This window comes from Pseudomonas sp. UBA5706 (genome assembly GCF_002419965.1).
In the GTDB taxonomy this organism is placed as follows: domain Bacteria; phylum Pseudomonadota; class Gammaproteobacteria; order Pseudomonadales; family Pseudomonadaceae; genus Aquipseudomonas.
The window spans coordinates 1-57671 of record NZ_DIHC01000062.1; the positions used below are offsets into that span (position 1 = coordinate 1).

The window sequence follows — 57671 nt, forward strand, 5'->3', positions numbered from 1 at the left end:
CGAAAGCATGTGGGGTTTTGTCGTTTCAGAGGGTACAAAAAAGCCAGCTTCCGCTTTCGGAAGCTGGCTGCAGTGACCAGGCCACGTTAGAACTGATAGCTCACTGTTGCGCTGACGTTGCGCTCTTCGCCCATGTAGCAGAAATTCAGGCTGGCACAGGATGCAACGTAGGACTCATTCGTCAGGTTGTTAGCGTTAAGCCGAACGTCCATGCCTTTGAGTCCAACCTTGCCTAGGTCATAACCCACAGAGGCGTCCCACAGCGTGTAGGAGGGCACCTTGATGGTGTTCTCGGCATCCACCCAGCTTGCTCCGACATACCGCAAGCCGGTGCCCAAGCGCAGCCCGTCAAGTGCGCCGCTGTTGAACCTGTAATCCCCCCACACCGACGCCATATGTTTCGGCGCCTGAGTCGGAGAATTACCCTTGTTGTCCACATCGCTCACAGTGCTTGGCATCGACTTCGAATAATCAATGTCAGTCAGGGTATAGCTGCCCAATACCTTGAAGTTCTCGGTCAACTGCATATGGGCCTCAAGCTCCACTCCCTGCGAACGTACGGCCCCGATCGCGCGATAGAAGTTTTCTTGAGGCAACTTTGTCGCCAGGTTCTCTTGGTCGATGCGGAACACCGAAGCGGTGAACAGATTGTCAGTCCCCGGTGGCTGATACTTGATGCCGGCTTCCCATTGCTTGCCATCGGTAGGGGCCAGCGGATTACCCGCGCTGTCCGAATACGAGTTCGGGTTAAACGACTCGGAATAGCTGATGTAGGGCGCCAAGCCGTTATCGAACAAATACAGCACGCCTGCGCGGCACGTAGACTTGCTGCGTTTGTCGCTGATCTCGGTGCCTTCAGGACGGTTGTATTCGGCAATGCGGTTCTCGTCGGATGTCTGCACCCAGTCATGACGCAGCCCCAGCGAGAAACGCCACTTGTCCCACTCGATCAGATCCTGCGCATACACACCGGTCTGCTCCAGACGTCGCAGATAGCTGGTCGGATCGTAATAGTTGATCGTTGCATTGCCATAGACCGGATTGAAGGCATTGATCGGCGCCAGGGATCCGCTCTGCCAATCGACCACCGTCTTGCGCCGCTGGTAATCGGTGCCGAACAGCGCCGTATGTTTCACCGGGCCGGTATAAAAGTCAGCCTGCAGCATGTTATCGACGATGTACGAATGCAGATGCTCATTGGCACCTGAGTAGTAGCGATTGAGGTCGTTACTCGTCGATGACGTCCAGCCGTAGCTGTAGACCTGATCCAGGCTCACTTTCGAGTCGAGATACCGGAAGTTCTGTCGCGCGGTGAAGACGTCGTTGAAGCGATGCTCGAACTGATAACCGAAGGATTGCTGATCGCGGTTGTAGCCATCGATACCCGGCTCGCCTTCGAAGAAGTGCTCGGAGATGCGCTGGCCGTTGCGCTGATGCAATGCACCATCTGCCGGGTTGCCGCCGTGATAGCCGCCTTCAGGATCGTGTTGCAGATACGCCTGGAGCGTAAGCGATGTGTCTTCGGTGAAGTCGATGCTCAGTGTAGGCGCCAGCGTGTAGCGTTTCTCCTCAGCGTGATCGAACTGCGTGTCGGATTGGTCGGTAAGCCCCACCAGGCGATAGGCAATGCGTTTGTCGTCATCCACCGGGCCGCTGAAGTCGAACCCCACCCCACGCTGATGGTTGGAACCCACGGTTGCTTGAATCTGATGATAAGGCTCATATAGCGGCTTCTTACTGGTTAGCGCAACCAACCCGCCCGGCGAACCACGCCCATAAAGGACCGATGAAGGGCCCTTGAGGATATCGACGCGTTCAAGAAAATACGGATCGACCTGCATCGTGCTGTATGTGCCGCTATCGCCCATGGACTTCAGGCCGTCCAGGTAGATGTTATCCACCGAGCCATCGTTGAAGCCGCGCATCGCTACGTAGTCGTAGCGATGCGTTGCGCCATACGGGTTAGTCAGCACGCCCGGCGTGTAGCGCATCGCCTGAGCGACGGTCTGGGAGCCTTGATCGTCCATCTGTTCACGCGTCACCACCGAGACCGACTGCGAGGTTTCCAGCAGCGCGGTACTGGTCTTGGTCGCGACCTGGCTATGCGTGGCGTTGTAGCCCTCCATGCTCCCCAGCGCATTGCCCAGCGCAAAACCACGCACATCGGTGCTTGGCAATGCCATTGCCTGATCATCGGCGCTGCGCAACACATAGCTGCTGCCGTCCTGGCTGACCGCCTGCAAGCCGCTGCTGCCCAGCAGAAGGGTCAACGCCTGATGGGTCGAGTAATTGCCCTGCAGCCCGGCGGACCGATGTCCCGCTGTCTGCTCCGGAGTGGCCGACAGCATGATCCCTGCCTGACGTGCGAACTGGTTCAACGCGTCGCCCAGAGGGCCTGCGGGAATCGAGTAGCTGCGGCCCGGTTCGATCATCACTGCAGATTCAACGGCCAGCGCATGCAGCGGTACAGCACAAGCTGATAGCGTCGTGGAAATCAGCGCGGCCCGAATGGCTGAGCCCAAGAGGGACGGTCTGGCGAAGTTCGTGCCTAGACGCAGAGATTGATCAGGATATGGCGAGTGTGCACGTTGAAGCCGGGTCATTGCGGATTCCGTCGAGTTCGGTGAAGAGGAAGGGTGCTGATCTCTAAGCCGAACGTGCTTGGGAAACCCGCCAAAAAATAAGGGGCGGTTATGCACTGTGCTGCAGCGTCACCCACCAGCGCGTGCGATACACCAGGCGCACCGGCAGGGTTTGCGTAAGGATGGCCAACAGCTTGTCGGTATCCTCCACCCTGAAGACCCCGGACAAACGCAACGGGGCAAGATCCTGCGCACAGCCAACGTGGCCACGGCGGTAACGCGCGACTTCAGAGATGAAATCGCCCAGGCGCATGTCGCGGGTGACGATCAATCCGTCGGCCCACGCACCAGGGTCCATCTCCAGCAGGGAAAGCAGTTGTGTACGCTGCCCATCGAGCGCATAGCTCTGGCCGGCGTGTACGGTGACAGACGATGACCCCCGCGAACGAATCAGCACGTGACCTTCTATTACACTCAGGCGTGTGCGATTTTCATCCTGACGTACCACAAAGCGGCCGGTGACTCCTTCAAGCATGCCGTGCTTGCAACTGACCCATAACGGGCGCGGTATCGTGCTGCTGGCATCGGTACCGCAGGTAACCAGAATCTCGCCTTTACTCAGCGTGATCAGTCGTTGCTGCGCATCGAAGTTTTGATCCACCGCCGAATCGGTATTAAGTTGCAAACGCGTACCATCAGCCAGGACAACCTCGCTGCGCTGGCCCACCTGGGTCGAGAAATCAGCGGCCCATTGCTGCCAAGGCGCAAGATCCTTTGTCAGATACGCGCCGGACCCCGCCACCAGCAAACCCGACAACAATTTCATTGCCTGCCTGCGCCCCAGCCGCTGCGCGCTGCTCTCCAGCGCATCGAAGGCTGCGCCGCTGGCGGGCAGCGCCTGAAAGCGGCTATGCAGATCGGCGTTCAGCGACAAAACTCGTTGCCACGCGCATTCATGATCGCGATGAGCTGCGCGCCATTGTTCGAAGCGCTGACGTACGCGAGGGCTGGCTGTCGGGCTGTTAAGTCGCATCATCCATTCGATGGCTTGCCGAACCACAGCGGGTGAGGGCTCTGAATGACCGAGCAGGGACGCCTGATTCATGCACCGGCACTCATCACGCGGCATACCTCAGCACATAACAGTGATACAGCGCATCTGCCACGTGACGCTCTACCGAGCGCAGCGAGATGCCCAAGTGTTTGGCGATCTGCTTGTAGGGCATGCCTTCACATTGGGCGAGCAGGAATGCGCGGCGCACATTGGGCCTGAGGCCGTCGAGCATCCGGGCGATGCTTTCCAGCAATTCGAACACCAACTCGCGGGATTCCGGTGAAGGTGTTTCGTGTTCGGGTAGCTGGGCGAGGGCTTCCAGGTACGCCCGCTCCAGTTCTTCGCGGCGCCAATGATCGATCACCAGGCCCCGCGCGACGGTGCGCAAAAAAGCCCTGGGCGCCTTCAGCTCCAGCAACTCGCTGCGATTGAGCAGACGCACGAAAGTGTCCTGGGCCAGGTCTGCGGCATCCGCGGCGTTACCCAGCTTGCTGCGCAGCCAGCCGTTGAGCCAGCCATGGTGGTCGCTATACAAAGTGCACAGGGTTGCGTCGTAAGAAGGCATCGAAACGCGCCGTCCCAGCGCCGCTCAAATGATAATTAGTCGCATTGTGTAAAGGAGTCCAGGAATTTGCAACCGGCGATTGCAAACGTCCAAGCCCGCCCGGACCAAAGCCCGGGCGGGTCAGGCAGGTCAATGCCGGAGATCAGGTGAACAGTTTTTGTACATTGTTCATCGCATCATCGGCGAAACTCTGGAGGAACGCCTGAAATTCATCAGCGCTCGCAGGGTTGCCCGCAGCGGGTTCGGCGATGATGGTCCAAGTGGCAATGCTGCTGTCATCGCCAGTGGGCACTACGGTCATCGAAGCCCAAAGGTTGCGCACGCCCAGGTTGTTATAGAGGGTCGTCCAGGTCATCGAAAATGCGCTGTCGTTGCGCGAGTTGAGCTGTTCGACCACCTCCAGGCTGCCTTCCTTGAACTTCTTGTGACGGATCGAGCCGACGCCATCACCGATGATTTCGATGCTGGCCAATGCCGGAATGAACCGTGTGAAGCCGCCGAAATCGCCGACGACTTGCCAGACCTCGCTCGTCTTGGCTGCAACCTTTACCGAAGCCGCCACAGGCGTACCGCGCGGGTTGCTGATCAGGGTGTCGGGTTTCAGGGTTTCGATTGTGTTAATTGCGTTCATGTCGTTCATGTCGTTCTCCATGTCGTACGTGGGGTTGCGTCAGGTGGGTCAGATGAAATCGATTTCTTTCAGGTAATCGCAGCCCTTGCGCAGCAGCGCCGGGGTTTTCTGCGGGTAGCGTTCGCCCATGCGCTCAACGCCAGCGAGGGCGTTTTGGTAGGCGATCATCGAGATGTCGCCGATGTCTTCCTCGAATCCGTCGAGGTAGAAACCGAGCACACCAAACAACGCGTTCTGGCTGTCGACGCGGCTAAGCTGGGCCTGCCAGTGCGCCACGCTGACCATCTCGAATGCGCGTCCGGCCTCGCGGAAGGCCTCGACATAGGCGCTCCAGGACAACGGCTCCGGGTTGTGCAGATTGAATACTGCGCAGGCGGGCTGATAACGGCTGCTGTGGAAGGCAATGAAGCGGGCGAGGAAGTCCACTGGCATCAGGTCGAAAGTCATTGGGAAGTCAGGCACCTGCCCCAATTGCATCGAGCCTTTGAGCATCAGCATCAGTCGATTCTTGTGCGGCTGGCACACGCCTGTGACGCTGTTGAAGGCAATGTTGCCGGGTCGATACACGTTGACCCAGACACCTTGTTCCCGCGCCTGTTGCAGGATGCGCTCGGCGACCCATTTGGACAGGTTGTAGCCGTTCTTGATGTAGATCGGCGGGGTTTGGGCGGCAGGCGCTTCCAGCACACTGCCAGCGGCGTCAACAGCGCTCGAGGCGGAAAGCGTAGAGACGAAGTTGAAGACCTTCTTGCTGCGTCCTTCGCACAGGCGCAGGCATTCGAAGATCGGCGCGACATTGTCCCTGGCCAGCGTCTCGTAGTCCTGGACGTGATTGACGTTGGCCGCGTTATGCACCAGCGCGCCGAATTCCTCATCAAGTCGCTCATACACTTCGTCGCTCAAGCCCAACTGGGGTTGCGTGACGTCGCCGGCATATACCCGCACCCGGCTCAAATCCAGGTGCTCCAGGCGGTTTTCGCGCAGCGATTGCACGAAGCGGTCCTGCGCCGTCATGCCGTTGCCTTCGCGCACCAGGCATGCCACTTCGGTCGCGCCCCAGGCCAGCAGCGCCTGGACGATGTGCACACCGAGAAAACCGTTGGCGCCGGTGACGATGACCTTGTGCACATCACCCAACTGGCCGACCGGCAGCACAGGCAACTCCACAAGCGTGCTAGCATCCTTGAGCGCCTGCGCACTGACGGTCCAGGACGACGAACCATCGCTTTCGATCAGCGAGGCCAGATTGATCAGCGTCGGCGCCTCGATAAAACGATTGATCGGAATGCTGCGCCCGAAGTGCTCACGAATCTGCAGCAGCATTTGCGAGAGCAGAATCGAGTGACCGCCCAGATTGAAGAAGCTCTCTTCGGTCGAGATGTCCCCCGGCGGCAACTCCAGCAGATCGGCCCAGAGGGTCAACAGCACGCGTTCATTCTCGGTTTCCGGCTCACGGCGCGGCGCGTGCTCAACCAGGCTGACCGGCAACTGCAGCAACGCCTGGCGATCGACCTTGCCGTTATTTGCAAAGGGCATGCTGGCCAGTTCTGTGTATGCCGCAGGCCGCATATAGTCGGGCAGCAGGTGTTCGACGTGCGCCTTGAGCCGTTGGCGCGCAGTGTCGGGTTCGACGCCCTGGGGTCGAGCGACGAACGCCAGGATTCGCCGCTGTGCATCGACCACCACGGCGACCTGCCGATACAACTGGCTGTCGCGCAGGCAATGTTCGATTTCCTCCGGCTCGACCCTGAACCCCCGAATCTTCACCTGATTGTCCCGCCGCCCGGACAGTTCGATGCCCTCGCCGGTCCACTTGCCGATGTCGCCGGTGCGATAGGCGCGCAGGCGTTCGCCGTCACCCAGCTCGACCTGCACATAGCGCTCGGCCGTCAGTGTCGGATTGTGGATATAGCCCAGGCACACGCCGGGCCCGACGATGTACAGCTCGCCGGGGGTGTGCTCGGCGACCGGCTGCAACTGCTCATCAAGGATGAACAGCTGACTGTTGGCAATGGGCCGACCCAGATTGCGATTGCTGCTCCCCGGCAGGAACTGCCCGGCGGTGATGAGCACCGTCGCTTCGGTCGGCCCGTACAGGTTGTGGAACCGGCACTGCGCGGCCAGGCGCGCGATGACGTCAGGCTCGCAGACGTCGCCGCCGGTACACAGGTGTTCAAGCTTCAGTGGTCGGTCCGTTGGCAGAATGCTCAGCAGGGCAGGCGGCAAAAAGGCGTGACTGAGGTTCTGGTCGAGCAGCTGCATCAACTGCAGTGGATCGCGGCGTTGATCTTCACTGGCGACCACCAGCTCGGCGCCGCCAAGCAGCGTCGGGAAGATGTCGATCACCGAAGAGTCGAAGCTCAGCGTCGAAAACTGCAAGACCCGACTGTGCTCGGACAGGCCGACGTAATCGGCGTACCAGGCCGTAAAGTGGCTCAGGTTGCGCTGACTGAGCATCACGCCCTTCGGATGCCCGGTGGTGCCCGAGGTATAGAGCGCCATGCACGGCGCGTCCGGCTCTGGCGAGCGGCGCATCAGGGGCTGCGCTGTCGGTGGGGCATCGACGTTGCTGATATCCAGTCCTGCCACGCACCGATCCGCCAGCGGGTGCAGCCCATCGTGGAGCAGCAGCGCGGCCTTGGCGTCTTGCAGAATGTATTGTTGGCGCTGCAACGGCTGACTGGGGTCCAGGGGCAGGTAAACCGCGCCGTAGCCAATAATCGCCAGAACGCCGGCGAACAGCGCGGTTGATTTGGGCAGGCAGATGCCGATCACCAATGGCTCGTCTGATGCTTCCAGTAGCGCTTGAATGCGCGTTTGAATCGCCACACTGTGAGCGCGCAACGCGTCGTAGCTAATGCGCTGGCCGTCGATGTCCAACGCGATGCGGCCAGCGAATGCGCCGAAGCTGCGGTCCAGCCGCGTCGTTAGAGACTGCTGCGCAACAGCCAGCAAATGCGGCTGGGCGGTGTGATTAAAGCGGTGTTCGAAGGCCAGTCGGTCCAGCCTTTGTAAGCCTGCCTGCCATTCGCTTTGGGGCGCCTCGTCCCGTTCCGCCCGGGCAAGGTGATCGGGGTCGCGCGCGAAGCGGCTGACCATCAGCGCGAGGCTGTCGATCAGCATCGCTACGGCGCTGTCGCGCAGCATGCGACCGTTACCGGACGGCTCGGGAGGCACTTTTTCGCGCATGATCAAGCGCTGGGCAGTGGCCGAGCCATGCCAGCACAACAGTTCCAGTTCCGGCAGACCGGGTTCGGCACCCGGCATCAGCCCCACCCGCAGGCCCAGATGCACTGGTGTTTCGAAGGCGTGCAGCCGGGCGCCGGGCAGATCCAGGGAGCCGTCCTCGACGAGCACCGACGCGCGGCTCAACGTGCTGTCTTGCAGGGCTTGCGCATCGACCAGCCGGTGTATCTGATGCCCGTGGCTGTCGAGCTCCACGCTCAGTTCACTCAAGGCCCGACTGTGGCCAATGAGCACAATCTGCAGCCGTTTCATTGTGTGCTCCCTGCCGGCAAATAGTCGGCGAGGGCGCGTTGCACACAGGTGGAATCGAGCATCGAGCTGGTCTTGAAGAAGCGCACGATGTTGCCCACCAACGGATGATGGCGATTGATCGGGAAGCACATTGCCTGGGTTTCTTGCCTGAGTGCCTGCTTGATCGTTTCGGCGACCGCCAGATGCTCGATGAGCACGAAGTCGAAGGACTTCTGTATGTCGTTGGTCAAATATTGAGCAATGAACACAGGCATGATCTCGGCGATGATCTTCCGGTCTTCTTCAGGTGCAACGTTCCAGTAAATGCGCACCAGTCGTGCCCAGAACCCGGAATGCCGGCCTTCATCGAGCAGGTGATCGGCCATGAGCCCCTTGATCGACTGCTTGACCGTATCGTCCTTGGCGAACGCCGCCACATCATTGGTGACCGTGTTCTCGGCGATGGCCACGCAAATCAGTTCGACTGCGCTGTGCAAATGATCCGGCGCCAGCGCCAACGCGGCAGGAATCGCCCGGCTCAATTCGATCTCCAGCGGCAGTTCGATGGGCTGGATGCCGGTCAGCGCGATGGTCTGCTGCATGAAATCCATGGCCACCAGCGCGTGATAATCTTCATCGACCACCACCGTCATGGCGTCGTAGCGACACGCGAACGGGAAGCGGATAGCGAAGTGGTCCTTGGCGATGCTACGGGCGGTCTTGTCGACGATTTCAGTCTCGAAAATCACCACGTCATTGATGAACTTGTACAGGCTCTGGACCAGCGCAAAGTCACGCAGATGCGCACACTCACGGGTGAAGGTTTCGCTAAGGACCAGCGGCTGGCGACTCAAGGGGTAGATGAGTTTTTCGTCGTTTTCAACGATGCGGCGTGGGCGGGTACGGATCGTCGCGCGGCCTTCCCAGGCGTCGGCAAAGGACAGGTACTCTTCGGCTTTCATGATGTCGTCCTTGTGCGAGATGCAAAGAGATCGTGGGTGGGCGAGCGGTTCATGCGCTCACCTCCAGCGCCGGTTCGCGCATGCTGATGCGCAGGGCATCCCACAGCCGGATACGGCTCTCGACCGCCGCGATGGCGGCCTCGTAGACTTGCTGCTCGCGTTGCTCGTCCCCATCGACCAGTCGTGCAAGCAACGATTCGGCAGCCGGGCCGTGGTCTTCCGAATCCACTTCAATGTGCCGCTCCAGGTAGTAGCGGAACGTCGGTGCCTGGTTGGCGGTGATGCCCCAGTCGTCGAGGATGCTTTGGAACATCTGTGGGATGACGCTTTCCCGGCCGTGCAGAAAAGCTGCGGCCACACTGTGGGCAGGGGCGTTGAGCGCGATATCGAGCGTGTCGCGAACGAAGCTGGCTTCGGCTTTGCCGGCGTTTACGCGGTGGAGCGCAGCTGCGTAATGGACCCCCTCTTTTTGCAGCTCGACGAAGTGCTCGATGCGCGCGGTACTGGCGCCGACCTCGCGCATGGCGTCCAGGTACAGTTCAAAATGGCTGTAGTGGCCATGATCCAGACGGTCGTCGGTTTCCTCACCCAGCACGATCTCGTTGATCAGGCGCGCGGCCTTTGGATCGTTGGGCGGCAACCACGGAAGCCGGGTGCACGTCAGTTCCTGTTGCAGGCGTTTGGTCAGCGACATGAAGTCCCATACCGCGAAGACGTGCGCCTCCATGAAACGTCGCAACACCTCCAGTGAATCAATCTCAGAGAATATCGGGTGAGTGCTTAGTTCGGACTTCTTACGGTTCAGTAGTTGTTTTTTAATGTTCATCTTCACTTCCTTGAGGTGAGTAAGTGCACGGCGAAACCGCGTTGTTCGTTACATTCCGTCAGCGAAAACGTGGACGAAGTGACGAAGCCTTGATAAGGCAAATAGAAATAACGAACGGCGCTAAGTGTCAGCGGGTGCATCGTTTTGTAGTAGTAAGTGTTATGCGCCGGTACTGGCGGAGCGGCGGCTCTGCCTTGGCTAAGCCCTCTGCTCACAGGGTTTTTGGGAGAGTCCCAGCGGCGACGAGAAAACGTTAAAGCACTTTTTAATGGAAGGGCAAATACTTTTTAATAATTTTTTATCTCTATAAAAGTTGAGCGCGAAGTGTGCTTATAAAACTTTAGTGGAAAGTTTTATTTGGATGAGAGCAACCCTTCCGGCTCTGTAGAGTCAGAATCAGTAATAATGAACGAATGCCTCGTTCAGAGTTGCGCGTTAACCGAATAATCAATTAGGAAGTTTTTTTGCGGGCGACGTTGTTAGGTTCCCTTATCACGTCCTAGCCCTGGCACAGCTCCTTTGGTTGCTCCATGAAAATTTGCGGAACCGACTGCAGGCGAGTTCGTTACCTGAGTTTGCCTGAAACACAGCCAGGCGCTGCGTTAGCGCGCAGAGAAATCGCGGCCAGGAGTGAGCCAAGGCCGGGGCGAAGCGGGGGTTCAAGCAAGGGGGGCTTGGTTGCGGGGGGGGGCTGTAGCAGGGCGCCTTCCCTACGCTGGCGATCTCCAGTAAGTCACCCTCGGCAAGCCGAACTGCGACAGCAGAAGAGGGTGTTCAACGTTGACGCGCATCAACGGCCAGCAGCCCCAGAAGGGAGTGATGATGCGCAGCTGGCGCCAGCACTGCCGTGTGAGGACGTCGTGATTGCCACGGACGTCGATCGAACGGCAGGCGCATGCAGCGCGAAGGTGGACCGTGGGCAGTAACTGCCACGATCCTTGCGCCTTATTGAACGAGGGCGCGCTTCCTTGACGACCTGGCGGTGTTGGCGGCTTGCGCTGGGCGGCTGTTGAGGTAGTGGTTGATGGCTTCGACACCGCGATTCAAGTGGTATGCAAGCGCGCCGACGGTGGACTCGATATCGCCAGCCTCGGCCATCCGCAGCAACTCCAGGTGGTCGTGCTGCGACACCTCACCCAGTTCCATGTGCTTGAGGTTGAAGCGCAGGAAGCGCTCTTCTTCGTTCAAACCATCTTCGACCAGTTTGAGCAGGCGCTTGTTGGGTGCTTGGGAATAAAGCGTCATGTGGAACAGCCGGTTGAGCGTGCCGATGTTCGTGTAGTCGGTTTCAGTCTCCAACTGCTCGATATAGCCCCGAGCGGTAGCGATGTCCTGGGCAGTGAGCAGCGGGATCGACTGACGCAGCGCCTCGGACTCCAGCAGGATGCGTAATGCGTACGCATCGGTTGCATCTTCGTTGATCAGCGGCGCAACCACTGCACCCTTGTGGGTTTCCACACGCAGCAGCGATTGAGCCTCAAGCTGGCGCAAGGCTTCGCGCACCGGCATGCGGCTGACGCCGAACAGCGTGGCCAGCTCCTGCTGGCGCAGCGCGATCCCTGCCGGGAGTCGGCCATCGAGGATCGCGCTGCGCAATTTCTCTTCAATAACGGCACGCGCCATATGCGCGGGCGGCTGTTCATTCCCTAGAATTTCCCGGAGAAATTGCTCTTTCTCTGTCCTGCGCATCGTTGCTTCTTCTTCACTGATCAGGTATTGGATCCAATGGAACACTAGTGGCCTCACCCTACCTTGTCAAACTTTGCAATACCTCTTGACCGGGGGCGGCGGACCGCATTCTACAAGGCTTTATGGCATTCATGCGCGTGCTGTGAGCGATCTTCTGATCGACAAAAGACGTCGGAAAACGCTCGTCTGAACACGGTATTTCGACCTGCACATCGACAGACTCTCGAAGCCGTTAAGGACGCCGCTCAATGATCGCCAGATGCCAGTATTTTGCTCGGTCCCTGGCTCACGAGCGAGTACCTCCGGTCGCGCGCCATGGGATGCCTGTATTTGCGACCGACTGGGCTGCTTAAGGCGACGTGGATGCCCCCAAGAACGGAGGCGGTGTGGCACTTAGCAATTCTGGAACAAGAGAGGGAAATGGAGACGCATGGGCAACGCTGTAGGCGTCCAGCTTTCCGGCCGCAGCGATCAAAAAGCCTGCCGCCGGCAAGCCGGACTGCTACAGATCACGGGGTGCGTCAGCTATAACGGCCGCTCACGAAATGCTGCACATCGTTGAATCCCGGCGTCGATGCGTGGCCTGGGGTCACCAGCGAGTCGATGAACGCCTCGTCTTCGGCCGTAATCCTTACGCTCAGCGCCTTGGTGTAGCTGTCCCATTGCTGTTCGGTGCGCGGGCCGACGATGGCCGAGGTCACGGCCTGATTGTTCAGCACCCAGGCAATGGCGAATTCCACCAGCCCGACGCCTTTGTCCTGCGTGTACTGCTGCAGCTTCTGCGCAATATGCAGCGACTCCGCGCGCCATTCGGTTTCCAGAATCCGCTTGTCCTGACGCCCCGCCCGGCTGCCGCTGTCCGGTGTGACGTCCGGTGCGTACTTGCCGCTGAGCACGCCGCGCGCCAGCGGGCTGTAAGGCACCACGCCCAAGCCGTAGAACCGGGCGGCGGTGATCTGCTCCAGCTCCGCCTGACGGTTGACGATGTTGTACAGCGGCTGGCTGATCACCGGTTTGTCGACGCCCAGACGCTCGGCGACGTTGACCACTTCAGCGATACGCCAGCCTCGGAAATTGGACACGCCCCAGTAGCGGATCTTGCCTTGGCGAATCAGGTCGCCAATGGCCGAAACGGTCACCTCCAGCGGCGTGCTGTGGTCTTCCTTGTGCAGGTAATGGATGTCGATGTAATCGGTGTCGAGACGACGCAGGCTGGATTCGATTTCGTTGAAGATGTGCTTGCGGCTCAACCCGCTGGTGTTCGGCGCAGTATTACCGGAACCGCTGCCGACCTTGGTCGCCAGCACCCATTCGCTGCGGCGCGAGGCGATGGCCTCACCGACGATTTCTTCGGAACGACCGGCGTTGTAGACGTTGGCGGTGTCGATGAAATTCACCCCTTCGTCCCAGGCCTTGTCGATGATGCGCAGCGACTCTTCGGTGCTGGTCTGCACGCCAAACATCATGGAGCCCAGCGTCAGCGTTGAAACCTTAAGGCCGGATTGGCCAAGAATGCGGTGATTCATTGCTCGATATCCTGTTCGTCAGGGAAATGGAAATCAGAACAGTCTGTGCAGGCTTGCAAGAGGTCTCGTAAAGGCCGTTCAGACCGACAGCTCCAGGCCGGACATACTCGCCTGTTTATGCCGGACTTGAAAAGTAACAATTGGCCGGCTCTGCATGCGCGCGTGCTGGGCACTACACGCTACGCGTCTGTCATGTCGGGAGTCGGCCGGTACAAGACGTTTCGGGGGAATATGTCGGCACCTCTTCGCGGAGATCTTAGCTCCCGACACCCTTGTTCCAAGGGCCAGCAAGGACAGACGCCGCAGGGAATCGCATTACCAACCCGTCGTTTTCACCCGCCACGAACTCAGGCTTCACCCACCGATTTTCGAGCGCCAAGCCTGGTGCTGCCTGTGCGACCTTGGGCATTTTTTTCGAAGAGCGCATCACCCGCAAACTCGCCCCCGACCAGCGCCGTTACGTGCCGCTGCGCTATTACGGCGAAATCGAAGACGTGCTGATAGTCAGCGAATCCGCCACTTACGCGCTGCTGATTTGTCCCGGTCACGCCAGCCACGACCCGATTCGCAAATGGCTGACCTGTCAGGTTCTGCCTGTGCTGCGTGATCAACACGTGCCAGCGTTCAACAATGCGCCAGCGCCGGGATTGCTGGAGTGGCAGCGCGGGACGTTAAGCGTGCTGCATTGGCAGGATGAACCGTGGATTCGTCTGCGAGACATGCCGCGCCTGTAGCAGCCGGGGCACAAGGTTGACTGGCGGGCCAGGCTCACCGGAACGCTCAGAGGTGCATGACGTTCACTGGAGTCGGCGCCCTTACAGGGTGATATCCGTATGCGTCAGCTTGGCGTGGCGTCCAGCGAAAAAGCACAGTGTCCCACCCACGGCGGTCAGGCCAGCCAGTACATAAAACATCGTCGGTGCGGGTGAGTTGATCAATAAATAACCACAAATCACCGGGCTTAATGCGCCACCGAACGCCGCCAGATTCTGCGCGCCCAGGTAGCTGCCGCGCAGGCGTTCCGGGGCAATGGTGTCGACGAACAAATACTCGGCGGGGTAGATGATCATCTCGCCCAAGGTAAACACGAACATCGCCGCGCACCAGGCCAGGGTGGTCTGGGCAAAACTGAAGCCGAACAGGCCGATGACGAACAGCGCGGTGCCCAGGCAAATCCAGTAGGGCAATTGCTCGCGCTTTAGGAAGCGGCCGATCTGGTACTGCATCAGGATCACGGTGAGTGCATTGCAGGCCAGCACCGCCGAGAGGGTTTTCAGCGCCTGTTCTGCGCTGTGGGTGACCAGCAGAAATTGCGAGAGGTACAGCGTGTAGCGACCATGCACGACCGTGCTCAACAAGCTGCCGCCGGTGAACAGAATCAGGCTGCGGTCGTTCTTGAGCGTGGCGAGGGTGTCGAGAAAACTGCGTGGCTGGTTCTCGCGACTGGCCATGGTCGGCGGAATGCCGATCATCAAAAACATGCTGCCAAAGGCGATGGCGCTGGCGATCAAAAACGGCGCGAGCGGCAGCTGCCCGGCAATCAGCACGCCCAGCATGGGGCCGGTGGCATAGCCGATGTTGGTCAGGGTGTAGCGCAGGGAAAATACCTTGGCGCGTTGGCCGATGGGCAGGTTCTCGCTGATGATCGCCTTGGAGCCGATCAGGAACAGCGCCGAAGCGGTTTCGGTGATCACCAGGGTCAGGGTGGTCAGGTAAACGTTGTGGGCGAGGGTCAGCAGGGTGAAACCGACGGCACTGGACAGCATCGCCAGAATCAGCAGCTTGCGCTTCTCCAGCCGGTCGATGATGTAGCCGCCATACAGCCCCAGCAGCGTGGCCAGAAATACCGCGATGCCCATCAATAGCCCGACATCCTGCTGGTTCAGGCCCAGCTTGGTGCTCAGGAACAGTGTGAGTAATGGGCTGGTCATCGCCCGGCTCATGACGATGGTCAGCGAACAGACCATCAGGCGGCGGATGACGAGGGAGTAGGTGGCCACTGTTGTCGTGATGTCCTGTATTCGGCACAAAACCCTTGTAGGAGCGTTCGCATCCCTTCGGCCCAACGCACTCCCCGTGGGAGACGCCGGAGGTTACGACGGCAGCGAACGCGATCTTTCACACTACTCACCACCGCCTGGCCCATCGCCTTCGCCACTGTCGCACAACTCCAGCAGCTCCTACAGGTTTCAGGGCCGTTCGCACCTACACAGATTCAGCGGTGTGTGCATCTCTTTGGCTCAACACAATCCCCTGTGAGAGACGCCAGAGGTTACGACGGCAGCGAACCCGGAAGACCAGCCGCCGCCAGCGCACCTGACCCGGCGCGTTCGCATGCCGCGCTTACTTCCCTTGATCCATCCCGACCTTGGTCACGGCACCTTGCTCCAGCTCCCACTTCTTGAGGATCTTGCCGTAGGTGCCGTCATCCACCATGCCCTGCATCGCTTCCTGAAGCGCCTTGGCCAGTTCCTGGTTGGACTTGCTCACGCCAAGCCCGGTGAATTGTTTGGAGATCGCCAGGCCAATCGGCTTGTAGGTGTCTTTCTCCTGCGACATCAGGTACGGAATGGTCTCGCTGCCCTGCATGGCTGCATCCAGACGCCCCTGACGCAATTGCGCGCGGGCGTCGGCCGAGCCTTCGGAGCCGGTGACGATGATGGCCGGTTTACCCGCCGCTTCGCAGTTCGCCTTGCTCCAGGCAGCAATTTCCGCAGGCCAGGTGGTGCGGCGGCTGGTGCCGACTTTCTTGCCGCACAGGTCGGTCAGTTCATTAAGTTCGGTGTTCTTGGTCAGCGTGTACAGTTGCGGGCCGCTGGCGAAGTAATCGATGAACGTCACCGACTTTTGCCGCTCGGTAGTGTCGGTCATGCCCGACAGAATGATGTCGAAACGCTTGGTCACCAGGCCGCTGACCATCTGCTCGAACGCGGTTTCCTGCCATATGATTTTCACGCCCAGACGCTCGGCCAGCGCATTGCCCAGATCGACATCAAGGCCCGTCAGGGTGTTGGTGCTGGTGTCCTTGAAATCCATCGGCGGGTAGTTCGGCACGATGGCCGCAGTGATTTGGCCTTTTTCCTTGAGGCTGGGGGGCACCTCGGCGTAGGCCGAAGCGCAGGACATCAGGCCAGCGAGCAAGGTGGGGAGGAGCATTTTTTTCATGGTCGTTCTCGTTTGTTCTGGTTTAAGTGCGAACGGCAGAAATGAAGCTTTGGGTTCTCGGGTTTTGTGGACTTATTAGAATGTCTTCCGGGCTGCCGGCCTCCACAATCTGGCCGCCGTCCATGAACACCATGCGGTTGGACACTTCGCGCGCGAAGCCCAGCTCATGGGTCACAACGATCATGGTCATGCCGGAGTGCGCAAGATCACGCATCACCGACAACACTTCGCCCACCAACTCCGGGTCGAGGGCGGAAGTGGGTTCATCGAACAGCATCAGCTTGGGCCGCATCGCCAGTGCGCGGGCAATCGCCACGCGCTGTTGCTGGCCGCCGGACAACTCGACGGGATAGGAATGGCGCTTGTCTGCCAGACCAACGCGGGCCAGCAGCTCGACGGCCTCTTCGTTGGCCTCTTTGGGCGAACGCTTGAGGACCTGAATCGGCCCTTCGATGACGTTTTGCAGCGCGGTCATGTGCGGGAACAGATTGAAGCGCTGGAACACCATGCCGGTGCTCAGACGCTGGCGGGCAATCTGCGCGTCGTTGAGTTCGTGCAGCTTGTTGCCCACGATGCGATAACCCACCAGTTCACCATCGACCCACAGCCCGCCCTTATCGATCTTTTCCAACTGATTGACGCAGCGCAGCAGGGTACTCTTGCCCGAACCCGACGGGCCGATGATGCACAGCACTTCGCCCTGTTCGACCTCGATGCTGACGTCCTTGAGGGCGTGAAACTGGTCGTAGTATTTGTTCAGGCCGACAGCTTTAACGATGCTTCTCATGCTTGTTCTCCTGGGCCTGACTTACGAACGCTTGCCGGCGCCGCGAGCGAAGCGCAGCTCCAGACGGCTTTGACCGAACGACAGCACGGTAACCACGGCCAGGTACCAGATGCCGGCGACGATCAGCAGCTCCATCACCCGGGCGTTGGCGTAGTAAATGTTCTGCGCGTTGTGCAGCAACTCGGAGTACTGAATCACGCTGGCCAGGCTGGTCATCTTCACCATGCCGATGAATTCGTTACCCACTGGCGGGATGATCACGCGCATCGCCTGCGGCAGGATCACCCGACGCAGGGCTTGTAAACGCGGCATGCCTATCGACTTGGCGGCTTCATACTGGCCGGTGTCCACTGACAGCAGGCCGGCGCGAACGACTTCGGCGGTGTAGGCGCCCTGATTGATGCTCAGGCCCAGCAGCGCAGCGACGAAGGGCGTCATCAGGCTCACGGTGTCGAGCTGAAACAGGCCGGGGATGCCGATCACCGGGAAGATCAATGCCAGGTTGAACCACAGCAACAATTGCAAAATTAGCGGCGTGCCACGGAATAACCAGGTGTAGGTGATCGCCACGTAGCGCAGGATCGGGTTGGCCGACATGCGCATGATGGCCGTGATCACGCCGATTACCACGCCCAGCAGCATCGCCAGAATCGACATGATAATGGTGTTGAGCAGGCCCCACAGAATCGCTTCGGAGGTCAGGAACTGACCGATGTAACCCCACTCAATCTGGCCGTTGGCGAAGGCGCGGGCCAGCCCGGCCAGCGCGATGACGATCAGCGTGGCGAAAAAGATCCGCCCGTAATACCGACGCGGCACATGCTCGTACCGGGTGATGTCGAACTCGTTTTCGACCTTCTTGCGTTCGGCTTGCAGACGCTCTGCCTGGTTCTGGTTCATGGTGTTTCTCCGAAGCTGGATTCAGGCTGTGCGTGATCGATGACAACGAGTTCATTATCCGGCCGGTGGATGGGTATTCGGGCACGCATCCGAAGCTGGGTGTTGGCTGAGAGTGAGGGCAGTTTCGAGTACAAAGTCCTGATCGAAGTGTCAGGTTTTATCGTCCGTAATCAGCGGTCAAATCACTGAACAGGGCAGTGTGCAGATGGTTGCCAATCGCCATTTTCTGTGGTCATTATTATCAATCGGGCATGTTTTTGTTGTGGGTCAAAGCCTGTTGAATATGACGGGCGAGGTAAATAAGCATTATGGAAACTCCACTTTCCACTTCTGGAAACGTGCCGCCCAAACCTGGGATTCGCCCCCCTTTATCGCTCAGCGGGATGGACTTCAAGCTGTTACGCGTGTTCCAGGCAGTGGTCGAGGCAGGAGGCTTCAGTGCTGCGCAGAACGAGCTGAACGTGGGACTTGCGGCGATCAGCAAGCAGATCTCTGACCTGGAAATTCGCATCGGTATGCGCCTGTGCACGCGGGGCCGAGAAGGTTTTCATCTGACCGAAGAAGGCAAACTGGTCTATCAGGCCGCCATCGAATTATTCGCCTCGGTCGACTCTTTTCGTGACCGGATTAGTTCTGCGCAAAATGAATTGATCGGCGATTTGAGTATTGGCGTTATCGACAATACGGTGTCCGATAAAAGTTCGCCGTTAGTTGCATCGCTCAGAACCATGCACGATGAGGCACCCAAAGTAAGACTGCGATTGCATGCCTCGCAACTCGATGAAATAGAGCGTGGTGTGGTTGAGGGGCGCTTGAGCGTCGGGATTGTGCCGGTCTATCAACGCCGTGAAGAGTTCGATTATTTCGAGCTGTACGAGGAACGTTGCCACGCTTATTGCGCCGTGGGGCACCCGCTGTTTGACGTGGACGACAATGCCCTGGATGTCGAAAGTCTGCGTGCTTATCAGGTCATCAATCACCGCTACGCGATCCATCGCGACAAGGCCAGCTTCGTCACTTACGACAGCCAATCGGCGTCGGCGTCCCAGGTCGAAGCCGTGGCCATGCTGATTCTCACCGGTCGCTTCATCGGTTTTCTACCCGAGCACTATGCCCGCAATCTGATCCGCGACGGCCAGCTACGTGCGCTACGGCCCGACCTCATTCACCTCAATACCCCCTTCAACCTCATCCTGCGCCACAACGCCCCACGAAGCCCTCTGGTAAAGGCGTTCGCGCAGGCGTTGGGGGTCGATTTGAAGCGGCTGGTTTGACGGGCGAATAGCCGAGCCATCGAAGACGTGTCAGTCGTTATACCCCGGCAATCCCCAATCCTGCGGCGCAAACTCAGCCAGTGAGCTCAACATCAGGTCGGCGTGGGCGTATTGCTCCACCGGCATGTGCGAGTCCGGCACGGCCACGGCATACATGCCGGCTGTCTTGGCGGCGGTCACGCCGAAGGGCGAATCCTCGAACACCAGGCAGTCTTTCGGCTCCACGCCAAGTTTGCGTGCGGCCACCAGGAAAATATCCGGCGCAGGCTTGGCCGCTGTCACATCTTGGTGGTCGGCAGTGACCACGTGGCGGAACAGTTCGAACCAGGAGCCGTGTTTGCTCGTCTTCACGCCAAAGTAATGCAGCGAGGAGCTGGTCCCCACCGCGATGGGAATGTTGTGTTTGGCCAGATGGCGCACCAGCGCCTCGGCGCCCGGCATCGGCTGGGCGTGGGGGAAGCGCTCGTCGAGCATCGGCTGACGGACGGTGAGAAATTCCTCGGCGGACATCGGCAGTTGCAGTGCGCTGATCACGTAGTCGGCGAAGTCCTGCGAGCCACGACCGATGGAATGTTGCTTCACCGCCCAATCGAAGGTCTTGCCGTGCCGTTGGGCAATGCTATCGGTGACTTCGGTGTAGATACCCTCGGTGTCCAGCAACAGGCCGTCCATGTCGAAAATCACCGCTTTGATCGGCCCCTTGGGCTGCTTTGCGTCGCTCATCTCATCGATCCCGTTCACAAATTGATGTCCAGCCTAACGCCTCGGCAAAGGCGCTGGCTAGACGCCGCGCGTACCCAGCTAGCCCGGCGCGGAGGCGCAACGGCTGCAAAGTGCCTGCGCCTAATGCTAATCTCGCCGGGCTCTGGGCAGCGCCAGGTGCTGCCCGGTGCCTCTTTTATGGCGCCGGAACCCTGCGGGGTCAGGGAAGACATCACCTCTTTTCAAGAACGGACATCTTCGAGTCGACACATGAAAAAATCAGTCAACATTGCCGTAGGCGTAGTCATCGTTGCAGGCGTCCTGATCAGCGCAGGTGCCTGGTACACAGGGACCCGTCTGGAAGGCGTGCTCGGTGATGCGGTTGAGCAAGGCAATCAGCAGATCCAGTCTGCATTTGCCGGTCATGAAGGCCGCGCGAACGTCGAGTTGCTGTCGCTGGATCGGCACTTGTTCACCAGCACCGCTCACTACAAATTCACACTGCAGACCCCCAGACTCAATGACGGCCAGCCGGTGGAGCTGCTGTTCGTGGATCACATCGAACACGGCCCGTTTCCCTGGAGCCGGGTGAAGTCCTTGAACCTGATGCCGGTCATGGCTGCCAGCAACACTGAACTTGAAAAGAACGTTTTTTCTGAAAAATGGTTCGCCATGACCAATGGGCAGCCGCCGCTGACCGGGCACTTCAGCATGGGGTACGACCGTGCGGGGCAGGGCCGGATCGAGTTACTGCCCTTCCAGTTCGACGATCAGAACGGTTCATTCAAGTTCTCCGGCTTCACCCTCAATGCATCGGGCAGCGCCAATGGCGAGAAGCTTGAAGCCAACGGCGTACTGGGAAGCGTCGACGTTACCGCTACCTCCGAAGAAGGTCCGGTTCGCCTGACGCTCAGGGACCTTACCTTCAACACGGGCGGCACCAAGGGCAACTCCGGGCTTTATCTGGGGCACAGCGACGCCAAAATCGCCTCGGCCACGTTCCAGGCTGCTGGTCAGCCACCAGTGCAGTTCAAGGACTTCGTCAATACCAGCCTGTTGCAGGAAGTGGAAGGTAAGCTCAATGCGCAGGTGACCTACGACATCGGCAACCTCAGTTTCGACGGCAAGGACATCGGCTCCTCGCAGATGCTCTGGAAGCTATCGAATTTCGACGTCGCATCGACCAAGAACCTGCTGCAGATCTATCAGGAAAAAATTCAGCCGCAGGCTCAGGCAGCGGCGGCCATGGGTGAGTCCTATACACCGCAATTGAGTGCAGCCGATCAAGCGCTGGTGCAGGCGCAAGTGAGCAAACTGCTGGCGGCCAAGCCACACATCGAACTGGAAAAGCTGTCGCTGAAAACCGCCAGCGGCGAAAGCCATTTCAGCCTCTCGATGGACCTGGGCAGCCCGACCAGCCTGGACCAGCCTGGCTCCGCGCTGCTTAAGCAGTTGCTCACTCAGGCCGACGCCAGGCTGGTGCTGTCCAAACCGATGATCCGCGACCTTGCGGCCCTGCAAGCGCAAGCCGCTGGCCTGACCGACCCCGCTGCCATCGCGCAACAGGCACAAGGCGCCGCCGAAACCGTGGGCGGGATGGCGATCATGCTGCAAGCGGGCAAGGTTGAGGGCGATAACATCGTTTCGAACTTGCACTACGCCAATGACGTGGTGGATTTCAACGGCGAGAAAATGTCCGCTCAACAATTCGCCGCCGCGATGATGGGCAAAGTGGTGATGTTCAATCGCGGTTATTAAGCGCTGATCGGGGCATGTGTTCGCATGCCCCGCACTACGGCTTGCCGGCGGTTGGGGCGTCAAGGCACCTCTTGTCGGCGCGCCGGACGGCCATCGACCAAATCAGACCGGCGGCTGGCGGGCAATTTCGGTAGGCGGTTCGTAAGCCTCGTGCTCGGGCTGCACAGTGCGCGACGATACCTCTGCCCTCAGTTGCGGCAAGCACTGCGGGTATTGCTTGGCGACGAAACTGATCAGCCGCTCGCGCATGTGGCAGCGTGCATCCCAACTGCGTGATGAGTCCGCAGAGCTCAACAGCACCCGCAACTGCATCGCTCTGTCGGTCGTATCGGTGACCTGCAACACGCAGACCCGGCCATCCCACAGATGAGGGATTTCCTTGCAGATACGCTCGGTCTCTTCGCGAAGTTCCTCCAGCGGCAATGCGTAATCGACCCACATAAACACTGAGCCAATCAGGCTCGACGTGCTACGCGTCCAGTTCTGGAAAGGCTTCTCGATGAAGTACTGCAGCGGGATCACCATTCGCCGCTCATCCCAGATCTTCACCACCACGTAGGTGCCGCTGATCTCTTCAATACGTCCCCATTCGCCTTCGACGATCACCACATCGTCCAGCCGGATCGGTTGCGAGATCGCAATCTGCAAACCTGCGATCAGGTTTCCCAGCACCGGTTTCGCCGCAAAGCCTGCTGCCAGACCCGCAAGCCCGGCAGACGCCAGAAGGCTGGTGCCGATCTGGCGTACCGGGGGGAAGCTCATCAGAATCAATCCGGTGCCGAATAGCAGCACCAGCACGTTGAGACAACGCACCAGCACCCGCACCTGCGTCTGGATGCGCCGGGCTTGCAGATTGTCCTCGATGTCCAGGGGGTTGCGAATCGCCACGGCTTCGCCAATTGCCTTCACGCAACTGAGCGCCAGCCAGGTAAACCCCGCCACAACCAGCATGCCGTTGAGATGGCGCACGCCCCTGATGAGCATCAGTTCGTCAGGGGCCGAGGTCCATACGGTTTGCAACGCCAGCAGCGGAATCAGCCATAGCGTGGGGGCTTCGGCTCGATAGATCAGTTGTTGGGCGAAGACGAAGGATCTGGCGATGCGTCGCAGACCTACCAGTGCGATCCAGCGCCCCAACAGGGCGATGCACACGGCCGCAGTGGCAGCGATCAGGGTGTTGAGCCAGGGTAACGGCAGGGCGTTGAGCCAGGTGTCCGGGAGTACGTGTTCCATACAGTTCGCTCGCGAGGAAGACGGTTCGAAGACAACACGTGTGAACCCTCAAACCTCTCAATCGTTCCCCCGCGCAGGGACATCGGGTGAAATGCGACCGGCCTGTGATCAGCGTGCCAGAGCGTGCGCGCCGGTAAATGCCTGATATGCACCACCCCGTGGCCGGGTTTCCAGCAACTGCGAAAGCAACTGATCGATGAACAGGCCGCCGCACTCGACGCTGGTGTCGACCACGAATTCAGGCTCGAGCGGCGCTTCATAGGGGCTGTCGATCCCGGTGAAGTTGCGTATCCGTCCTTCGCGCACGGCGCGGTACAACCCCTTGGCATCGCGGCGCATGCACTCGCGCAACGGCGTACTGACATGAACCTCGATAAATTGCCCGGCAGCGAACTGTTGCCGACAGGCATCGCGGTCCTGACGATACGGTGAAATCGCCGAGACGATCACGATCAGCCCCGCATCCACCATCAGCCTGGCGACCTCGCCGATACGCCTGACATTCTCGCGACGGCTTTGCTCGCTCATGCCCAGGTCCTGGCACAGCCCCCGACGCAACCGGTCGCCGTCGAGCAGATAACTGTGCAGCCCGTGAGCGACCAGGGTCTGATCCAGGCGGTTGCCCAAGGTGGTTTTCCCTGCGCCAGACAGCCCGGTAAACCAGATACAACAGGCGTGCTGATGCTTGAGCGCCTCACGCTCAGGCTGCCCGACCGCCAACGGGGAATCGATGATCACAGGACGCGCTTCGGATCGTGTGTCAGTCATAGTTAAACAGCTCGTAGTCGCGGGCATAGACCTGACGAATCCGCTTGCGCGTGATGTCGGAGCACAGCCCCGCGGTTCGATAGTTCGGGCCGGGCGAGCGATTGAGATGGCGCAGCGGGACGCTGACGCCCAGATGTTCACACAGCGCAGCGAAATCCGCCTCCAGGTGTTCCTGTCGGCCAATGAAATCCACGGCGACCTGGCCCATACCGTTTTGCAGAAAATGATATTGAGGCGCGAAGTGTATTTGCTTCGATACATTTTCCACGTGCAACCAGCCATCGACGAACTTATCGAATCGAGAATAGCGGCTGACCAATTCGAAAGCCGCTCTATCTCGTGGCTGCGGGTTCTGCAATAAGTAACGATAAGCCGACAGTGCTCTATGTAATGGGTCACGTACAAAGCCAAACTTGAAGTATTGCTCATAACGCTCTTTGAACTGCTTCTCGTACCAATACAGCGGCAAATGACCGGTGGGCGTGTCGCCGAATATCGACATTGCCACACTGCTCCCCGCGCACTTGGGTACATGAATGAAAATGCACTCGAACCGGTCGAAAGCCTCGGGAAACCGGGCCTTGCGCGACAACGTCTTGTTGACGACCTGACGGTCTACAACGGAAAGTCGCTCTAGCAGGAACTCACGTTGGGTCTTTGGAAATAACTTCCAGAGTAGATGGTGCATGGCGATGACCTGTAGCGGGGTGTGGAGCGTAACTCAGGGTACAGAGAGTTAAAAGCAGGGCGATGAACTTTGCAAATACTTTACGTTTTCGGATTTTAATGTATTGGCTTGTAGGTGTTTGTATAAAAGCAGGTACTTTACGTGGTTTATTTAGTTCGCATTAAGAGACGTTAGTTATGGCGCGGAGCGCAGTTGGGTTGATGAGCAGTTCTTCAGCCTGCGCTGACGAATGGATCGAACGCAGGCCCGCAGGGTTTTCGACGAACTACTGTTAACGTGAACCTGCATCTACTTTACGCGGCATAAAACTCACGGACGTAAGCATTAGCTATTGATTGGAGGACGCTGGCGCCTGTCGCCCATGTACAACGTTCTACCGATTCTAGGAGAGGGGCCAGCGCAGACGCTGGCCATGGCAGTCGGCAAGGAAGGCAGGAAAATCAGCCGAGCCAACCTGCTCAGCCATCACGCGCATTTCGCGCTGTCCCATGATGAGGCGCAGGCCTTGCTGGAGGAGGTCGCAGGTTGGGCAGATGAACTGAAGGCGTACTACGGTAAGTGGCTTGTGGGGACAGATCTGCATATGGCATGCGATGCCGTAAGCTCGGTACGTATGCGCAGTTGACTTGTTACTGCTCAGCCATCGGCTAGCCACTGCCAGGCAGCCGCCGCTGGCTCGACGCTAGCCTTGATTGTTAATGGCAATTAATCGAAAATTTCGGCGTCTTCGAGTCACTCACCTACACGGAAAGTATCCCGCCCAATGACTCTCTACCGCATCCAAGAAGCTGACCTCGAAATCCCTGAAGCCTGGCAGGACCAGAGCATCAATATCTTCAAACTTCCCGCCGTAGGCAGCGCCAAAGAGGCCAGCTTCGTCATTAGTCGTGATGCGGGCCAGGGCGACGCGTCATTTGCCGAGTACGTTGCCAATCAGCTCAAAAGCGCCGAGCTGCAATTGCCCGGCTTCAAGCTGATTCAAACCTGGGATTTCGTCCTCCACGGCCATGCCGCGACGTTACTCGACTACAGCTGGCAGCGCGAAGGGCGCGAGTTGATGCTGCGTCAGGTATTCATCGAGCGTAAGCCCGCAGTACTCATCACCACGCTGACCACGACTCTGGGCGATCTGGTCCATCATGAACCTGCGTGGAAGCAGGCCATGGCGACGCTTGTGCCGAGGCCAGAAGCCGGCTGAAGCAGCCGACGGATCGGCAACGGGAGCTCAAACGCAATGGATGCACAGGCAGCGGCACGTCTAGGCGATGAAATAGCCCACGGCTTCGGTGTCGCGGCGATGATTGGCGGTGCCGTAGCGGGAGCCCTGATCGGGGCAGCGGTCGTTGCTGCAACTGTCGCCACCGGCGGCGTGGCGCTGGCGATCATGGCCGGCTCGATCGCAGCTGGCGGCTTGTCGATGTTCCAGATCGTCAAAGGTCTGAGCACCATTTTCAAACTTCCGGAGCCCACGACCGGGGTGCTCATACACGGCAGTTTCGATGTCTACGTTAACAGCCGCAAAGCCATGCGAGCGGGCGAAGATGTGTCTTCGTCGTGTAGCGGCCTGCCGCTCAATCACCCGATGTGGCCCTTCCCGGTGCTCATCGCCGAAGGCAGTGCGACCGTTTATATCAATGGCAAGCCTGCCGCGCGATTGCACAGCAAAATGGTCTGTGGCGCTCACATAAAGACCGGCAGCGAGAACACCTTCATAGGCGGCCCCACGATTGCGGTGGCGTTCGTGCTAGACATCGAAGGCTGGATGCACACGGGGCTTGAAGCGTTGGGGCTGATCGCTGCGGGCGCAGGACTCGTGTTGGCAGCGATGGCAGGTGTGGCTGCACTGGCCGGATTCGGGGTGGTTGGCTTGGCGATGATGGGCGGGATGACCCTGTTGGGCGATCTGGGTGACCGGCTCGGACCGGGTTATCGCGATCTGCTGCAGGGTATGGCAGGGATGGCCCTGCTGGGTCTGGGGCCGAAGATGGCGAAGCTGGGCAAGCCGACGACTCCCAGGACGTTCGAGGAGGTTTACGCACGAGCTCCGGCAGCAAAGGCTGAGATCGATGCGATGGCCGATGAGGTCGCCGCTCAATTCGGCGGCAAGGTTGCAAAAGCGCCGATCAAGTCCATGGCGCGTGCGTTGGAGAAGATTAACTCTGAATATGAGGGGGACGCGACCCGGATCAAGGACCTGGCCCGGAACACAATCATTGTCGAGTCCGACCAGGTTCACGCGGTGGCAGCCGAGCTTGGCAGCCGGGGCGCCAATGTCAAGATCATCGATGGGGCCACTGACCCACTTGGCTACAGTGGGGTGAACTCGACAATGCAGACGCGCGCCGGTATCCCAGGGGAAATCCAAGTAAACTCACCAGAAATGATTTACGCGAAAGAGTCGGAACCTCTCGCGCGCGGTCTTCTGGGTGACGAGACCTACGACGCTGTCGCGGCCAAGACTGATGTGCCGGGTGGCTTGGGGCATAAATACTACGAAGAATTCAGGGTAATGGATAAGACCGATCCTGACGCAAAAGTAATAGCGGGCAAGAGCAAGGCCTACTACGAGGCCGTGAGAGGTGGCAATGGGAATTGATGATTTGAGCGTATTCGCGGCTCGAGACGTATACCTCGATTATGATTTCGAGGAGGTTACCTTTCGCTGGGATCATCGCGCTCGCACGGTACATGTGAAGTTTTACGGAGCCGACGAGAGCGCGGAGCTCGTACCAGCGGACAGCCGTTTGTACAACGACGCCATACTTTACGGACGTGAGATATCTCGTGAAGAATATGAAAAAGGTTTTCCCCGCCGATGAGTACTCTCGACACAGCCATTGCCATTGCCTGTAAGGCCCACGCCGGTCAGGTAGACAAGTCCGGCAAGCCATACATCCTTCACCCCTTGCGCTTGATGCTTAATTTCCACGATGAAGAAGCGCAGGTCGTTAGCGTTTTGCACGATGTGGTCGAGGATAGTCACATCACGCTTGAAGACTTGAGGGCGTTAGGTATATCTGAAGCCGCCGTCGAGGCTATCGATTGCCTTTCCAGGCGGCCGGCAGAGGCGTACGACGATTTCATCTCACGCCTTCGGTCCAACGCCTTGGCCAGACGAGTCAAGATCGCCGATATCAAGGACAACCTTGACCTCACCCGACTTCCTTCGATCACCGAGAAGGATTTGCAGAGAGTCGCCAAATACCATCGCGCCTTGGCCCGTTTACTACCTGAAGGCTGATGTGCAGGTTACGCTTTTTTCCCTGGAAAGAACGCCTTCACCGCCGCATCGATAACGCCTTTGATACCCTTGCCCGCAGCATCCACCGCGCCCGCCCCACCGGAGTTCAGATCCAGGCGCCCGCCGGTATCGATATCGCCTTTGCCACTGGCGTACAGCTTGAACGAAGAACCCGAGATATTGATTTCGCCGCTGGCGTTGAGCTCCAGCACGCTGTTGCCGCAGACCAGGCGGATCTGCGAGCCTGCCTCGATCAGGTATTGGGTGCTGATGCTGTCGGACTTAGCGCCGCCAACCTTCAGGGTATCGTTGCGCTGGACGGCGCGAACGCGATCCTGGGCGATGGTGACGGTTTCGTCGTTGCCGATGCTTTTGTGCCGGTCGTGCCCCACCGCGTGGCTTTCATCGACCTCAACCACGATGTCCTGATTGCGCTCGGCATGGATGTACAGTTGCTCCTCGCCCTTCTTGTCCTCCATGCGGATTTCATTGAAGTTCGCAGGCGTGCCGCCTTTGCTCGAGCGGCTCTTCATGCCGCTTTGCGTGGCGTTCGCCGGGAGATCATAGGGTACGGACTGTTCGGCGTTGTAGACGCGACCGGTGATGATCGGCCTGTCAGGATCGCCTTCAAGAAAGCTGACGATCACTTCCTGACCGATGCGCGGAATCTGCATCGAGCCCCAGTTCTTGCCCGCCCAGGCTTGGGAAACCCTGATCCAGCACGAGCTGTTTTCGTTGGACTGGTCGTGGCGGTCCCAATAGAAATGCACCTTTACCCGGCCGAACTGATCGGTCCAGATTTCTTCGCCACTGGGGCCGACGACCATGGCGGTCTGCGGGCCTTTGACGATGGGCCGAACGGTGCTCGGCAGCGGCCGGAAACTCTGCTGTGCATCGATGCAGGACAGGGCGCTTTCGAATTGCAGGCCCGCAGAACCGCCGCCGGTTTCCAGGCTTTCCTGGGTCACCAGATAGCGGCTGGCAACGATCAGGTACTCGCGATTTTGATCCTGGCGACTGAAGCCACTCAGGCTGAACAAATGCCCTGCTCCAAGCCCGCGGGCATTGCCGCTGAGCTCGACGCGCTCGTGCAGGCTCTGGATCGCTTCGATGCGAGTGCGTGCGTAGTGCTCGCCGTCCTGGCTTTGCACGTAGGTGCCGGGATAGTCATACAGCGGGTAATCACCTGCCGAATGCGGGCGGGGCATGGCCGAGCGCACGTCGATGCGCGCGCCGGGCCGCTGGAAATCATAGTCGTTGAGTTCCAGCGAGCCGGGCTGGACTTCTTGCGCCAGTTGCCAGTCGCTGATGTGATCGCGCTCGCGATGCTGGCCATCGGGCGGGTAGAACGGCACCGACTCATAACCCGCCGCCGGTTGGTGCGCGCCATACGCGTCGGCCAGCACCAGCACATGGCGGTCCTTTTCGTGACGGAAGAAGTAATAGATGCCTTCCTGTTCCATCAGGCGGCTGACGAAATCGAAGCTGCTTTCGCGGTACTGAACGCAGTATTCCCACTCGCGATAGGGGCGGCTGAGCGCATCTTCGAAGTCAGAAAAACCCAGGTCGCGGAACACCTGCTTGATGATCTGCGGAATGCTCAAATGCTGGAAAATCTTGCAGTCGGAGGTACGTGTGAGCAGCCATAGCCAGGGCCGCAGCGTAACCTGATAACTGGCGAACTGACCGGTGTCGACGTTCTGGCTGCAACGCGCAACCAGTCCGTGAAAGTACCGGCTGCTGCCCCCGGGCAACTGCACCGACAGACTCATCGGTTTGCCAAGCAGTTGGTTGAGGTCGATAGCGTCGTCACTGGAGGTCAGCTGCAGTTCGTATTCAAACAGCCGTCCCAGTTCATCGCCGCCGCTCATGTGCTTGAGCAACAGTACGTCCGGGCCCAGAGGACTGGTGACGTGTGCCAGGCGGGTGAGTTGCGTGAATTGCATGGGTAATTCCGTCGTGTATGGGTGTCGCCGACCAGTCGCTGCAGGGGTTGCCAGCGGCGCGTGTTGCAGATCGCCGCCGGCCAGCCTTGCCGTTACAAATGAGCGCTGCTCAATCTATGTCGCTGAACTGATAATCCAGTTGATTATCCCGCTCGCTGATCCGCACGCCCGCCATCGGCTTGCCTTCGAGCATGCGCGTGAGGAATTCGCGGCTCATGTCCGGCAGCAAGGTATTGGTCAGGATGGTGTCGATCATCCGTCCACCGCTCTCGGTTTCGGTGCAGCGCGAGACGATCAGATCAACCACTGCATCGTCGTACTCGAACGCCACTTTGTGCGTGGACTCCACTCGCTTCTTGATACGGTCGAGCTGCAGGCGGGTGATCGCCTTGAGCATGCTGTCGCTGAGTGGGTAGTACGGAATGGTCACCAGGCGTCCGAGCAGCGCGGGCGGGAAGATATCCAGCAGCGGCTGGCGCAGCGCTTTGGCGATGTCTTCTGGGTCGGGTACGTTCTGCGCGTCTTTGCACAGGTGCGAAATCAGCTCGGTACCGGCGTTGGTGGTGAGCAGGATCAGCGTGTTCTTGAAGTCGATCACCCGACCTTCGCCGTCCTCCATCACACCCTTGTCGAAGACCTGAAAGAAAATCTCGTGGACATCCGGGTGGGCTTTTTCGACCTCATCGAGCAATACCACACTGTACGGTTTGCGCCGCACGGCCTCGGTCAGCACGCCCCCTTCGCCATAGCCGACATAACCCGGCGGCGCGCCCTTGAGCGTGGACACGGTGTGAGCTTCCTGGAACTCGCTCATGTTGATGGTGATGACGTTCTGCTCACCGCCATACATGGCTTCGGCCAGTGCCAGCGCGGTTTCGGTTTTGCCCACCCCGGAGGTGCCGGCCAGCATGAACACGCCGATAGGCTTGCTTGGGTTGTCCAGCCCGGCGCGCGAGGTCTGGATGCGCTTGGCGATCATCTGCAGTGCGTGATCCTGGCCGATGATGCGTTTCTTCAGGTGCTGGTCGAGGTTGAGTACGGTTTCCAGCTCGTTGCGCGCCATGCGCCCGACCGGGATGCCGGTCCAGTCAGCGACCACCGAAGCGACGGCCTGATAATCCACGGTCGGCAGAATCAGCGGGCTTTCGCCTTGCAGGGCGCTGAGGCGGGTTTGCAGATCGACCAGTTTTTCACGCAGTACATGGCTTTGCTCGGTGCCTGCGTCCTGATCGACAACGCCTGCGGTTTCGCGCAATTGAGCGCGGGTAGCAAGCAGTTCATCGACCAGCGTTTTCTCCTCGCTCCAGCGCAACTCCAGTGCCGCCAGACGTTCGCGCTCGGCGCTGAGCAACGTCTCGCTGCTGCTTCGACGCGCGCCGGTATCGATGCCAATCGCATGCTCGCGCGCAATGATCTGCAGCTCGGTTTCCAGGGCCTCGATACGCCGACGGCTGTCATCCACTTCAGCGGGCACCGCATGCAAGCTGACGGCAACCCGGGCGCACGCGGTGTCCAGCAGGCTCACGGACTTATCTGGCAACTGACGCGCCGGGATATAGCGATGGGACAGCTTGACCGAGGCTTCCAGTGCCTCGTCGAGGATCTGCACCTGATGGTGTTTTTCCATGGTCGAGGCTACGCCGCGCATCATCAGCAGGGCTTTCTCTTCCGAGGGCTCGCCGACTTGCACCACCTGGAAGCGACGGGTCAGGGCCGGGTCTTTCTCGATGTGCTTCTTGTACTCGGCCCACGTGGTGGCCGCGACAGTGCGCAGGGTGCCACGGGCGAGTGCGGGCTTGAGCAGGTTGGCGGCATCGCCGGTGCCTGCTGCGCCGCCTGCGCCGACCAGCGTGTGGGCTTCGTCGATGAACAGGATGATGGGTTTGGGCGAGGCTTGAACGTCTTCGATGACCTGGCGCAGGCGCTGTTCGAACTCGCCCTTCATGCTGGCACCGGCTTGCAACAAGCCAACGTCGAGGCTTCGCAGTTCAACGTCCTTAAGCGCGGGCGGCACATCGCCGGCGACGATGCGCAGTGCAAAGCCTTCGACGACAGCGGTTTTGCCAACGCCCGCTTCGCCGGTCAGGATCGGGTTGTTCTGCCGGCGGCGCATCAGGATGTCGACCATCTGCCGGATTTCCTCGTCACGGCCAACGATGGGGTCGAGTTTGCCGTTGCGCGCTTGTTCGGTCATGTCGACGGTGAAGCGCTTGAGCGCTTCCTGTTTACCCATTGCGCTCGGGGCAATCGCACCGCTGGCTTCGCCGGGGGGTGTGGCTATGCTGAAACCATCGCTGGCGCTCAGCGCATTTTCCGGGGAGTCGCCCACGTATTCGTCGAAGCGCTCGCTCAGGGTTTCGACTTTGACTTTGTCGAACTCGCTGGACAGCCCCAGCAGCGCGTGGCGCAGGCTTGGCGTTTTGAGAATGCCGATCAGCAGATAACCGGTACGCACCTGGCTCTCGCCGAACATCAAACTGCCGTAGACCCAGCCGCGCTCGACCGCTTCTTCAACGTGGGAGGACAGGTCGGTGATCGAGGTCGAACCTCGCGGCAAGCGATCCAGTGCCTCGGTCAGGTCGCGTGCCAGGCGGGCCGGTTCGACGTTGAACTGACGAATGATCCGGTGCAGATCCGAATCCTGCAGCTGCAACAGTTGATGAAACCAATGGGCAAGTTCCACGTACGGGTTACCCCGCAGTTTGCAGAAAACCGTGGCGGCTTCGATGGCTTTGTAGGCAATGCTGTTCAGTTTGCCGAACAACGCTGCGCGACTGATTTCACCCATGTTCTGTGCTCCTTGCGTGTTGGTATTGAGAAGTGGCCGGCTCGGCTTCTGTTGAACTGGCCTGATCGGCGTAGTGCCGAGCCAGAATCAGGTCGCGGGCGTCTTCTTTGGGTTGTCCCAGCCAGGTGTTGAAGCCCAGGCGGGACCGGCCGTTGAGTTGAAGTCTAGGGATCTGCGGTTGCTGCAAAATCAGGTTCAGGTCCCAATCCAGTTCGTGGCCCAAATACTCGGCGACCCACGCCACCAAGTGCCTGAAGGGTTGGCCACCGGGCAACATGCCCATGTATTCGTCCAGTGTCAGCGGGCCGAGCAGGATGCGGAACTTGTGCTGGCGGTCCCAGACATGGCTGCCCAGGCAAAAATCGACACCCAACTGATGAGCACTGACGCCTACCCGGCTGCGCTCGGGCAGTTCAAGCCATTGGCCGACGTATTCCTCGATGGCCACTGGCAAGCCGAAGTAGTCTTGGAGAATGGCTTTCAAGCCATCGGGATAACGGGTTTGCGCCGCCAGGTGTCCGCTGAAATGCAGTTTGGCGGTGTCGGGAATCAGCCCCTGATCGCGCAGGCTTGGCATGCCGCGCCCGCTGAAGGCAGCCAGGCGGGCTGCCCAGTAATCGTCATCGGGCCGGTCGTGGCTGACGGTCGGACGCGCCTCGGCCCACGCCCGGTAAAACAGGCTTAGCAGGCGATGATGAAAGACATCCAGAAAGCGTTTGCTGGTGCTGTCGGCGTTGTTGCGCTGGCGCTCGCGCACGTATTCGGTCAGGTGCAGGGGAAGCGGACCGTTAGGGCCGCCGAGGCCGAAAAAGAACTGTTCGAGCCGCGCCGGTTTGTTGTCCTCGGCGGGTGTCAGTGCAGCCAGCGTCGAGGGTGCGAACGCGCAGTCAGGCTGCTGACCGAGTCGCAGAGGGTCGTCCGCCAGACGCAATGAATGTCCGAAGCGCGGCAGATCAGGGGATTCGCACTCGATACGCCGCAGGGCCTGAAAGAAATCATATTCCCAAGGCGCGTCGTGCATGTCGGTGAGCGTGCTCACAGGGTCGGGCGCCGGCCGGGTTTGGCTTTCCATCGCATGATCTCGCCGCGCTCGCTGGTGCGAATCACGGTCTCGGTAAAGCTGTTGATGGAAACGTAGCGCGCCAGGAACCGCTCGAACACGGCTCCCAGCAGAAACACGCCTGTGCCGCGAAAGGCGTTCTCGTCGAATTCCAGGGTGATTTCCAGACCGCGTCCGAACACGATCGGGCCTGGCATGGGCAGCCGACGGGTGCAGGCTTTGCTGCTCACACCGCGCAGCCCTTCGATTTGCAACTGCAGGGCGGGATCGTTGCTGTCGCCATACAGACGCAGCAATTCGCGCAGCGCTGCAGCTCCCTGGCCTTGCTCGCTCAGTGACAGGTAATTGAGCGACAGCTGGCTGATCAGGCGCCAGGCTTTCTGGTCGTGGGCATGGCTGGCGCGTGGGCGGCTGGGCCCGGCGAGGCAGCGGATGGCGGCGACCGGCGCGCTGTCGGCCAGGGTGAAATCAGTCTTGCCACTGCCTATGTTCATAAACAGCGGCAGGTCGCGGTTGGTGCACAGGGCACTGACCCCCAGTTGTCGCAGGTCGTGGCGATAGGGCGCCTGCTGACTGTCTACCAGGCTGACGAACGTTTCGCTGCCCACGTAAGTCGAGCGCGTCCCCGTGCGGCGTTGCTCGCTGGACAGCACGCGAGGTTCGCGGCGCAGGGTGTAGTAGGCTTTGTCGCGCCCATAACGCGACGGATCGCGCACAGCGTAAAACGGCAAAAAGGTCTGTTCGGGGCCGGTGCCATGGCCGGTTACGCCGGTCAGCGAGTGGATTTCAAAGTCCATCGGCCGGGTGCGGTCGGCAATCACGTGGTGTTCGTTGACCCGGTCCGACAGGTGTATCCGATCGACTCGACGCGCAAACAAATTGATCGCGGGCGTGCAGAACGGCACGAAGTGTTGGGCGCCGACGCTGCCTTCAAGGCTCTGGTCGAAGCGCTCGAACAACACGATCAGCTCCAGTTCCTGGCCGCTGCAACGTTGCACGGCGCGCTCCAGAGAACTGAAATCGACGAACAGATAACGCTGCGGCAGAGCGAAATATTCCTGTAACAGGCGATAACCCTGAAATGCCTGGGCAACCACTGGCATCGCAGCTTCGCGGTCGTCAAACCCGCAGGATTTCAAGGCATCCTCTGGCAGGCGTTCGACCCAGTCAGCGCCCGGCTGGCGGGCGAACACGGCGCAGGCGCTGCCGAGCAGTTGTTCATAAAGGCGGAACGGCAGCTCGTCAGCACCGTTGAGGTACAGCGGCAGGTTTGCCAGGCTCAGTTTGTTGAACGGTAATTCAGCGCCGGTCTTCAACGTAATGCGCAAACCGGCCTTGGCCTTTGGCTCGCTGGCCGCCAGGCGACCCAGCACAGTGGCGGGGTTGCCGAAGTACTCGGCATGGCTCACGCCTAATGGCCATAGGGTCACTTCATGGGCGCTGCGGTACTCGCAGGAAGTCTGTGAGTCGCGGCCCAACGTCGCCCGCAGCACGCTGTCGCGGGGCAGAGTGAATCCGCTGCTCAGCGATCCTTCATCCGGGTCGATCTGCATCTGTACCACGGTCATCGAGGGCGTGGGTGCAAGGTAATGCGGATAGGCGATTTCCAGCAGGTTATGAGTGAAGGTCGGGTACTCGGCATCGAGCTTGAGTTGCACGCGCGCAGTAAGGTAAGCGAAACCTTCCAGCAGACGCTCGACATAAGGGTCAGCGCAGTCGATCCCGGACAACGTCAGGCGCCCGGCGATCTTCGGGTATTCCTTGGCAAACTCCGCCGCGCTTTCGCGGACGTGTTGCAGCTCCTGGTTGTACAGCTCCAGCAGGCGCGGGTTCATGTACGCCTCCGCTGTTCGGCAGGCACGACCTGCACATGGCCCGATTCCAGATCCAGATCGGTACGCAGCAACAGCGGCAGGGCTACGGGTTGCGCCCACAGATCGCCCTCGATCTCGAAACTCAGGGCGTTGTGGTTCATCTGGTCGGGCAGCGTCTGGGCGCGAACGCGCAGGGTGTTGCGCAGAATGCGCGGTTCGAATGTGGCGATGGCTTGATGGATCAGGCTTTCGAGCATGCTGACATCGATACTCGACGCGCTGTTGCCGGCGAGCGCTGGCAACCCGTAATTGATCACCGACGTTCCGGCTGGCGTGTGCAGCGTGGTATCGGCATCCAGCAGCGATGTGGTGTTGAGCAGCCAGGTCAGGTCGCGCAATACCGAAGCCTTGAGCTGGCTTAGGGACAACACCCGCTTGTCGGCGCTTTCCTGAAGATTGCCGGGCTCTTCGTCGGTGAGGCGGTCGAGCAGGGAGGGCTGCAAGCGTTCGCGCAAGGTCAGGTCGGAAGGCAAGGCCATACTTCAGGCACCGGGAACAGGATCGAATCGAAAGACCGCAAACGCCCCCGGCCTTTGGCGACGAGGGGCGTCGATAATCAACGCTTGGTGTTGGAGCGAATGTTCCAACCGTATTTGATCGGGCCGCCATCCTTGGTGCCGTCGGCTTTCTGCGGCTGATAGTCGACCAGCACCTGAGCGAAGTTCAGGGTGATGGTTTCGGTGAGGCGATCATCGCCACCCGACCCGCCAGTGGTCAGCGAGGTGATCAGAACTTCTTCCAGATTGATGATCAGGTACTCGACCTGACTCTCGCCGCCGGCCTTGCGCACGGTCAGGGTGACCTTGTCGATGTGCTTGCCCTGTGAACAATGCATCATCAGGTTCGGCGTCGCCTTATCGACGTATTTGGTCAACGAAATGTCCTGAATATTGACCTTGCCGGCACCGCCGCCACCACCGACGTGCATGTTGCCGGACTGGGACATGCCCCAGCTCCAGGCCAATACGTCGATTTCGTCCTTGTGGGCCTTGTCCATGGACTCGCCCTTGATGTCGCCGATCTTGATGAAGATATCAACAGCCATGTTTTCTCCAGTGTGGTCTACCACGTTGTTTTTTGGTCAGAGCCCGCGCGGTTGCTGCGAGGCTCGTTTTCAAATGAGGCAAATCCGTGTAGCGGTCCAGCTCGGCGGCGGTGGCGGGGTGACTGTCACGAAGATATCGCCAGACACCGCGTAACCGCCGGCAAACCGTGCTGCTACACGTTACGCGCCCTTGGCCGAAGGCAGCTTGGACACCAGGCGCAGCGACACCGTCAGCCCTTCGAGCTGGTAGTGCGGGCGCAGGAAGAACTTCGAGTTGTAGTAGCCCGGATTGCCTTCGACGTCCTCCACCACCACCTCAGCGGCGGCCAGCGGGTGCTGGGCCTTGGTGGTTTCGGTGGAGTGCGCCGGGTCACCGTCGACGTAGTTCAGAATCCAGTCCTGCAGCCAGCGTTGCATCTCATCCTTCTCTTTGAAGGAGCCGATCTTGTCGCGCACGATGCACTTCAGGTAATGGGCGAAGCGACAGGTCGCGAAGAGGTACGGCAAGCGTGCGGCCAGGTTGGCGTTGGCGGTGGCGTCCGGGTCGTCGTATTCGGCAGGTTTCTGCAGTGACTGCGCGCCGATGAAGGCGGCGAAGTCGGTGTTTTTCTTGTGCAGCAGCGGCATGAAACCGTTCTTGGCAAGCTCCGCTTCGCGACGGTCGGAAATGGCGATTTCGGTCGGGCATTTCATGTCCACGCCGCCATCGTCAGTCGGGAAGGTATGCGCGGGCAGGTTCTGCACTTCGCCACCGGATTCGACACCGCGAATCCGCGAGCACCAGCCGTAGTGCTTGAACGAACGGTTGATGTTCACCGCCATCGCATAGGCGGCGTTGGCCCAGGTGTACTTCGCGCTGTCGGCGCCGTCGGTGTCTTCTTCGAAAGCGAAGGCTTCTACCGGATCGGTCTTGGCGCCGTACGGCAGACGAGCCAGGAAACGCGGCATGGTCAGGCCGATGTAGCGCGCGTCTTCGGATTCACGCAGCGAGCGCCAACCGGCGTATTCCGGGGTAGTGAAAATCTTGGTCAGATCGCGCGGGTTGGACAGCTCCTGCCAGGAGCCCATGCCCATCACGGTCGGCGACGCCGCTGCGATGAAAGGGGCATGCATGGCGGCGCAGGTCTTGGACAGCTCGCCCAACAGCTCGACGTCCTGTGGAGACTGATCGAAGTAGTAGTCGCCCACCAGGCAGCCATACGGCTCGCCACCGAACTGACCGTACTCTTCCTCGTACATCTTCTTGAATACCGGGCTCTGGTCCCACGCCGTGCCCTTGAACTTCTTCAGGGTCTTGTGCAGCTCAGGCTTGGAAATATTGAGCACGCGAATCTTCAGCTGTTCATCGCTCTCGGTGTTGTTGACCAGGTAATGCAGGCCACGCCAGGCGCTTTCCAGTTGCTGGAATTCAGGGTGATGGATTACCTGATTCACTTGCGCGGTGAGCTTGGCGTCGATGGCCGCAATGATCGACTCGATCGATGTGATGGCATCGTTGGAGACCAGGTCGGTCTGCGCCAGCGCCTGTTCGGCAAGGGTGCGAACGGCGGTCTCGACCGCTTCACGGGCACGCTCGGTCTTGGGTTTGAACTCTTGCAGCAACAGCGAGGCAAACTCGCTGGTGTCTTCGGTCTGGCTGGGTTGAGCCTGATTGTCACGCAGCAATTCGGTCATGGTCGTTCGTCCTGATTAGGCCTTCGGCTCGGTACTTTGAGAGTCGGCGCCCTGGGGTTTTGGCGCGCTCGCCAGGGCCTGCAGCAGGGCCGGGTCCTTGATCGCCTTCATGATGATTTCTTCAGCGCCGGTCTTGCCGTCCATGTAGGTCAGCAGGTTGGCCAGTTGGGTACGGGCCTCGAGCAACTGGTTCAGCGAGTCGACCTTGCGCGCCACGGCGGCAGGGCTGAAGTCGTCCATGCTTTCGAAGGTGATGTCCAGGCTCAGGTTGCCTTCGCCAGTCAGTTCGTTCGGCACATGGAAGGCAACGCGCGGTTGCATGGCCTTCAGGCGCGAGTCGAAGTTATCAACGTCGATTTCCAGAAACTTGCGATCGGCCACCGCTGCCAGAGGCTCGGCAGGCTTGCCCGCCAGGTCCGCCATGACACCCATCACGAACGGCAGCTGGACCTTCTTCTCGGCACCGTACAGCTCAACGTCGTACTCGATCTGGACCCGCGGTGCGCGGTTGCGCGCAATGAATTTCTGAGAACTGGTGTTCGCCACGTTGCTCCTCCTGGTCGCTGCTGCGACGTGATTGGCGTCATCGGTCTTGGCCGGTAACGGGGTTGCGTGATCCTGACGCTTGCCGGCTCGCTGCGGGAGCGAGCCGGGTTACTCGGCGTCCGGACCGCGCAGATTTTCGAACTGGGACATACCGTCGGGAATCAGGTTGCGCACGATAGCCGCGAAGTCGGCGTGCACCAGATTTTTCGCCCGATTCAATAACACCGGCAGCGGGCTCGAAGGCTCGTGACGGGCGTAGTAAGCAAGAATCCTGTCGAGGCTGCGGACCACGTCATCGCGGTTGCCGATTTCTCCCGATACACGCGACGCCGCAATCAAGGTCTGGTCCACGGACGGCGCATCGCTGATATCCCGGGTTGCGTGTTCGGTCACGATGTTGCCGGGCGCGTATTCGCCGAGAATGTGCAGCGCCTGTTTAAGCGGCAGCTTGAGGGCGGCCAGATCCACACCCTGGGCGGAGCCTACCTGGCTGGACACGTATTGTTCGATGGCGTCGGCCGTGCCGTGCGCTTCCTGCAAGGCAGAGCGCAACGCGGACAACTGTTCGGGATCACCGTCGCGCAGCGCACCTGCCAGTTCATCGGGCGTGAGATGTTCGTCAGCAAAACTCTGCAGGCCGCTGGCGTGCAACGCCGCACGCAGGCTGATAGGTCCGAACGTACGCGAGCGGGTCAGCAGGCTTTCACGCAGCAGTCGAATGTTGGTGTCGCAAGCGATGCCGGACAGCGCGTTGATGCGCACGGTGGGGTCGTTGTCGTCATCCGCGTCGAGTTGCGGATACAGCGTGGGCCAGTATTGACCCAGCAGATCGTTGATCAGCGTCAGGGCGTTGGCCAGACCGGAAAAACCATCCAGGGCCAAGGCGCTTTGCAGAAGGAAATGGGTAATGCGTAGGTCTTTACTGCGTTGCAGAAGGGTAATGCTGGACTGTTCTATCTGTCGCCAAGGGGGCGGCTCTGCAGGGTGCACCGAATCGCCCATGGTGCGCTCGGGCTTGCCTTGGGCGTCGCGCTCCAACTGCAGGAAGTCCGCGTCATATTCCAGATCATCGCCACACGGAGAGTTCGCGGAAACTGCGGCGAGTAACAACGGAACATCCACCAAAATCGATCTCCTTATCGGGCGCGGATAAATCTTTATAGTTGGCGTGGAAAATTCCTACGCGGACCACGGAACATTCTTTATTTTTATACAATCTGTGATATCACCTAGATATCATGAATGTTCCAGAAGTTGTGCATTTTTGGTGTGGACGTTATCCGTTGTCAAGGTAAGCTATGCGCCCTCTGTGACAGTTGTGACGTGCCTAACAGCCCGTAGGACTGCTGAGTCAGCCTGTGTACGACGATCACGGATGTGTGTGTAGAATTGTGGAAAATTCAACATCTGGCTTGTTTAATCCCGGTTTTTGAGCGTTTTTGCACGATAGTCGATTGACCTCACAGGCCTGTGTGTCTGTGTGCAGGCGCTCGATGTGCAAGCAAGGAGGCACAGTGTCGCTCTGTTTGACTATCACCAGCTATCACAAGATAACCCCCGGTCAGGTCCCCGAGATATCGATGGATAACGGGGTGATGGCAATTGGCCGTAGTCAGGAAAATGACTGGGTGCTTCCAGATCCGGAACGCCTTGTTTCTTCGAGACATTGTGTCATTCAGTATAAAGACGGTCGTTACTACATCACCGACAGCAGTACTAACGGAGTAGAGCTGGTCAATGCGGGTATCCGGTTGCGTCGTGGAAACAGCGAGCTACTGGAGGACGGCGAGGTCATCCGCATCGGTGACTACGAGATTCGCGCACGAATCGATTTCGAGATAAAGCTGCCTGGCGCGGACTTTCCGGGGGCTGATTCATCCAACAGTTTCGAAGCATTGATGGGACGACAAAACAGCGCTGCGCCCGTCCCGATCCATGCAACACCGGTTGCACATTTTCAGGGTGGCACCTCCCAGGACACCTTCCCTGACCTGTTCGATTTTCTCACCCCGCCCAGCGTGCCTCCCGCTACAGTATCGGATCACGTACCGGTGGAGCGTCATGACTTTCGCCCACCGATTGCGCAGGCGCCTGCGGTGCCGATCGTCCAGCCAACGCCAGTGCCGTCTCCAGGCGTGATCCCCGAAGACTGGGATCTGTTTGCCGACATGCCCAAATCCCCGACCCCGACCCCGGACGCTCCGCCGAGTCCGGCGCCTGTGGTGCAGGCGGCGCCTGTGGCTCTAACGCCGCCTCCGCTCGCCGAGGTCAATGCGCCTGCAACCGAGGGCGCTGAGTCGCTCTTGCTCAAGGCGTTTCTGCGTGGCGCTGGGCTTGATCAGTTGCGTATCGATACGGCGCAGGTCGAGGCGCAGATGGAGGCCATCGGGCGCAGCTATCGGTTGATGGTCGAGGGGCTCATCGATGTGTTGCGTGCCCGTAGCAGCCTCAAGGGCGAGTTCCGCATGCAGCAAACCATGATTCGTCCCGTGGAAAACAACCCGCTCAAGTTTGCCCCCAATGCCGATGAAGCGCTGCTCTTGCTGCTGCGTCACGGTAATCAGGCATTCATGCCGCCGGATCAAGCCATCGACGACAGCTTCGACGATCTGCGTGCCCATCAGCTCGCAGTCATGGCAGGCGTCGAGGCGGCGATCAAGGCGCTGCTCAAACGTTTTGAACCCGCGGAGCTGGAAGCGCGCATGGGCAAGCCCGGGGCGTTGTCCAACCTGTTCGGTTCGCGTCAAGCGCAAAACTGGCAGCAGTTCACTGAGCTATACACACAGATATCCCGCGAAGCAGAAGAGGACTTTCAAGTTCTATTCGGTCGCGAATTCAGCCGTGCCTACGAGGAGCACAGCGCACGATTGCGCCGCCCTTGAGGGCGCGGCATCAGGAAAAACGGATAGACAGTCAGCACGTCACGAGGACGCAGGATGTTTCTAAGAGTTGTATCGGCAGTGGCCATGGCGCTGCTGCTGGTTTCTTGTGCCAAAAACGCGGAATCGCCGCAGCCGGTCGAAAAGACCACTGATGCCAACACCGTTGTCTTGCACTTCACGGCCGTCGCGGGCCTGAACCCCGGCGCCAACGGCGATCCCGCGCCTGTGCGCGTGCGTATTTTCGAACTCAAGAACACCGCCAGCTTCAGCCGTGCCGACTACTTCGCCCTGGCTGAGCGCGCGCAGAGCACGCTGGGCGCCGATCTTCTGGATCAGGACGAAGTGCTGTTGCAGCCCGGTCAACAGCTCAACGTGGAACGCGCGCTGAACACCGCCACTCGCCAGATCGGTCTGGTGGTCAGCTACCGCGAAATCGATCAGGCCCAGTGGCGTGCCGTGCTTAATGTCGCGCCGCGGCAAACCAGCGAGTTCCGGATTGACCTCGATAGCCGAGCCGTCAGCAGCGATCCCGCCGCCGCACCTACTCGCCCTGCGCAATAGACAATCGGAGAACCCATGTCCTGGAACAATCGTGTGGTCTGGTCGGAAGGCATGTTCATCGGAACACAGCACTTTCAGCAGCATGACCGTTACCTGGAAAACCTCATCGACGCCCGTAGTCGTCCGCTGTCGGTCGGGGCCTGGGGCTTTTCCGAGCTGCTGCTGGATCAGGGCTTGCTGGCGCAGGGCAAGCTGGCCATCGTCTCGGCGCGCGGACTGTTGCCCGACGGCACGCCGTTCAACATCCCCCAGGATGACCTGGCGCCGAGCCCGCTGAGCATCGACGACGACTTTCGAGACGGCGTGGTGTATCTGGCCCTGCCGCTCAAGCGCGCAGGGCAACGGGACACGGTGGATGAGGGCGAGGTGGCGGGTGGCGCACGTTTCATCAGCCAGGTGCGCGAAGTGCGCGATGACAACGCACCGTTCGAGAATCGTGCGCCTGTGGCCATCGGCACGCGGGCCTTGCGTTTGCTGACCGAAAAAGACGGGCTGAGCGACTACGCAGCCGTGGGGCTGGTGCGGGTCAAGGAAAAACGCGCCGATCGCGCATTGGTTCTCGATGACAGCTACATTCCGCCGCTGCTGGACGTTGCAGCATCCAAGCCGCTGACGGCGTTTCGCAGCGAGCTGCTGGGGCTGCTGCATCAACGTGGCGAGGCACTGGCCGGTCGGGTGGTCGCGTCTGGCGCTGGCGGCGCCTCGGAGATCGCCGATTTCATGCTGCTGCAGCTGGTCAACCGGGCTCAGCCGCTGATCGACCATCTGAGTCAAATCAGCCCGCTGCACCCTGAGCGTTTTTACAGCGAACTGGTGAGTCTGGCGGGTGAGTTCGCCACGTTCTCGACTTCCGGTCGCCGGCCCGAGGAGTTTGGGCGTTATCAGCACGATGACCTGGCCGTGAGCTTCACACAGGTCATGCAGGCGTTGCGCGAAGCCCTGTCGATGCTGATCGATAGCAAGGCCACGCCGATTCCTATCGTCGAAAAAGCGTACGGCATTCATGTGGCGATGCTGGCCGACCGCACCTTGATCGACAACGCCAGTTTCATTCTGGTGGTGCGCGCCGACATGCCGAGCGAAACCCTGCGCGGGCGCTTTGCACAGCAGAGCAAGATCGGCTCGGTGGAGCACATTCGCGATCTGGTAAACCTGCAACTGCCGGGTATCGGTCTGCTGCCGTTGCCTGTTGCGCCACGGCAGATTCCGTTTCACGCAGGTTCGACTTACTACGAACTGGATCGCGGCAGCGAGCACTGGAAGCAACTGGCGCATTCGGGTGGCTTCGCCTTCCACGTGGCAGGCGAGTTTCCAGGCCTGAACCTGGCTTTTTGGGCCATCCGAGGATAAACGGCGATGCCTTCCCATGACGAACCCTTTAACCCGCCGATGCCTGGAAACGATCGCACGCAGTTCATGCCTCGCCCCGGCGGTCGTGGCCCGCAACCTGCTGCCCAGCCCGACTCGCCACCGCCGCCACTGTCGGTGCCAGCAGCGCCACTGCCCTTGGGGCAGGCGCAGGGCCTGAATCCGCTAGAGGCCGCGGCGGGACCGCTGCTGGCGTTGCTGACCCGGCTACGCAGCACCATCTCACACCCGGCTCCTGCCAGTTTGCGTGCGCAGTTGCTGGGCTACCTGCGCCAGTTCGAAGAGCGCGCCGAGGCCGCTGGTGTCGCGCGCAATGAAGTGCTGCTCGCGCGTTACGCCCTGTGCACGGCGCTGGACGAAGCGGTGCTCAGTACGCCGTGGGGCAGCACCAGTGAATGGGGTAAGCAGAGCCTGTTGATCACTGTGCACAATGAAGCCTGGGGGGGCGAAAAGGTGTTCCAGCTGCTGGAGCACTGCCTGCAAAGTCCGCGTGAGCGTTTGTATCTGCTCGAGTTGCTGTACCTGTGCATGCGCCTGGGCTTCGAAGGTCGCTATCGGGTGATGAACGATGGCCGCAGCCACCTGGAAGCCTTGCGCGAGCGGACTGCCGCGGCGATTCGCAGCGCACGGGGCGAGTTCGAACGTGAGCTGTCGCCGCATTGGCGCGGATTGACGGTGGTGCGTGATCGCCTGTCGCAATTCATGCCGCCGTGGGTAGGGCTGGCGGTCGGGCTTGCGTTGTTGCTCCTGCTATTGTTTGGCCTGCGTCTGAAACTTGCCTCCGACGCGGAGCCGGTATTCAAGAACATTCATGCGCTGGGCGAGATTCCCGTGCAGGCGATCACCCCCGCCGTGGTGCAGCCCAAAGTCATCGAGCGTCCGCGTCTTGCGGGCTTTCTGGTGGAAGACATCAAGGCCAACCGGGTCGCTGTGGAAGATGCCGTGGACCGTTCGGTGGTGACCATTCGCGGCGACGAGATTTTCTCGTCCGGCAGTGCGACCATCGTTGATGACTTCCAGCCGCTGATGCTGCGCATCGCCGACGCCATCCGCAAAGTCAAAGGTCAGGTGCGGGTCACCGGCCACAGTGATAATCGCCCCATCGCCACGCTGCGTTTCCCTTCCAACTGGGCGTTGTCCCAGGCGCGGGCCGAACAGGTGCTGCAGATGCTCGCGGCCAAGACCGGCCAGCCCGAGCGCTTCTCCGCCGAAGGGCGCAGCGACACCGAGCCTGTGGCCTCCAATGCCACTGCAGAAGGTCGCGCGAAGAATCGTCGGGTTGAAATCACAGTGTTGGCGGAGGGGGTCGAGTGAAGGCGTTTTTCGGTTTTGTCATTCGCTGGGTCGTGCCGGTCCTCGGCCTGGTCGCGCTGAGCCTGATCATCTGGTTCGTCGGTCCGGTGCTGGATGTGTTGGTGCCGCAAGGCAGGCGCTGGGCGTTGATTGCCTTGCTGTTCGCAATGTGGATGGCCTGGCGGGCATTTCGCATCCTCCAAGCGCGCCGACAAGCCGCGAAGGTCATGCAAAGCCTGGCGGCAGAAACCGCGCCAGACCCCGCCAGCGTTGCCACCGCAGAAGAGCTGGCGACCTTGCGTCAGCGTATGGATGACGCGCTCAACCTGCTGAAGAAAGCCCGCTTGGGCGCAGACGAGCGTCGCAACCTCTATGAACTGCCCTGGTACGTGATCATTGGCCCGCCAGGTTCGGGCAAGACCACCGCACTCGTCAATTCCGGGCTGCATTTCCCGCTGGCCGCGCAAATGGGCGCGGGCGCGATTCGTGGCGTTGGTGGTACGCGCAACTGCGACTGGTGGTTCACGGACGAAGCGGTTTTGCTCGATACTGCTGGCCGCTACACCACCCAGGACAGCCACACTCAGATCGACAAAGCGGCCTGGCTAGGCTTTCTCGACCTGCTGAAAACCCAGCGCTCCCGGCGCCCCATCGACGGCGCGTTCATCGCCATCAGCCTGTCCGACCTGCTGCTGGGCACGGAAGCTGAACGCGCGGCTCATGCGGCAGCGATACGGGCACGTATTCAAGAGTTGTACAGCCAGCTTGGCGTGCGTTTCCCGATCTACGTCATGCTAACCAAGCTCGATCTGGTGCCCGGCTTCATGGAGTTCTTCGATGCCCTGAGCAAGGAAGAGCGCGCGCAGGTCTGGGGCATGACCTTCGCCATCGACGATGGCAAAAACGCCGACGGGAACAATGCAGATGGCCCGCTGGCGACTTTCCTCAGCGAATTCGCCTTGCTGGAGCAGCGACTGAATGCGCGTCTGGTCGAGCGTTTGCAGCAGGAACGCGATCCGGCGCGACGGGATTTGATCTATGGCTTCCTGCAGCAGTTCGGTGCGTTGAAAGACACGCTGCAAAGTTTCCTCGATGGCGTGTTCAAACCCAATGCGTTCGAAGATCGCGCGTTGCTGCGTGGTGTCTATTTCACCAGCGGCACCCAGGAAGGCAGTCCCATCGACCGTCTGATCGGTGCCATGGCCCAGAGCATGAATCTGGACCGCCAGCACCTGGCCCGGCAGACCGGGACCGGGCGCAGTTACTTCATCGAAAAACTGTTCACCGCCGTGGCGTTCGCCGAGCGCGGGTTGGTGGGAGTCAATCCCAAGGTCGAGCGGCGGCGCAAATGGCTGGCGCGGGGAGCGTTGGCGGCGACCATCGCTATGGTTCTGGTGGTCGGTACGCTGTGGCTGATCAGCTATCGCGCCAACCAATCCTATATCGCGCAGGTCGATCAGAAGGTCACGCCGCTTGGCCAAAGCGTACAGAACCTGAGCCCGGCGCAGCGGGAGGTGCTGGCGGTGCTGCCACTGCTCAATGCCGTGCGCCATCTGGCGGGCGACCCTCCAGGCATGGCGCAAGGTCTGGGCTTGTATCAGGGCGACATGCTGCAGGCCGAATCCGGCAGCGTTTATCGCAAGTTGCTGATTGCGGTGTTCGCACCGCGTCTGGTGACCCGTGTCGAAGAACAGCTGCGCAGCGGCGGCAGCTCCGATTTCCTTTACGAAGGATTGAAGGCGTACCTGATGCTCGCCGACAGCGAGCACTATGACCCGGATTTCCTCAAGGCATGGGTGGCGCTGGACTGGGATCAGAGCTTGCCCCGCGATCTGCCCCCCGATCAGCGTCAGGCGCTGGGTGAGCATCTGCAGGCGTTGTTCGAGCGTCATCCGCCCAATGCACGTCTGGATCAGCGATTGATCGATGATTTGCGTCGGCAATTGCAGCAACTGCCGGTGGCGCAGCGGGTTTACGACCGGGTCAAGCGTCAGAAGCTGCCCGAGGGCGTGTCTGATTTTCGTGTTACCGAAGCCGCCGGACGTGATGCCGCGCTGGTGTTTGCGCGCAAGAGCGGCAAGCCGCTGGGCGATCCGCTGAGTGGATTCTTCACCGCCAAGGGCTACCGCGAAGCGTTCCTTGCAACCAGCCTGAGCCAGGCTGGCACGCTGGCGGAAGAGCAGTGGGTACTGGGCCTGGACCGCGCTGACCAGCAGAACGTCGCCAGCCTTGCCGGGGATGTGCGCCGCCTGTACTTCCAGGATTATCAGCGCCAGTGGGATGCACTGCTAGCTGACATCGACTTCGTGCCCATCACCAGCGTGGCCCAGGCCGCTGACGTGTTACGAGTGATTTCCGGACCAATTTCGCCGCTGAAAAAGCTGCTGGTGGCGGTGGCCAGGGAGACCAATCTGCAGCAGGAAGACAAACTGCTGGCCGAGCAGGGCAAGAAGGTCGAAGGCGGGGTCGATCAGCTCAAGCAACGCCTGGGTTCGATCCTTGGCCAGGAGCAGGTCAGCCATGTGGCGACACCTGCGGCCACGGACGATCCGGTCAGCGCGCACTTCGCCGAGCTTAACGCTTTCGTCAGCAAGGGCGAGGGTGAACCTGCCGCCATCGATGGCCTGCTCGCGGACATGAACGCGCTGTATGTGCAGGTCAGCGCAATGGTCGGCGCCAGCGGCGATGCGTTGCTGGGCGAGGCAAAGAATTCGGCAAGCGCCGCCGCGACGCGGGTCAACCTCAATGCCGATCGTGAACCGCCGGTGGTGCAGAGTCTGGTGAAGTCGGTCGTCAGTTCGACCACCAATACGATGATGGGCGGGGTGCGCAATCAACTGAACGCGGCGTGGGTCAGCGATGTGGTCAACGTCTATCGGCAGTCACTCAGTGGCCGCTATCCACTGGCACCGGGCAGCGCGCGGGATGCCACGCTCGACGACTTCGGCCAGTTCTTCGGCGTGGGCGGGGTGATGGATAACTACTTCCGCAAATACTTGCAAAGTTACGTCGACACCTCGGCGTCGGCCTGGCGCTGGCAGCCGGGGGCGGCGCAGAAACTGGGGATCAACGCCTCGGTACTGCAGACCTTCCAGCGCGCTGCGGCGATTCGCGATGCGTTCTTCCGTTCAGGCGGTGTGCAACCCACCGTGCGTTTCGAACTCAAGCCGGTGGCGATGGACGCTTCGATCACCCAGTTCCTGCTGGACCTGGACGGGCAGCAGATCAGCTATGACCACGGCCCGAGTCGCCCGGTGGCCATGCAGTGGCCCAATCCCGGCAGCATCGGCGTCGTGCGTTTGTCGATCTCGCCGCCCGCGGCCAGTGGTCGTTCCGGCATCACGCTGGATGGCCCGTGGGCCTGGTTCCGTCTGCTGGAGCAATCGGATCTGGTGGCGGGTGGATCGCCTGATCGGTTCAACCTGCGTTTGCGTGTGGACAACGCCAGCATTTCTTATGAGCTGCGCGCCAACAGTGCTTTCAATCCGTTCAAGAGCCGCGTGTTGAGCGGTTTCAGCCTGCCGGAGCGGTTATGACGACGCTGGGTTTCTACGGCAAATTGGCCAGTCGCGGCGACTTCGTCAGCCGCAGCTTGCCGCAAAGCTTTATCCAGCCCTGGGACGCGTGGCTGGCGTCAGGGCTGCATGTCAGTCAGCAGCAACTGGGCGAGGACTGGCTCAATGCGTACCTGGTAAGCCCTCTGTGGCGCTTTGCCCTGGCAGCCGATGTGTGCGGCCCGGACGCGGTGGTCGGCGTGCTGATGCCAAGCATTGACCGAGTCGGCCGCTATTTTCCCCTGACCGTCGCCCAGACCCTTGAGCCCGATCAGTCCCTGGCGGCGTTGGTCAGCGCTCCTGAACAATGGTTCGAGCGAGCCGAAACGCTAATGCTGTCGACTCTTGAACACGGCTCCGACTTTTCAGCTTTCGATCAAAGCGTCTCAACCCTGGGGTTTCTACCGACGTCTCAACGTCACGCGATCAGTCGTTTCGCCGGCTTGCAGCGCACGGGTGCAAGCGAACCGGACAGCCGTCATCGCGCATTGGCCGAATTGGCCTGTGAAGGTGCGAGCCTGTGGTGGGGCAAAGGCTGCGAACGTATCGCCCCCGGCCTGTTGCGTTGTCAGGGTCTGCCTGACGCTGCCGAATTTGGCAGCTACTTGCTGGGACAAGGAGCGTCGATCTAGATGTCTGTATTGCCTCAAACCCCTCGATTGCGCTCTGCCAGCTACAGCCACGTAGGCATGGTGCGGCAGATCAATGAGGACGCATTTCTCGAATTGCCCGAACACGGTCTGTGGGTCGTGGCCGATGGCATGGGCGGGCATTCGGCAGGGGATTACGTCGCCAGTCTGATCGTTGACACCCTGCGCCGCTCGCCACCTGCCGACGCGTTGTCGAACTACTCGTTTTTGCTGCGCACAGCGTTGACTGAGGTGAATTCGGCGGTGCGCGAAGAAACCCGTCGGCGCGGCCTCGGCATGATGGGCAGCACCGTCGTCACGCTGGCGATCAAAGGCGATCGGGGTGTGTGCCTGTGGGCCGGAGACAGCCGCCTTTACCGCTTGCGCGGCGGCGAGTTGCAGGGCATTTCCCGTGATCACAGCTACGTACAGGACTTGCAGGACAGCGGCCTGCTGACCGAAGCGCAAGCCAGGGTGCATCCGCGGGCCAACATCGTCACGCGTGCCATCGGCGTTGAAGACACGCTGAATCTGGCGATGATCGACCTCGATATCCTGCCCGGCGATACCTACCTGCTATGCAGCGATGGCCTGAACAAGACCGCCGAAGACCATGAAATTCGCGATGTGCTGGGCCATGCCGATCCTTGGCAAGTGGTTCGCAGCCTTGTGCATCTGGGCCTGACCCGGGGTGCTCCCGACAACATTACGGCCATCGTCGTCAAAGCCTCCTGAAGACCCAAACATGGACATACTGATTCCCGGATTCGATATAGATGGTGAGATTGGCGAAGGCGCCATGGCCACCGTCTATCTGGCCACGCAGCGCTCGCTGGAGCGCAAGGTCGCGCTGAAGATCATGGCGGCGGCGCTGGCTGCAGATTCCACGTTCTGCGAGCGTTTCCTGCGCGAGGGCAAGACCCTGGCGCGCCTGACGCATCCTCATACGGTCACCATCCACGACATCGGCAATGTCGGCGCCCTGTATTACATGGCCATGGAGTACCTGCCAAACGGTACGCTCAAGGAACGTGTCGCCGCTGGCATGAGTGCCGACCAAGGCCTGACCTACATTCGCCAGATCGCCTCGGCTTTGGGTTACGCACACGCGCAAGGATTGGTGCACCGCGACGTGAAGCCCGCCAACATCCTGTTCCGGGCCAACGGTTCGGCGGTGCTGTCGGACTTCGGCATCGCCAAATCACTGGATGACCGCACGCAGTTCACCCAAGCCGGTTTCGCCGTCGGCACGCCAAGCTACATGAGCCCGGAGCAGGCGCGCGGCCTGGAAATCGACGGCCGCGCTGACCTGTATGCACTGGGCGTCGTGCTCTACGAAATGCTCGTCGGAAAGCTGCCCTACAACGGCTCCGATGCGCTCTCCACCGCATTGGCTCACCTGACCGAGCCATTGCCGGAGTTGCCGATTCATCACGGTCGCTACCAGCACATCCTCACCCGATTGCTGGCCAAGGATCGCGACGATCGCTTCGCCGATGCGGCCGAGCTGATCGCCGCCCTGGATAACCTGCCGCCGGATAACCCTGACTCGACGTTGATCCGTTCTCTGCCCATACCGCCTGCGGATTTCCATGCCGATTCCAGCCCCAAAGAAGATCTGGCGGGCTTGACGCCCGTTTCCATCGACATCCCCGAGTTGCCTCTAGCGCAGCCTGTGCCTTCGGTCAAAGCGGCGCCGGTGCTTGAGACTTCGGATAAATCAGAGCAGCGCAAAGGCCCGATCCTGGCGTTGTTGGCTGTCGCCGTCGCGGCTGCGCTAGGGCTGGGGGTCGCAGGCTATGGGTGGCTGAGCGGTGAAAAACCCGCCGTTTCGTCGACGGCTGTGGCTTCCAATACCCCAGCCGGCAAGGCGGGTACCGTCCCTACTGGGCCCGCGACCTCTGACCATTCGCCAACGCCGGTAAGTACCGTTCAAGCGCCGATGGCTGACGCCGACGGTGGCGATCGCCCGCTGTTGATGGCAAACAAAAAGACCTTGTTCCAGCGCGTGCTGAGCAAACCGGGGGCGAAGTTTTCCAATGACGCAGGCACCCCGGGAGAACAGGTGCTGCCGGCGTTTTCGGTGCTGTATGTCTACCAGCGCAAGCGCGTGGATGGCGCTCAATGGCTGCGCGTTGGCGCGGGCAGTGAGGGCCATAGCGAGGGCTGGCTGCCGGCCGATCAGGTCAGCGACTGGAAACAAAGCCTGGTGCTGAAATTCAGCGAGCGTTCCGGGCGTTCACCGGCGATGTTCATGCGTGAGCCAAGTCAGCTGGAGAGGCTGCTGAACGACCCGGCGGCGGCGAAAAAGCTGCTGCTCGATGCACAGAAGAATGCCAATGACAGCCACCAGGTGCTGGCCCTTGAGCCGGCCGCCAGTGCCGTTCCGCAAAATCAGTTCTACCTGCTGCCGATCTTCGATGCTAAAGAAACCTTCGACCAGAATGGCCAACCGGTCCAGCTCCTGAATGTCGCGTCCATCGACCCCGGAAACACGCCGCAGCGCACCGCTTCCGGGGAGTCGATCAAGCCGGCCGGCAAAGACGCCTTCCGCACGGGCGTGGTACTGGTGGTCGACACCTCGGTTTCAATGCAGCCTTACATCGATCAGGTTCGCGATGTCGTCGCCGAACTGCAAAATCAGATTGGTAAACGGGGCGAACTGGACAGCGTCAGCTTCGGTCTGGTGGGCTTTCGCAACAACGTCAGCAAGACGCCAGGGCTGCAATACCTGAGCAAAACGCTGATCACGCTGGACCAGGGCCGCGATCCGCAACGCTTTCTGGAGCTGGCGCGGCAGGTCAAGGCGACCAATGTGTCCAGCCACTCCTTCAACGAAGACGCTTTCGCCGGCGTGATGCAGGCGGTCAACGGCATGGATTGGTCGGGCTATGGCGGCCGTTTGATCCTGCTGGTCAGCGACGCTGGGTCCCTGCGCAAGAATGACCCCTACAGCAGCACCCAAATGAACGAAGCCGAGGTGCGGCAGGCGGCCCTGGGCAAGCAGATCAAGATCTACGCGCTGCATCTGAAAACCGACGCCGGCAAGAAAAATCACGCGTTTGCCGAGCAGCAGTACCGCACCCTGACGGCCGACGCCAACCCGCAGATCGGTGATCTTTATGTGCCGGTGCCGGGTGGGGATGTGCAGAAATTCGGTGAACGGGTCTCCGAGATCGGCTCGGTATTTGCCGATCTGGTGCACCAGATACGCAGCAATCAAACACAAGCGACCCCCACGCTTTCGACCGCGCCGAGCGTTGCCGACAAATCGACGGCTATCGGTTATGCGATGCGCATGGATTTCCTGGGCCAGCAGTCAGGCGTTCGTGCGCCAGAACTGGTCAGCGCGTGGACGGCTGACCGCGACCTGACCAACCCGACCCTGCCCGAATTTCAGGTGTGCGTGATGCTGAGCAAATTGCAGCTCAACGACCTGCAGCAGTCGCTCAAGCTGATCGTCGATGCCGCCCGCAAAACACAGAGCTCGCCGAAGGATTTTTTCCAGGAAATCGCCAGCGCCAGTGCCTATATGAGCCGTGACCCATCGGCCTTGCGCAAAGGCGGCAATCTTGCCCAGAGCGGCGTGCTCGGCGAGTACCTGGAAGGTCTGCCGTACCGCAGCAAATCCCTGAGCATGACCCAGGATCTATGGCTGTCACTGAGCGTGGCCGAGCAAGAAGATTTCATCGACGAACTGGATTCGAAAATCCGCCTCTACGAAACCTTCCACAACGATCTGGCCAACTGGGTCCGGTTCGGCAATGCCGAACCGGGTGATGCGCTGTACCGCGTGCCGCTGTCGACGCTGCCATGATGTTGAGTCTGCGAGAGGTGCGCAAGACGCGCGGCGAGGGCAGCCAGCGATACAGCCTGGTGATTCCTCGACTGGATCTGGCGGCCGGTCGGCAGCTGGCGCTGATCGGTCCCAGCGGTTGCGGCAAAAGCACCTTGCTCGATCTGTTGGCATTGGTGCTCTCGCCGGATGCGTCCGTGCGCTTTGATTTGGCCAGCGATGATTGTCATGTCGACGTTGCCGGGCTCTGGCGTGAGGCACGGCGAAGCCGTTTGGCGCAACTGCGCAGCCGAAAGATTGGCTACGTCCTGCAAACCGGCGGCTTGTTGGGCTACCTCGACGTGCGCAGCAACATTGGTTTGCCGCGCAGGTTGCTGGGGATGAGCGATGACGGCACGGTCGAGCGGCTGGCCTCGCAGCTGGAAGTGGCTGAGCAGTTGGATAAAAAACCGCAGGCGCTTTCTGTCGGACAGCGTCAGCGGGTCAGCTGTGCCCGCGCCTTGGCGCACAATCCGCAGCTGTTGCTGGCAGACGAACCGACGGCGGCGCTCGACCCACTCAATGCCTTGCGGGTCATGCAGTTGCTGCTTGGGCGCGCGCGGGCGCAGGGCGCCTGTTGCGTGATCGCGACCCATGACGAAAGCCTGGCTCGCGAAGCCGGTCTGTATCCGCTGCGGATCGAATGCGTGCGGGACGAGGACGGTGGCGTGACCGCAACCCTGGAGGACGAGCGCTGATGCGGGTCGCTTTGGTGATGGCCCTGGCCTGGCAGGACTACCGCGCGGACGCGCGGCTGTCGGCGTGCACGGTGCTGGCGTTAGTGGCGGTGATTGCGCCGTTACTGGTGCTGTTCGGGTTGAAGTTCGGGCTGGTGGGCAGCCTCACCGAGCGCCTGGAGCGCGACCCGGCGGTTCGTGAAGTGATTCCCATGGGCGGCGGCCGGTTCAGCACCGGTTTCATCGAAGAACTGGCGCGCCGGCCGGACGTGGCCTTCGCGTTGCCGCGTACCCGACAGATCGCCGCCACAGCCGATCTGTCCATGCCTGCAGCGGAGCAGGTGGTGAACGTCGAGATGATTCCATCCGCTGTGGGCGACCCGCTGTTGGGCGATAGCCTGCCGCCGACCGGAATAGACCGTGTGTTGCTTAGCCGGACAGCGGCGGAAAAGCTCGGCGCCAAGGCTGGCGATTGGCTGGCCGCGGCATTCACCCGTCAGGTGTCGGGAAAACCTCAGGCGCAACGTACCCGATTGCTGGTCACGGCCGTATTGCCTGTCGAAGCGTTCGGTCGTGATGCGATCTTTGCATCCAGCGAGCTGCTCGAAGCGGTCGAAGATTATCGCGATGGCCGTGCCGTGGAAGCGTTCGGTTGGCCGGGTGATGACCCGGCAGCCAGTGAGCAGCGGGTGTTCCCGGCGTTTCGTCTGTATGCGCGCAACCTTGATGACGTCGAACCATTGCGAGTTTACTTCGCCGAGCAACACCTGCTGGTGTCGACTCAGGCGCAAACCATCGCTCAGGTGAAGTCCTTGAGTCGCAATCTCTCGCTGGTGTTCTGGATCATCGCCGCGCTGGCCGTCGTCGGTGCAGTGGCCGCCGTGTTCGCCGGTGCCCTGGCTGCCGTCGAACGCAAACGCCGCGAGCTGTCCGTATTGCGCCTGCTGGGTTTCAGCACCGGCGCGCTGTTGCTGTTCGTGGTCTTGCAGGCGCTGTACAGCAGCGTGCTGGCCTTGGTCATCGGCTTCGTGCTCTACGGCCTGGCTGAGCGTGGCCTTAACGTTTTATTCGTTCAGGTGCCGGGTGAGTACGCCAGCCATTTGTTGATACGTCATTATTGCGTGGCCCTCTTGGCCGCCATCGGTGCCAGCGCGTTGGCCGCGGCCCTGGGTGGCTGGCGAGTGGCGCGCATCGAAGCTTCGGAAGGGATACGAGATGTTTAAGTTGCCTCGCACGTTCGTGATGCGCACGCTCGCTCTGTTGTGTGCGTCCTTGAGCGTGTCATCGCTGGCGCTGGCCGTCGACGGCGACACGCTGGACAACCCCAAGCCATTGGCGGACGACGTGATTCTGCCTCTGCCGTGCGAAGGTGAAATGGTCTTCCGGTACGTCTACGTGCTCGCCCAGGGCACGCTGGACGACCGCGAGGTCAGCCTTGGCTATCCGTTCAGCGAGGGCGAAGCGGGGTACAAGCAGTCGTTCATTTCCGGCTACCGGCGCGATTTCATCAACGGTCAGTTCACCCTCAACGACCTCCCCGGCGACTGGCGCAAGACCATCAGTCCTCAGCTACCGAAGACCGACGCTGCGACGCCGCTCAAGCCGATGCTGTATTTCATCGGCAAATATGAAGTCACCGCCCGGCAGTATGCGCAGGTGATGTCCCAGGCGCAGTCGCTGGCCAGTGGGGAGCCGGCGCCTGCTTGCGATGCGCCCGAGGGCATGGCCGGGCGTTTGCCAAAGGTCAAGCTGTCGCGTTTCGAGGCCGAGCGTTTTTCCGCGGTCTACAGCGCCTGGCTGATGAAATACCACCGCGATCTGCTGCCGGTGAGCGGGCGCGGGAAAACCGATGAGGATGGCGGCGTCGGCTTTGTACGCCTGCCCACCGAAGTGGAGTGGGAGTATGCGGCGCGTGGCGGTCAGGCCGTCAGTCGCCAGGAACTGGAAGGCCGCCTGTTCCCGCGCAGGGTCCAGGGCAGTGAAGAGGACGGCCCGCTGGGTGACTGGGCAGTGTTCAACCAGGTCGCCGGCGGCACCGGCCAGGCCGCGCGCTTGATGCCAATTGGCACCAAATTACCCAACCCTATCGGTTTGTTCGACGTGATCGGCAATGCCGCCGAGATGGTCCAGGAATCCTTCCAGCTGGTACACGCAGGGCGTCGTCAGGGCGCCTACGGTGGGTTTGTCGCCAAGGGTGGCAACTATCTGGAAGGCGAGGGCACGCTGTTCACCGGGATGCGCCGCGAATATCCACTGTTCGCTGCCGACGGCACCGAGCAAAGTAACGAAACCACCGGTTTTCGTGTAGCCATCGGGGCATTGTCTGCGCCGCGTTCGCGTTACAAGGAGCTGCTCGAGCAATGGCAGAAAGAAGGTCGGCTAGCTTCGCTGACCGATGCCATCGACGATGCTCAGGACCCGACCAAGCGGCTGGACACCATCATTGCCGCCAGCACCGACCCGCGTATGCAGGCCGAGCTGGGGCTGGTCAACGAGGAACTCAAGCGCAACGTTTCGCTGATTGCCCAACAGCGCGAAGAAGCGGCGGGCAATCTGATCCAGTCCTCCGCTCTGGTTGCTGAAACCATCAACAACTACAACATCCGCCTGACCAATCTGCGCAAGAGCCAGAAGCAGGCCGCCGACGCGAAGGACGAAGCCAGCGCCAAGCTGTTCGGCGTGGCAATCGAAAACGGAACCAGCGCGCTGGATGGCGCCGTGGGCATTTATATCGACAACCTTGCTACCGGCACACGCTACACCGACGCGGTGATCCAGGCGCAGTTTCAGCGAGTCAAGGAAGAACTCAATCGCAAGCCGGTGCTGGGCAAGAGTCTGGTTGCCCGCGCCACGTTATTCGTTCGTCATGTGAGTGACTACCGCCAGCAAAAGCGCGCGGACCCACAGGCGATTCTGAAGCAGTTGCTCGCTTCGGCCGCTCAGCCATGACGGCCGACGTCCAGCGAGTTTAAAGGGAGTCCGGGCGGCCCTTCGCCGCATCGGCATCGTAAAACCAGAAAAGAGAGCATCACCATGCAGTTATCCCGTAACCCCGTTGTATCGACCTCCAAGTGCCGTGGGCTGTTGTTGGTTGCCGCAGGATTCGGCTTTGTGCTGATGGCGGGATGTGCCAACTCGCCGGTCTCCAAAGTAGGCGCCACGACCAAGGTCGCGTATTACCCAAGCTGCTACGAGCCAGTGCAGCACTTGCGTGACACCGATTCGGACGTCAGCAAGTCGGTGTTCGGTGGCGCAGCCGTAGGTGCCCTGGGTGGCGCGCTGGCCGGTGCGCTGGTCGGCAGCTCCGAGGACCGTGCACGCAATGCTGCTATTGGTGCGGCAGGCGGCGCACTGGTCGGCGGTGCGGCGGGTTACTACACCGAGAAGCAGAAGCAGATCGCCGATGACAATCAGCGCATTGGTTCCTACGCCACCGATATCGACAAAAGTGCCGCTGATATCGACCGCAGCACGGGCTACGCCAAGGCTTCGCAGTCGTGCTACCAGAGTGAGTTCGCCAAGCTGCTCTCGGCACGCAAAGCCAAGACCATGAACGATACCGAAGGCCGCAAACGCCTGGCTGAAATCGTCTCGGGTCTCAAAGAGTCCAATGATCTGATTACCACCGTGAACGGCCGTACCGGTGAGAATCTTGACAACTACACCCAGGCGTACGAGAAAGACCTGCAGACCGTGGGCGTGAAACGTACTGACGTGGCCACCGTCGTAGCTGCGGACACGACGCCAGCCACCACCACGTCCAGCAAGAAGAAGGCGCCGGCGAAGAAGAAACTGCCGACCGTGCCTCAAGAAGCGGTCAGCACCGAGAAGACCCTGCAAGATGCCAAGACCAAGCAGGCTGCAAGCCAGCAGGTCGCAGCGACTGGTCAATCCCAGGTCAACGCCATGTGCAAGAACCCAGACCTCGGCGACTGGGCTCCAGTGCCTTGCCCGAATGTCTGATTGAGCGGGTTTGAGTGAATAAAAAAACCGGCCCTGCTCGATGAGCAGGGCCGGTTTTTTATTAACGCCAGGCGGATGTTGTGATGTCTCAGTTATCGCGCACAGAACCGGCTGAGTGCGCCGTTGGGCACCGGACTCAGAACAACCC

47 protein-coding genes (1 of these 47 running past the window's edge) are annotated in these 57671 nt (G+C 60.4%); 20 read left to right on the forward strand and 27 right to left on the reverse strand.

Annotation, left to right across the window (positions count from 1 at the left end; genetic code table 11):
* Positions 1-86: 86 nt before the first annotated feature.
* The 9 genes from B3I26_RS28010 to B3I26_RS28050 form a co-directional block, all read right to left on the reverse strand.
* Positions 87-2432: a TonB-dependent siderophore receptor gene (locus B3I26_RS28010; protein WP_409522050.1), complete on the reverse strand. Its 2346-nt coding sequence runs from the start codon at positions 2430-2432 to the stop codon at positions 87-89.
* Between the two features lie 259 nt (positions 2433-2691).
* Positions 2692-3687 (reverse strand): FecR domain-containing protein, encoded by a 996-nt coding sequence (locus tag B3I26_RS28015; RefSeq protein ID WP_296262668.1) that lies wholly within the window; start codon positions 3685-3687, stop codon positions 2692-2694.
* A gap of 13 nt (positions 3688-3700) precedes the next feature.
* Positions 3701-4201: a sigma-70 family RNA polymerase sigma factor gene (locus B3I26_RS28020; RefSeq protein WP_296262669.1), complete on the reverse strand. Its 501-nt coding sequence runs from the start codon at positions 4199-4201 to the stop codon at positions 3701-3703.
* A 142-nt stretch (positions 4202-4343) separates the two neighbouring features.
* Positions 4344-4841 (reverse strand): SRPBCC family protein, encoded by a 498-nt coding sequence (locus B3I26_RS28025; protein ID WP_409522046.1) that lies wholly within the window; start codon positions 4839-4841, stop codon positions 4344-4346.
* A gap of 39 nt (positions 4842-4880) precedes the next feature.
* Entirely contained in the window at positions 4881-8330 is a 3450-nt protein-coding gene (locus B3I26_RS28030) for a non-ribosomal peptide synthetase (protein WP_296262670.1), read from the reverse strand.
* Positions 8327-9271 (reverse strand): diiron oxygenase, encoded by a 945-nt coding sequence (locus tag B3I26_RS28035; protein ID WP_296262671.1) that lies wholly within the window; start codon positions 9269-9271, stop codon positions 8327-8329. Before B3I26_RS28035 ends, B3I26_RS28030 begins: the two co-directional genes overlap by 4 nt.
* Before the next feature lie 49 nt (positions 9272-9320).
* Positions 9321-10097 (reverse strand): DUF3050 domain-containing protein, encoded by a 777-nt coding sequence (locus tag B3I26_RS28040; RefSeq protein ID WP_296262672.1) that lies wholly within the window; start codon positions 10095-10097, stop codon positions 9321-9323.
* A 945-nt stretch (positions 10098-11042) separates the two neighbouring features.
* Entirely contained in the window at positions 11043-11786 is a 744-nt protein-coding gene (locus tag B3I26_RS28045) for a GntR family transcriptional regulator (protein ID WP_296262775.1), read from the reverse strand.
* 521 nt (positions 11787-12307) lie between these two features.
* Positions 12308-13312 carry an aldo/keto reductase gene (locus tag B3I26_RS28050; protein WP_296262673.1) on the reverse strand — a complete coding sequence of 335 codons (1005 nt, stop codon included), beginning with the start codon at positions 13310-13312 and terminating at the stop codon, positions 12308-12310.
* A 401-nt stretch (positions 13313-13713) separates the two neighbouring features.
* Here B3I26_RS28050 and B3I26_RS28055 point away from each other — a divergent pair, with 401 nt between their 5' ends.
* Positions 13714-14046 (forward strand): hypothetical protein, encoded by a 333-nt coding sequence (locus tag B3I26_RS28055; RefSeq protein WP_296262674.1) that lies wholly within the window; start codon positions 13714-13716, stop codon positions 14044-14046.
* Between the two features lie 81 nt (positions 14047-14127).
* Here B3I26_RS28055 and B3I26_RS28060 read toward each other — a convergent pair whose 3' ends face one another.
* The 4 genes from B3I26_RS28060 to B3I26_RS28075 form a co-directional block, all read right to left on the reverse strand.
* On the reverse strand, positions 14128-15312 hold the full coding sequence (locus B3I26_RS28060; RefSeq protein WP_296262675.1) for an MFS transporter: 1185 nt from the start codon (positions 15310-15312) through the stop codon (positions 14128-14130).
* Between the two features lie 343 nt (positions 15313-15655).
* Positions 15656-16477: an ABC transporter substrate-binding protein gene (locus tag B3I26_RS28065; protein WP_296262676.1), complete on the reverse strand. Its 822-nt coding sequence runs from the start codon at positions 16475-16477 to the stop codon at positions 15656-15658.
* A 22-nt stretch (positions 16478-16499) separates the two neighbouring features.
* Entirely contained in the window at positions 16500-17264 is a 765-nt protein-coding gene (locus tag B3I26_RS28070; RefSeq protein ID WP_110946697.1) for an amino acid ABC transporter ATP-binding protein, read from the reverse strand.
* 21 nt (positions 17265-17285) lie between these two features.
* Positions 17286-18164: an amino acid ABC transporter permease gene (locus tag B3I26_RS28075; protein ID WP_296262677.1), complete on the reverse strand. Its 879-nt coding sequence runs from the start codon at positions 18162-18164 to the stop codon at positions 17286-17288.
* A gap of 308 nt (positions 18165-18472) precedes the next feature.
* Between B3I26_RS28075 and B3I26_RS28080 the strand changes: the two genes are divergently transcribed.
* Positions 18473-19438 (forward strand): LysR family transcriptional regulator, encoded by a 966-nt coding sequence (locus tag B3I26_RS28080; RefSeq protein WP_296262678.1) that lies wholly within the window; start codon positions 18473-18475, stop codon positions 19436-19438.
* 30 nt (positions 19439-19468) lie between these two features.
* On the opposite strand, the gene B3I26_RS28085 is transcribed toward B3I26_RS28080, so the two are convergent.
* A complete protein-coding gene (locus tag B3I26_RS28085; protein ID WP_296262679.1) occupies positions 19469-20161 on the reverse strand; it encodes an HAD-IA family hydrolase in 693 nt (230 codons plus the stop codon).
* Between the two features lie 249 nt (positions 20162-20410).
* Between B3I26_RS28085 and B3I26_RS28090 the strand changes: the two genes are divergently transcribed.
* The gene (locus B3I26_RS28090; RefSeq protein WP_296262680.1) at positions 20411-21898 is read left to right on the forward strand and encodes a YdgA family protein; all 1488 of its coding nucleotides are present in this window, start codon (positions 20411-20413) and stop codon (positions 21896-21898) included.
* A 102-nt stretch (positions 21899-22000) separates the two neighbouring features.
* On the opposite strand, the gene B3I26_RS28095 is transcribed toward B3I26_RS28090, so the two are convergent.
* From B3I26_RS28095 to B3I26_RS28105, 3 genes are all read right to left on the reverse strand, one after another.
* On the reverse strand, positions 22001-23131 hold the full coding sequence (locus B3I26_RS28095; protein WP_296262681.1) for a mechanosensitive ion channel family protein: 1131 nt from the start codon (positions 23129-23131) through the stop codon (positions 22001-22003).
* Positions 23132-23239: 108 nt separating this feature from the next.
* Positions 23240-23899, reverse strand: coding sequence for an adenylyl-sulfate kinase (gene cysC / locus B3I26_RS28100; RefSeq protein WP_296262682.1), 660 nt, complete (start codon positions 23897-23899; stop codon positions 23240-23242).
* Positions 23892-24587: a sulfotransferase family 2 domain-containing protein gene (locus B3I26_RS28105; protein WP_296262683.1), complete on the reverse strand. Its 696-nt coding sequence runs from the start codon at positions 24585-24587 to the stop codon at positions 23892-23894. Before B3I26_RS28105 ends, cysC begins: the two co-directional genes overlap by 8 nt.
* Positions 24588-24948: 361 nt before the next feature.
* Between B3I26_RS28105 and B3I26_RS28110 the strand changes: the two genes are divergently transcribed.
* The 5 genes from B3I26_RS28110 to B3I26_RS28125 all read left to right on the forward strand — a co-directional run bounded on the left by B3I26_RS28110 (position 24949) and on the right by B3I26_RS28125 (position 27828).
* Positions 24949-25212 (forward strand): hypothetical protein, encoded by a 264-nt coding sequence (locus tag B3I26_RS28110; RefSeq protein ID WP_296262684.1) that lies wholly within the window; start codon positions 24949-24951, stop codon positions 25210-25212.
* Between the two features lie 138 nt (positions 25213-25350).
* Positions 25351-25785 carry a DcrB-related protein gene (locus B3I26_RS28115; RefSeq protein WP_296262685.1) on the forward strand — a complete coding sequence of 145 codons (435 nt, stop codon included), beginning with the start codon at positions 25351-25353 and terminating at the stop codon, positions 25783-25785.
* A gap of 36 nt (positions 25786-25821) precedes the next feature.
* Positions 25822-27183 carry a PAAR domain-containing protein gene (locus B3I26_RS28120; RefSeq protein WP_296262686.1) on the forward strand — a complete coding sequence of 454 codons (1362 nt, stop codon included), beginning with the start codon at positions 25822-25824 and terminating at the stop codon, positions 27181-27183.
* Positions 27173-27406 carry a hypothetical protein gene (locus B3I26_RS29080; RefSeq protein ID WP_110946881.1) on the forward strand — a complete coding sequence of 78 codons (234 nt, stop codon included), beginning with the start codon at positions 27173-27175 and terminating at the stop codon, positions 27404-27406. The genes B3I26_RS28120 and B3I26_RS29080 overlap by 11 nt, the downstream gene beginning before the upstream one ends.
* Positions 27403-27828: a GTP pyrophosphokinase gene (locus B3I26_RS28125; RefSeq protein WP_296262687.1), complete on the forward strand. Its 426-nt coding sequence runs from the start codon at positions 27403-27405 to the stop codon at positions 27826-27828. The genes B3I26_RS29080 and B3I26_RS28125 overlap by 4 nt, the downstream gene beginning before the upstream one ends.
* A gap of 8 nt (positions 27829-27836) precedes the next feature.
* On the opposite strand, the gene B3I26_RS28130 is transcribed toward B3I26_RS28125, so the two are convergent.
* The 9 genes from B3I26_RS28130 to tssA form a co-directional block, all read right to left on the reverse strand.
* Entirely contained in the window at positions 27837-29774 is a 1938-nt protein-coding gene (locus B3I26_RS28130) for a type VI secretion system tip protein VgrG (protein WP_296262688.1), read from the reverse strand.
* A gap of 109 nt (positions 29775-29883) precedes the next feature.
* Positions 29884-32562: a type VI secretion system ATPase TssH gene (tssH, locus tag B3I26_RS28135; RefSeq protein WP_296262689.1), complete on the reverse strand. Its 2679-nt coding sequence runs from the start codon at positions 32560-32562 to the stop codon at positions 29884-29886.
* A complete protein-coding gene (gene tssG / locus B3I26_RS28140) occupies positions 32555-33634 on the reverse strand; it encodes a type VI secretion system baseplate subunit TssG (protein ID WP_296262690.1) in 1080 nt (359 codons plus the stop codon). Before tssG ends, tssH begins: the two co-directional genes overlap by 8 nt.
* Positions 33598-35457, reverse strand: coding sequence for a type VI secretion system baseplate subunit TssF (gene tssF / locus B3I26_RS28145; protein WP_296262691.1), 1860 nt, complete (start codon positions 35455-35457; stop codon positions 33598-33600). The genes tssG and tssF overlap by 37 nt, the downstream gene beginning before the upstream one ends.
* Positions 35454-35975, reverse strand: a complete 522-nt coding sequence (gene tssE / locus B3I26_RS28150; protein WP_409522045.1) for a type VI secretion system baseplate subunit TssE — start codon at positions 35973-35975, stop codon at positions 35454-35456. The genes tssF and tssE overlap by 4 nt, the downstream gene beginning before the upstream one ends.
* 77 nt (positions 35976-36052) lie before the next feature.
* Positions 36053-36541 carry an Hcp family type VI secretion system effector gene (locus B3I26_RS28155; protein WP_296262692.1) on the reverse strand — a complete coding sequence of 163 codons (489 nt, stop codon included), beginning with the start codon at positions 36539-36541 and terminating at the stop codon, positions 36053-36055.
* A gap of 180 nt (positions 36542-36721) precedes the next feature.
* Positions 36722-38215, reverse strand: a complete 1494-nt coding sequence (gene tssC / locus B3I26_RS28160) for a type VI secretion system contractile sheath large subunit (protein WP_296262693.1) — start codon at positions 38213-38215, stop codon at positions 36722-36724.
* Positions 38216-38230: 15 nt separating this feature from the next.
* Positions 38231-38761: a type VI secretion system contractile sheath small subunit gene (gene tssB / locus B3I26_RS28165; RefSeq protein ID WP_296262694.1), complete on the reverse strand. Its 531-nt coding sequence runs from the start codon at positions 38759-38761 to the stop codon at positions 38231-38233.
* Between the two features lie 108 nt (positions 38762-38869).
* Positions 38870-39883 (reverse strand): type VI secretion system protein TssA, encoded by a 1014-nt coding sequence (gene tssA / locus B3I26_RS28170; RefSeq protein WP_296262695.1) that lies wholly within the window; start codon positions 39881-39883, stop codon positions 38870-38872.
* A 392-nt stretch (positions 39884-40275) separates the two neighbouring features.
* Here tssA and tagH point away from each other — a divergent pair, with 392 nt between their 5' ends.
* The 12 genes from tagH (at position 40276) to tagQ (ending at position 57523) form a co-directional block, all read left to right on the forward strand.
* Positions 40276-41643, forward strand: a complete 1368-nt coding sequence (tagH, locus tag B3I26_RS28175) for a type VI secretion system-associated FHA domain protein TagH (RefSeq protein WP_296262696.1) — start codon at positions 40276-40278, stop codon at positions 41641-41643.
* A gap of 54 nt (positions 41644-41697) precedes the next feature.
* Complete coding sequence (gene tssJ / locus B3I26_RS28180; RefSeq protein WP_296262697.1) at positions 41698-42204, forward strand: type VI secretion system lipoprotein TssJ; 507 nt, start codon at positions 41698-41700, stop codon at positions 42202-42204.
* A gap of 15 nt (positions 42205-42219) precedes the next feature.
* Positions 42220-43554, forward strand: a complete 1335-nt coding sequence (tssK, locus tag B3I26_RS28185) for a type VI secretion system baseplate subunit TssK (RefSeq protein ID WP_296262698.1) — start codon at positions 42220-42222, stop codon at positions 43552-43554.
* A gap of 6 nt (positions 43555-43560) precedes the next feature.
* The gene (locus B3I26_RS28190) at positions 43561-44886 is read left to right on the forward strand and encodes a DotU family type VI secretion system protein (RefSeq protein ID WP_409522044.1); all 1326 of its coding nucleotides are present in this window, start codon (positions 43561-43563) and stop codon (positions 44884-44886) included.
* The gene (gene tssM / locus B3I26_RS28195) at positions 44883-48401 is read left to right on the forward strand and encodes a type VI secretion system membrane subunit TssM (protein WP_296262699.1); all 3519 of its coding nucleotides are present in this window, start codon (positions 44883-44885) and stop codon (positions 48399-48401) included. The genes B3I26_RS28190 and tssM overlap by 4 nt, the downstream gene beginning before the upstream one ends.
* Positions 48398-49051, forward strand: coding sequence for a type VI secretion system-associated protein TagF (gene tagF, locus B3I26_RS28200; RefSeq protein ID WP_296262700.1), 654 nt, complete (start codon positions 48398-48400; stop codon positions 49049-49051). Before tssM ends, tagF begins: the two co-directional genes overlap by 4 nt.
* The gene (locus tag B3I26_RS28205; RefSeq protein ID WP_296262701.1) at positions 49052-49783 is read left to right on the forward strand and encodes a PP2C family protein-serine/threonine phosphatase; all 732 of its coding nucleotides are present in this window, start codon (positions 49052-49054) and stop codon (positions 49781-49783) included.
* Between the two features lie 10 nt (positions 49784-49793).
* Positions 49794-52865, forward strand: coding sequence for a serine/threonine-protein kinase (locus B3I26_RS28210; protein ID WP_296262702.1), 3072 nt, complete (start codon positions 49794-49796; stop codon positions 52863-52865).
* On the forward strand, positions 52865-53581 hold the full coding sequence (locus B3I26_RS28215) for an ABC transporter ATP-binding protein (protein ID WP_296262778.1): 717 nt from the start codon (positions 52865-52867) through the stop codon (positions 53579-53581). The genes B3I26_RS28210 and B3I26_RS28215 overlap by 1 nt, the downstream gene beginning before the upstream one ends.
* Positions 53581-54783, forward strand: a complete 1203-nt coding sequence (locus tag B3I26_RS28220) for an FtsX-like permease family protein (protein ID WP_296262703.1) — start codon at positions 53581-53583, stop codon at positions 54781-54783. Before B3I26_RS28215 ends, B3I26_RS28220 begins: the two co-directional genes overlap by 1 nt.
* A gap of 19 nt (positions 54784-54802) precedes the next feature.
* A complete protein-coding gene (locus tag B3I26_RS28225; RefSeq protein ID WP_296262779.1) occupies positions 54803-56509 on the forward strand; it encodes a formylglycine-generating enzyme family protein in 1707 nt (568 codons plus the stop codon).
* A gap of 84 nt (positions 56510-56593) precedes the next feature.
* A complete protein-coding gene (gene tagQ / locus B3I26_RS28230; protein ID WP_296262704.1) occupies positions 56594-57523 on the forward strand; it encodes a type VI secretion system-associated lipoprotein TagQ in 930 nt (309 codons plus the stop codon).
* A gap of 136 nt (positions 57524-57659) precedes the next feature.
* On the opposite strand, the gene B3I26_RS28235 is transcribed toward tagQ, so the two are convergent.
* On the reverse strand, positions 57660-57671 hold the final stretch of the coding sequence (locus B3I26_RS28235) for a hypothetical protein (protein ID WP_296262705.1). It continues 579 nt past the right edge of the window; only the last 12 of its 591 coding nucleotides appear in the window; the start codon falls outside the window, past its right edge; its stop codon occupies positions 57660-57662.

Excerpts from the sequence above, each read along its gene's own strand:
- B3I26_RS28010 (WP_409522050.1), bottom strand. The coding sequence starts at position 2,432 with ATGATCGAACCGGGCCGCAGCTACTCGATTCCCGCAGGCCCTCTGGGC.
- B3I26_RS28015 (WP_296262668.1), bottom strand. The coding sequence starts at position 3,687 with ATGAATCAGGCGTCCCTGCTCGGTCATTCAGAGCCCTCACCCGCTGTG.
- B3I26_RS28020 (WP_296262669.1), bottom strand. The coding sequence starts at position 4,201 with ATGCCTTCTTACGACGCAACCCTGTGCACTTTGTATAGCGACCACCAT.
- B3I26_RS28025 (WP_409522046.1), bottom strand. The coding sequence starts at position 4,841 with ATGAACGACATGAACGCAATTAACACAATCGAAACCCTGAAACCCGAC.
- B3I26_RS28030 (WP_296262670.1), bottom strand. The coding sequence starts at position 8,330 with ATGAAACGGCTGCAGATTGTGCTCATTGGCCACAGTCGGGCCTTGAGT.
- B3I26_RS28035 (WP_296262671.1), bottom strand. The coding sequence starts at position 9,271 with ATGAAAGCCGAAGAGTACCTGTCCTTTGCCGACGCCTGGGAAGGCCGC.
- B3I26_RS28040 (WP_296262672.1), bottom strand. The coding sequence starts at position 10,097 with ATGAACATTAAAAAACAACTACTGAACCGTAAGAAGTCCGAACTAAGC.
- B3I26_RS28045 (WP_296262775.1), bottom strand. The coding sequence starts at position 11,786 with ATGCGCAGGACAGAGAAAGAGCAATTTCTCCGGGAAATTCTAGGGAAT.
- B3I26_RS28050 (WP_296262673.1), bottom strand. The coding sequence starts at position 13,312 with ATGAATCACCGCATTCTTGGCCAATCCGGCCTTAAGGTTTCAACGCTG.
- B3I26_RS28065 (WP_296262676.1), bottom strand. The coding sequence starts at position 16,477 with ATGAAAAAAATGCTCCTCCCCACCTTGCTCGCTGGCCTGATGTCCTGC.
- B3I26_RS28070 (WP_110946697.1), bottom strand. The coding sequence starts at position 17,264 with ATGAGAAGCATCGTTAAAGCTGTCGGCCTGAACAAATACTACGACCAG.
- B3I26_RS28075 (WP_296262677.1), bottom strand. The coding sequence starts at position 18,164 with ATGAACCAGAACCAGGCAGAGCGTCTGCAAGCCGAACGCAAGAAGGTC.
- B3I26_RS28080 (WP_296262678.1), top strand. The coding sequence starts at position 18,473 with ATGGAAACTCCACTTTCCACTTCTGGAAACGTGCCGCCCAAACCTGGG.
- B3I26_RS28085 (WP_296262679.1), bottom strand. The coding sequence starts at position 20,161 with ATGAGCGACGCAAAGCAGCCCAAGGGGCCGATCAAAGCGGTGATTTTC.
- B3I26_RS28090 (WP_296262680.1), top strand. The coding sequence starts at position 20,411 with ATGAAAAAATCAGTCAACATTGCCGTAGGCGTAGTCATCGTTGCAGGC.
- B3I26_RS28095 (WP_296262681.1), bottom strand. The coding sequence starts at position 23,131 with ATGGAACACGTACTCCCGGACACCTGGCTCAACGCCCTGCCGTTACCC.
- cysC (WP_296262682.1), bottom strand. The coding sequence starts at position 23,899 with ATGACTGACACACGATCCGAAGCGCGTCCTGTGATCATCGATTCCCCG.
- B3I26_RS28105 (WP_296262683.1), bottom strand. The coding sequence starts at position 24,587 with ATGCACCATCTACTCTGGAAGTTATTTCCAAAGACCCAACGTGAGTTC.
- B3I26_RS28110 (WP_296262684.1), top strand. The coding sequence starts at position 24,949 with ATGTACAACGTTCTACCGATTCTAGGAGAGGGGCCAGCGCAGACGCTG.
- B3I26_RS28115 (WP_296262685.1), top strand. The coding sequence starts at position 25,351 with ATGACTCTCTACCGCATCCAAGAAGCTGACCTCGAAATCCCTGAAGCC.
- B3I26_RS28120 (WP_296262686.1), top strand. The coding sequence starts at position 25,822 with ATGGATGCACAGGCAGCGGCACGTCTAGGCGATGAAATAGCCCACGGC.
- B3I26_RS29080 (WP_110946881.1), top strand. The coding sequence starts at position 27,173 with ATGGGAATTGATGATTTGAGCGTATTCGCGGCTCGAGACGTATACCTC.
- B3I26_RS28125 (WP_296262687.1), top strand. The coding sequence starts at position 27,403 with ATGAGTACTCTCGACACAGCCATTGCCATTGCCTGTAAGGCCCACGCC.
- B3I26_RS28130 (WP_296262688.1), bottom strand. The coding sequence starts at position 29,774 with ATGCAATTCACGCAACTCACCCGCCTGGCACACGTCACCAGTCCTCTG.
- tssH (WP_296262689.1), bottom strand. The coding sequence starts at position 32,562 with ATGGGTGAAATCAGTCGCGCAGCGTTGTTCGGCAAACTGAACAGCATT.
- tssG (WP_296262690.1), bottom strand. The coding sequence starts at position 33,634 with ATGGAAAGCCAAACCCGGCCGGCGCCCGACCCTGTGAGCACGCTCACC.
- tssF (WP_296262691.1), bottom strand. The coding sequence starts at position 35,457 with ATGAACCCGCGCCTGCTGGAGCTGTACAACCAGGAGCTGCAACACGTC.
- tssE (WP_409522045.1), bottom strand. The coding sequence starts at position 35,975 with ATGGCCTTGCCTTCCGACCTGACCTTGCGCGAACGCTTGCAGCCCTCC.
- B3I26_RS28155 (WP_296262692.1), bottom strand. The coding sequence starts at position 36,541 with ATGGCTGTTGATATCTTCATCAAGATCGGCGACATCAAGGGCGAGTCC.
- tssC (WP_296262693.1), bottom strand. The coding sequence starts at position 38,215 with ATGACCGAATTGCTGCGTGACAATCAGGCTCAACCCAGCCAGACCGAA.
- tssJ (WP_296262697.1), top strand. The coding sequence starts at position 41,698 with ATGTTTCTAAGAGTTGTATCGGCAGTGGCCATGGCGCTGCTGCTGGTT.
- tssK (WP_296262698.1), top strand. The coding sequence starts at position 42,220 with ATGTCCTGGAACAATCGTGTGGTCTGGTCGGAAGGCATGTTCATCGGA.
- B3I26_RS28190 (WP_409522044.1), top strand. The coding sequence starts at position 43,561 with ATGCCTTCCCATGACGAACCCTTTAACCCGCCGATGCCTGGAAACGAT.
- tagF (WP_296262700.1), top strand. The coding sequence starts at position 48,398 with ATGACGACGCTGGGTTTCTACGGCAAATTGGCCAGTCGCGGCGACTTC.
- B3I26_RS28205 (WP_296262701.1), top strand. The coding sequence starts at position 49,052 with ATGTCTGTATTGCCTCAAACCCCTCGATTGCGCTCTGCCAGCTACAGC.
- B3I26_RS28210 (WP_296262702.1), top strand. The coding sequence starts at position 49,794 with ATGGACATACTGATTCCCGGATTCGATATAGATGGTGAGATTGGCGAA.
- B3I26_RS28215 (WP_296262778.1), top strand. The coding sequence starts at position 52,865 with ATGTTGAGTCTGCGAGAGGTGCGCAAGACGCGCGGCGAGGGCAGCCAG.
- B3I26_RS28220 (WP_296262703.1), top strand. The coding sequence starts at position 53,581 with ATGCGGGTCGCTTTGGTGATGGCCCTGGCCTGGCAGGACTACCGCGCG.
- B3I26_RS28225 (WP_296262779.1), top strand. The coding sequence starts at position 54,803 with ATGCGCACGCTCGCTCTGTTGTGTGCGTCCTTGAGCGTGTCATCGCTG.
- tagQ (WP_296262704.1), top strand. The coding sequence starts at position 56,594 with ATGCAGTTATCCCGTAACCCCGTTGTATCGACCTCCAAGTGCCGTGGG.